This window comes from Tenacibaculum sp. SG-28, from assembly GCF_002954385.1.
In the GTDB taxonomy this organism is placed as follows: domain Bacteria; phylum Bacteroidota; class Bacteroidia; order Flavobacteriales; family Flavobacteriaceae; genus Polaribacter.
Map to the genome: position 1 here is coordinate 211905 of NZ_MQVY01000001.1, position 57671 is coordinate 269575.

The 57671-nt window shown below is 34.8% G+C and carries 41 protein-coding genes, 1 other RNA gene and 6 pseudogenes (2 of these 48 cut by a window edge); 25 read left to right on the forward strand and 23 right to left on the reverse strand.

Annotated elements, in window-relative coordinates:
• Positions 1 to 992 carry the 5' portion of a tRNA (adenosine(37)-N6)-threonylcarbamoyltransferase complex transferase subunit TsaD gene (gene tsaD, locus BSU00_RS00980; protein ID WP_105003380.1) on the reverse strand. It extends 22 nt beyond the left edge of the window, so 992 of the gene's 1014 nt are visible here — the first part of the coding sequence; the start codon lies at positions 990 to 992; the stop codon falls past the left edge of the window.
• 239 nt (positions 993 to 1231) lie between these two features.
• Between tsaD and BSU00_RS13045 the strand changes: the two genes are divergently transcribed.
• From BSU00_RS13045 to BSU00_RS01005, 6 genes and pseudogenes are all read left to right on the forward strand, one after another.
• Positions 1232 to 3103 carry a hypothetical protein gene (locus tag BSU00_RS13045; RefSeq protein WP_233188530.1) on the forward strand — a complete coding sequence of 624 codons (1872 nt, stop codon included), beginning with the start codon at positions 1232 to 1234 and terminating at the stop codon, positions 3101 to 3103.
• 1007 nt (positions 3104 to 4110) lie between these two features.
• Positions 4111 to 5612, forward strand: a pseudogene (locus tag BSU00_RS13050) (translocation/assembly module TamB domain-containing protein).
• A gap of 11 nt (positions 5613 to 5623) precedes the next feature.
• Positions 5624 to 6547, forward strand: coding sequence for a DUF368 domain-containing protein (locus tag BSU00_RS00990; RefSeq protein WP_105002734.1), 924 nt, complete (start codon positions 5624 to 5626; stop codon positions 6545 to 6547).
• Positions 6548 to 6580: 33 nt separating this feature from the next.
• Positions 6581 to 7588 carry a DUF368 domain-containing protein gene (locus tag BSU00_RS00995; protein ID WP_105002735.1) on the forward strand — a complete coding sequence of 336 codons (1008 nt, stop codon included), beginning with the start codon at positions 6581 to 6583 and terminating at the stop codon, positions 7586 to 7588.
• Complete coding sequence (locus tag BSU00_RS01000; protein WP_105002736.1) at positions 7569 to 8330, forward strand: shikimate dehydrogenase; 762 nt, start codon at positions 7569 to 7571, stop codon at positions 8328 to 8330. The genes BSU00_RS00995 and BSU00_RS01000 overlap by 20 nt, the downstream gene beginning before the upstream one ends.
• A gap of 89 nt (positions 8331 to 8419) precedes the next feature.
• Positions 8420 to 10261 (forward strand): DUF349 domain-containing protein, encoded by a 1842-nt coding sequence (locus BSU00_RS01005; RefSeq protein ID WP_105002737.1) that lies wholly within the window; start codon positions 8420 to 8422, stop codon positions 10259 to 10261.
• A 73-nt stretch (positions 10262 to 10334) separates the two neighbouring features.
• Here the strand turns inward: BSU00_RS01005 and BSU00_RS01010 are convergent, their stop codons facing one another.
• Positions 10335 to 11825, reverse strand: coding sequence for a S8/S53 family peptidase (locus BSU00_RS01010; RefSeq protein ID WP_105002738.1), 1491 nt, complete (start codon positions 11823 to 11825; stop codon positions 10335 to 10337).
• A gap of 444 nt (positions 11826 to 12269) precedes the next feature.
• Here BSU00_RS01010 and kdsA point away from each other — a divergent pair.
• Positions 12270 to 13087 (forward strand): annotated as a pseudogene (gene kdsA / locus BSU00_RS01015) (3-deoxy-8-phosphooctulonate synthase).
• Positions 13088 to 13169: 82 nt separating this feature from the next.
• Here kdsA and BSU00_RS01020 read toward each other — a convergent pair.
• From BSU00_RS01020 to BSU00_RS01035, 4 genes are all read right to left on the reverse strand, one after another.
• Positions 13170 to 16238: a hypothetical protein gene (locus tag BSU00_RS01020; protein WP_105002739.1), complete on the reverse strand. Its 3069-nt coding sequence runs from the start codon at positions 16236 to 16238 to the stop codon at positions 13170 to 13172.
• A gap of 55 nt (positions 16239 to 16293) precedes the next feature.
• Positions 16294 to 17028, reverse strand: coding sequence for an outer membrane lipoprotein-sorting protein (locus tag BSU00_RS01025; RefSeq protein ID WP_105002740.1), 735 nt, complete (start codon positions 17026 to 17028; stop codon positions 16294 to 16296).
• A gap of 77 nt (positions 17029 to 17105) precedes the next feature.
• Positions 17106 to 17309 carry a putative quorum-sensing-regulated virulence factor gene (locus BSU00_RS01030; RefSeq protein WP_105002741.1) on the reverse strand — a complete coding sequence of 68 codons (204 nt, stop codon included), beginning with the start codon at positions 17307 to 17309 and terminating at the stop codon, positions 17106 to 17108.
• A gap of 25 nt (positions 17310 to 17334) precedes the next feature.
• Complete coding sequence (locus BSU00_RS01035) at positions 17335 to 18543, reverse strand: NAD(P)-dependent oxidoreductase (protein WP_105002742.1); 1209 nt, start codon at positions 18541 to 18543, stop codon at positions 17335 to 17337.
• Positions 18544 to 18791: 248 nt separating this feature from the next.
• On the opposite strand from BSU00_RS01035, the gene ssrA reads away from it, so the two are divergent.
• From ssrA to BSU00_RS01055, 4 genes are all read left to right on the forward strand, one after another.
• Positions 18792 to 19186: a transfer-messenger RNA gene (gene ssrA, locus BSU00_RS01040) on the forward strand.
• Between the two features lie 384 nt (positions 19187 to 19570).
• The gene (locus tag BSU00_RS01045) at positions 19571 to 20446 is read left to right on the forward strand and encodes an AraC family transcriptional regulator (protein ID WP_105002743.1); all 876 of its coding nucleotides are present in this window, start codon (positions 19571 to 19573) and stop codon (positions 20444 to 20446) included.
• Between the two features lie 94 nt (positions 20447 to 20540).
• On the forward strand, positions 20541 to 21260 hold the full coding sequence (locus tag BSU00_RS01050; protein ID WP_105002744.1) for a pirin family protein: 720 nt from the start codon (positions 20541 to 20543) through the stop codon (positions 21258 to 21260).
• A gap of 162 nt (positions 21261 to 21422) precedes the next feature.
• A complete protein-coding gene (locus BSU00_RS01055) occupies positions 21423 to 22589 on the forward strand; it encodes a nitrate/nitrite transporter (protein ID WP_105002745.1) in 1167 nt (388 codons plus the stop codon).
• A 294-nt stretch (positions 22590 to 22883) separates the two neighbouring features.
• On the opposite strand, the gene BSU00_RS01060 is transcribed toward BSU00_RS01055, so the two are convergent.
• On the reverse strand, positions 22884 to 23528 hold the full coding sequence (locus BSU00_RS01060) for a DUF4386 family protein (protein WP_105002746.1): 645 nt from the start codon (positions 23526 to 23528) through the stop codon (positions 22884 to 22886).
• Between the two features lie 258 nt (positions 23529 to 23786).
• Here BSU00_RS01060 and BSU00_RS01065 point away from each other — a divergent pair, with 258 nt between their 5' ends.
• From BSU00_RS01065 to BSU00_RS12790, 3 genes are all read left to right on the forward strand, one after another.
• On the forward strand, positions 23787 to 24968 hold the full coding sequence (locus BSU00_RS01065; protein ID WP_105002747.1) for an AIR synthase related protein: 1182 nt from the start codon (positions 23787 to 23789) through the stop codon (positions 24966 to 24968).
• 332 nt (positions 24969 to 25300) lie between these two features.
• A complete protein-coding gene (locus tag BSU00_RS01070) occupies positions 25301 to 26074 on the forward strand; it encodes a YARHG domain-containing protein (RefSeq protein ID WP_105002748.1) in 774 nt (257 codons plus the stop codon).
• 14 nt (positions 26075 to 26088) lie between these two features.
• Entirely contained in the window at positions 26089 to 26364 is a 276-nt protein-coding gene (locus tag BSU00_RS12790; RefSeq protein ID WP_146104771.1) for a hypothetical protein, read from the forward strand.
• Positions 26365 to 26398: 34 nt separating this feature from the next.
• On the opposite strand, the gene BSU00_RS01075 is transcribed toward BSU00_RS12790, so the two are convergent.
• From BSU00_RS01075 to BSU00_RS01095, 5 genes and pseudogenes are all read right to left on the reverse strand, one after another.
• Positions 26399 to 27346: a PHB depolymerase family esterase gene (locus BSU00_RS01075; protein ID WP_105002749.1), complete on the reverse strand. Its 948-nt coding sequence runs from the start codon at positions 27344 to 27346 to the stop codon at positions 26399 to 26401.
• A 222-nt stretch (positions 27347 to 27568) separates the two neighbouring features.
• Positions 27569 to 28876, reverse strand: coding sequence for a threonine synthase (gene thrC, locus BSU00_RS01080; RefSeq protein ID WP_105002750.1), 1308 nt, complete (start codon positions 28874 to 28876; stop codon positions 27569 to 27571).
• A gap of 22 nt (positions 28877 to 28898) precedes the next feature.
• Positions 28899 to 29831: a homoserine kinase gene (locus BSU00_RS01085; RefSeq protein ID WP_105002751.1), complete on the reverse strand. Its 933-nt coding sequence runs from the start codon at positions 29829 to 29831 to the stop codon at positions 28899 to 28901.
• Between the two features lie 8 nt (positions 29832 to 29839).
• Positions 29840 to 32280: pseudogene (gene thrA / locus BSU00_RS01090) on the reverse strand (bifunctional aspartate kinase/homoserine dehydrogenase I).
• A gap of 238 nt (positions 32281 to 32518) precedes the next feature.
• On the reverse strand, positions 32519 to 34081 hold the full coding sequence (locus tag BSU00_RS01095; RefSeq protein WP_105002752.1) for a hypothetical protein: 1563 nt from the start codon (positions 34079 to 34081) through the stop codon (positions 32519 to 32521).
• Between the two features lie 132 nt (positions 34082 to 34213).
• On the opposite strand from BSU00_RS01095, the gene BSU00_RS01100 reads away from it, so the two are divergent.
• The 5 genes and pseudogenes from BSU00_RS01100 (at position 34214) to BSU00_RS01120 (ending at position 39734) form a co-directional block, all read left to right on the forward strand.
• Positions 34214 to 35389 (forward strand): 2-isopropylmalate synthase, encoded by a 1176-nt coding sequence (locus tag BSU00_RS01100; RefSeq protein ID WP_105002753.1) that lies wholly within the window; start codon positions 34214 to 34216, stop codon positions 35387 to 35389.
• A pseudogene (leuC, locus tag BSU00_RS01105) lies at positions 35389 to 36770 on the forward strand (3-isopropylmalate dehydratase large subunit). The gene BSU00_RS01100 and the pseudogene leuC overlap by 1 nt, the downstream one beginning before the upstream one ends.
• Positions 36770 to 37348, forward strand: a complete 579-nt coding sequence (gene leuD, locus BSU00_RS01110; protein WP_105002754.1) for a 3-isopropylmalate dehydratase small subunit — start codon at positions 36770 to 36772, stop codon at positions 37346 to 37348. The pseudogene leuC and the gene leuD overlap by 1 nt, the downstream one beginning before the upstream one ends.
• Before the next feature lie 40 nt (positions 37349 to 37388).
• Positions 37389 to 38502, forward strand: a pseudogene (leuB, locus tag BSU00_RS01115) (3-isopropylmalate dehydrogenase).
• Between the two features lie 365 nt (positions 38503 to 38867).
• Entirely contained in the window at positions 38868 to 39734 is an 867-nt protein-coding gene (locus BSU00_RS01120; RefSeq protein WP_105002755.1) for a M57 family metalloprotease, read from the forward strand.
• A 55-nt stretch (positions 39735 to 39789) separates the two neighbouring features.
• Here the strand turns inward: BSU00_RS01120 and BSU00_RS01125 are convergent, their stop codons facing one another.
• Together BSU00_RS01125 and BSU00_RS01130 are read right to left on the reverse strand one after the other, a co-directional pair.
• Entirely contained in the window at positions 39790 to 40494 is a 705-nt protein-coding gene (locus tag BSU00_RS01125) for a LytTR family DNA-binding domain-containing protein (protein ID WP_105002756.1), read from the reverse strand.
• Between the two features lie 7 nt (positions 40495 to 40501).
• A complete protein-coding gene (locus tag BSU00_RS01130) occupies positions 40502 to 41617 on the reverse strand; it encodes a sensor histidine kinase (protein ID WP_105002757.1) in 1116 nt (371 codons plus the stop codon).
• Between the two features lie 187 nt (positions 41618 to 41804).
• Here BSU00_RS01130 and BSU00_RS01135 point away from each other — a divergent pair, with 187 nt between their 5' ends.
• Positions 41805 to 42779, forward strand: coding sequence for a hypothetical protein (locus tag BSU00_RS01135; RefSeq protein ID WP_105002758.1), 975 nt, complete (start codon positions 41805 to 41807; stop codon positions 42777 to 42779).
• 104 nt (positions 42780 to 42883) lie between these two features.
• On the opposite strand, the gene argH is transcribed toward BSU00_RS01135, so the two are convergent.
• From argH to BSU00_RS01180, 9 genes and pseudogenes are all read right to left on the reverse strand, one after another.
• A complete protein-coding gene (argH, locus tag BSU00_RS01140; RefSeq protein ID WP_105002759.1) occupies positions 42884 to 44170 on the reverse strand; it encodes an argininosuccinate lyase in 1287 nt (428 codons plus the stop codon).
• A gap of 11 nt (positions 44171 to 44181) precedes the next feature.
• The gene (locus BSU00_RS01145) at positions 44182 to 45249 is read right to left on the reverse strand and encodes a M20 family metallo-hydrolase (protein ID WP_105002760.1); all 1068 of its coding nucleotides are present in this window, start codon (positions 45247 to 45249) and stop codon (positions 44182 to 44184) included.
• Positions 45246 to 46023: pseudogene (gene argB / locus BSU00_RS01150) on the reverse strand (acetylglutamate kinase). The gene BSU00_RS01145 and the pseudogene argB overlap by 4 nt, the downstream one beginning before the upstream one ends.
• The gene (locus tag BSU00_RS01155) at positions 46020 to 46952 is read right to left on the reverse strand and encodes an acetylornithine carbamoyltransferase (RefSeq protein ID WP_105002761.1); all 933 of its coding nucleotides are present in this window, start codon (positions 46950 to 46952) and stop codon (positions 46020 to 46022) included. The pseudogene argB and the gene BSU00_RS01155 overlap by 4 nt, the downstream one beginning before the upstream one ends.
• Positions 46953 to 46974: 22 nt before the next feature.
• A complete protein-coding gene (locus BSU00_RS01160) occupies positions 46975 to 48144 on the reverse strand; it encodes an aspartate aminotransferase family protein (RefSeq protein ID WP_105002762.1) in 1170 nt (389 codons plus the stop codon).
• Complete coding sequence (gene proC, locus BSU00_RS01165) at positions 48141 to 48941, reverse strand: pyrroline-5-carboxylate reductase (protein WP_105003381.1); 801 nt, start codon at positions 48939 to 48941, stop codon at positions 48141 to 48143. Before proC ends, BSU00_RS01160 begins: the two co-directional genes overlap by 4 nt.
• Before the next feature lie 11 nt (positions 48942 to 48952).
• The gene (gene argC / locus BSU00_RS01170; RefSeq protein ID WP_105002763.1) at positions 48953 to 49930 is read right to left on the reverse strand and encodes an N-acetyl-gamma-glutamyl-phosphate reductase; all 978 of its coding nucleotides are present in this window, start codon (positions 49928 to 49930) and stop codon (positions 48953 to 48955) included.
• Complete coding sequence (locus tag BSU00_RS01175; protein WP_105002764.1) at positions 49927 to 51111, reverse strand: argininosuccinate synthase; 1185 nt, start codon at positions 51109 to 51111, stop codon at positions 49927 to 49929. Before BSU00_RS01175 ends, argC begins: the two co-directional genes overlap by 4 nt.
• Complete coding sequence (locus BSU00_RS01180) at positions 51108 to 51719, reverse strand: GNAT family N-acetyltransferase (RefSeq protein ID WP_105002765.1); 612 nt, start codon at positions 51717 to 51719, stop codon at positions 51108 to 51110. Before BSU00_RS01180 ends, BSU00_RS01175 begins: the two co-directional genes overlap by 4 nt.
• A gap of 836 nt (positions 51720 to 52555) precedes the next feature.
• Here BSU00_RS01180 and BSU00_RS01185 point away from each other — a divergent pair.
• The 5 genes in view from BSU00_RS01185 to ilvC are tightly spaced (at most 50 nt apart) and all read left to right on the forward strand, a layout consistent with a single transcriptional unit that may run on beyond the window.
• Positions 52556 to 53443 (forward strand): branched-chain amino acid transaminase, encoded by an 888-nt coding sequence (locus BSU00_RS01185; protein WP_105002766.1) that lies wholly within the window; start codon positions 52556 to 52558, stop codon positions 53441 to 53443.
• A gap of 1 nt (position 53444) precedes the next feature.
• Positions 53445 to 55121 carry a dihydroxy-acid dehydratase gene (ilvD, locus tag BSU00_RS01190; RefSeq protein WP_105002767.1) on the forward strand — a complete coding sequence of 559 codons (1677 nt, stop codon included), beginning with the start codon at positions 53445 to 53447 and terminating at the stop codon, positions 55119 to 55121.
• A gap of 50 nt (positions 55122 to 55171) precedes the next feature.
• Complete coding sequence (gene ilvB, locus BSU00_RS01195; RefSeq protein ID WP_105002768.1) at positions 55172 to 56905, forward strand: biosynthetic-type acetolactate synthase large subunit; 1734 nt, start codon at positions 55172 to 55174, stop codon at positions 56903 to 56905.
• Between the two features lie 2 nt (positions 56906 to 56907).
• The gene (gene ilvN, locus BSU00_RS01200; RefSeq protein ID WP_105002769.1) at positions 56908 to 57435 is read left to right on the forward strand and encodes an acetolactate synthase small subunit; all 528 of its coding nucleotides are present in this window, start codon (positions 56908 to 56910) and stop codon (positions 57433 to 57435) included.
• A gap of 24 nt (positions 57436 to 57459) precedes the next feature.
• A protein-coding gene (gene ilvC / locus BSU00_RS01205; RefSeq protein ID WP_105002770.1) for a ketol-acid reductoisomerase crosses the window boundary here: on the forward strand, positions 57460 to 57671 show its 5' portion. 1285 nt of this gene lie beyond the right edge of the window; 212 of the gene's 1497 nt are visible here — the first part of the coding sequence; the start codon lies at positions 57460 to 57462; the stop codon falls past the right edge of the window.

Consider the following 57671-nt stretch of genomic DNA (forward strand, 5'->3'; position numbering starts at 1 on the left):
GCTTTTGCACTTGTAGACATTGGTGAATATTCGTTCTGTAAGAATTTTAAGTATCCTGTAATGGCAATCATTGCGGCATTATCCGTGGTGTATTCAAATTTTGGGATGTACGTAGTCCAGCCCCAATGTTTTTCAGCAAGAACTAATCTTTTTCGTATTTCTGAATTGGCAGAGACACCTCCGGCGATAGCAATGTGTTTTATGTTTGTTATTTGTACCGTATTTTTAAGCTTATCCATTAAAATTTCTACAATAGTATGCTGAATAGAGGCGCAAACATCATATAAGTTCTCTTCAATAAACTCGGGATTTTCTTTTACTTTTTTTTGGATAAAATATAAAATTCCAGTTTTTAAACCACTAAAACTAAAGTCTAGATCTCCAACTTTTGGTTTGCTGAACCGAAACGCTTTGGGGTTTCCAAGTTTTGCATACTTATCTATCAATGGTCCTCCTGGATATGGTAAACCTAAAATTTTTGCAGACTTGTCGAAGGCTTCCCCAACAGCATCGTCAATTGTTTCTCCTAAAATCTCCATTTTGAAATGATTGTCTATTTTTACAATTTGCGTATGTCCTCCGCTAATAGTTAGGCATACAAACGGAAAGGGTGGTTGTTTGCTTTCAGGATCCTTGATGTAATGTGCAAGAATATGTGCTTGCATGTGGTTTACTCCGATGATTGGGATGTTTAATCCAAGGGCTAGTGATTTTGCAAAAGAGGTGCCAACAAGTAAAGAGCCCATTAATCCGGGTCCTTTTGTAAATGCAATGGCACTTAAGTCTTCTTTCTCAATTCCGGCTCGAGAAAGTGCCTGGTCTACAACAGGAACAATGTTTTGTTGGTGTGCTCGAGATGCTAGTTCCGGAACTACGCCTCCATATTTAGCATGCACCTCTTGGTTTGCAATTACATTGCTTAAAACAACACCATCACATATTATCGCAGCACTTGTATCGTCACAAGAGCTTTCTATACCCAAAATGTATATTTTTTTGTTTCCAAAACATCCATAATTATCTAGCAAAAATATTGATAAAGTGTTAGAAATTCGTTATTTTTTCATTTTCTTTGGCACAGGGCAAGATTTTGTAAGCTATCTACTTATTTTTGTGTCACAATTAGTTAAGAAATAGGGGTATTAAAAGGGTAAAGAAAATAGCGGTACGAATTATTAAGTTCACAGTTGTATGTGTTGTGCTGCTGGTAATTCTGCTTTCTCTTCCAGCAGTGCAAACTAAATTAGCTAGATATGCAACAAAGTCTATTAATGAAAGTTTCGGGACGAATATTGTAATCAAAAAAGTAGACCTATCATGGCTGCTTGCTGTACAATTAAAAGAAATTGAAATTAGAGACCATCATCAGGATACACTTATTTTTGTTAATAATTTAAGAACTTCCATACTGAATGCCAAAAATATCCTCGAAAATCAAATTGATCTTGGACCTGCTTCACTTGAAGGGTTAACGATTCGAATTAAAACCTATAAAGGAGAGACAGAAGATAATATGTCTGTTTTTTCTGAGACTTTACGGAAAAATAAGCCTGAAGAAAGAACGGAAACGCCTTTTATTTTAAAAAGTGAAAATATAAGATTACACGACGTTACATTCCGATTGTACGATTGTAATAAATTGGATACACTACGTTTCTCTGCAGAGGAGTTGGGGGTTAGTCTAAAAGATTTTTATGTAGAGGGGCCTAATGTATCTACCAAGATAGATAGGATGTTTTTTGTCGAAAACCACGGTGTTTCCGTGTCCGATTTATCCGCCAAATTTGCATACTCAAGATCGAGAATGTCTTTTGATGATCTCTATCTTAAAACCGATAATCAAACTACGATTGCAGCTTCCTTAAATTTTAAATATAAGAGAGAGGAGTTAAAGGAATTTAACGATAAGGTAAATGTGAAAGCTGTCTTCAAAAAAAGTAATATATCTGCCAGAGATTTGAATAAATTTTACGGAGAATTGGGTGGTGACGACATGCTTTATTTATCGGGTGTTGCAGATGGTGTTTTAAATAATTTTAGTCTCACTAATTTAGACTTACGTTCTAAAAATGGGATGAAAATAATTGGAGATTTTGGTTTTGTAAACGTTTTAAACAAAGAAAGAGGCTTTGTGTTTGATGCAAATCTTAAAAATGTTACTTCGAATTATTTTCAATTGCGTAATGTATTGCCAAATTTAATAGGGAAATCGCTTCCATCAGAATTTAAGCGACTCGGGTATTTTACCATGACAGGACTACTGAAGGTAACTCCAGTGCAGATGGATGCAACTTTATCTGTTACCTCTGAGATTGGCGCTATCGTTTCTGATTTACAATTGATCAATGTTAATTCTGTAGACAATGCATCGTATTCTGGTGAGGTTGAGTTTGATGGATTTGATGTTGGTGTTTTTACCAACGATCCAAAGTTTGGTAAGCTTTCCCTTAAAGCTGATGTAAATGGTAGTGGATTTAAAATTGAAAATATTAATACAACTATTATTGGAAATGTAGAGTCTTTAGATTTTAATGGATATACCTACAACGACATAGCAGTTAACGGACAATTTCAAAATAAGAGATTCGACGGTGCTTTGTTTTCAGAAGACAAATACTTTAAATTACAATTTCAAGGTTTAGCAGACTTTTCCTCTGAGATTTATAAGTTTGATTTTAAGTCTGATATTGAAAAAGTTGACCTGCGAAACACCAATTTATTTACCCGAGATAGTACTGCAATTTTAAAGGGAAATATCAGTGTTAATATTTCCGGAAACAACCTCGATAATTTAATAGGAAAAGCGTCTTTTAAAAAATTGGTGTATAGAAATCAGAAAAAAGCCTATACGTTTAAAAATTTTACTATTAACTCCTCTTTAAAAGATAGTGTAAAAACAATTGAGGTAAATTCCGAGGATATCGTGCAAGGAAAAATACAGGGTAAGTTTTTGTTTGATGAGCTTGTTAGCGTTGGTAAAAATGCATTGGGAAAAGTCTATTCTAATTATGTACTATCCCAGTTACGCCACACCAGTATCTCGATTTTGATTTTACTGTATACAATCAAATTATTGATGTTTTTCTGCCACAGATTTCTATAGGGAATAATACCCGGTTACGCGGTCGAATCGATGCTGATGACCATGCTTTTAAACTTACTTTTGTCTCACCTAAGCTCAATGCTTACCAAAACGAAATGGCAGAAGTTTTACTTCGTTTAGACAATAACAATCCTTTATATACCACCTATTTTACCGCAAACGAAATTAATACCAAATTCACAAATCTGCGAAAAGTTAACCTTATCAATAGGATAAAAAATGACACCTTATTTTTTAAATCCACCTCGAGAAGAGAGCGTGATGTGGAAGATAGTTTTAGTTTGGATTTCTTCTATACCATTAATCCAGACAAAAAAAATGTGGTCGGACTTCTAAAGTCTGAAATTAAACACAAGGATTATGATTGGGTAATCAATCCGAACAATGATACTGCTAATAAAGTAACTTTTGTTCTTAAGGATAAAGATTTTTTAATCAGCCCTTTTACTATGGTATCTAACGAGCAAAAGATAGAATTTAAAGGGGCGATGAAGGGAGAGGATTACAAAGATTTTCAGGCAACTTTTGATCAGGTAAAACTACAAAGTTTTTTACCACCAATCGATAGTTTACATTTGAGTGGAAAAATTAATGGAGCAATTAGTTTAAAAGAACAAAATGCCAAATTAGAACCAAAAGCAAATGTAACAGTCGAAAATTTTAAAATAAATGATTTTGAGCAAGGCTTTTTAGCATTAAATATTAACGGTAAAGACTCCTATGAAAACTACGACGTGAGTTTGGTGTTAGAAAATAGCATTTCTAAAAGTATTAACGCTGTAGGAGAATTAGATTTTAGTCCTGAAAGACCAGTAATGGACTTAAGCGTGGGCATTGAAGATTATGAGATTGCTGCATTTAGTCCATTGGGGAAGCAGGTCCTTTCGAAACTAAGGGGAAGTGTTTCTGGAGAATTTAATGCCAAGGGGTTTATTGGGAATCCTGATTTAAATGGCGCTTTAGAGTTTAAAGATGCAGGGTTAACCTTTCCCTATTTAAATATTGATATGAATCTAGAAGGGAATACTAAAATTGCTTTAAAAGGGCAGCAGTTTTTGTTAGATGGAGTCATTTTAGAGGATACTAAATACCAAACCAAAGGAAACTTATCTGGTTATATTGCGCATCAGGATTTTAAATTATGGGTAATGGATCTTGGAATTCGAACGGATAACTTACTGGTTTTGGATACCGAAGAAAATGAAGAAGTACCTTACTATGGAACTGGTTTTTTACAAGGAACTGCTGAAATTACAGGTGCAACTAGTAATTTGGATATTTTGGTAGAAGGTCGAACGCAACCCGGAACAAAATTTGTCATTCCGTTAAGTGATGTCAAAATGATAGACAATTATAAGCTCATTCATTTTGAGAAAAGGGTAAAAGAAGAAAAAGAAGAAGAAAAAATAATGGAGGATATCAAAGGTTTAGATCTTGATATTCGTTTAGAGGTTACTAAAGATGCTGTCGCACAAGTGGTTATAGATAAAGTCTCTGGTAGTGAGTTAACAGGAAGTGGTACTGGAAATTTGGCTATTGAAATTAACACTAGAGGGAAGTTTAACATGTACGGTGACTTTAAAGTAGAAAAAGGAAAATATAATTTTAAATATGCAAATTTACCAGGGATCAGCAAACCGTTTATCGTGCAGAAAGGTGGAACCATATCATGGAATGGTAGCCTTATGATGCCGAGTTAGACATAACAGCTATTTATAGAACCAAAGCGAATCCATCTCAAATTTTAGACAATATAAATTCTACAAGAAAAATACCTGTTGATTTGTATACCAAAATTACCGGAGGGCTTTTCAGTTCCAAACAAGAGTTTGATATTAAAATTCCAAATGCCAATTCTACGGTAGCCTCGGAGTTAGAATTTGTTTTGAATGAAAACGATTTAAATTCTAAAATGCAGCATTTTACATTTTTATTGGCCTTTGGTACTTTTTATAATGAAGATGCAATAGGAAGCAGCGCTACCTCTGGAATTACCGGAACTGCCTCTGATATCGCTTCTAGCATAATAACCGATATTTTAAACAAAGAAAATAATAATTTTCAGGTGGGCGTCGGGTATGTACAGGGCGATAGGAGTGATGTCGATAATTTTAATAGCGATGATCAGTTAGACGTTTCTGTTAGTGGGCGAATCAGTGATCGTGTTTTGATTAATGGAAAAGTAGGAGTGCCTGTTGGTGCAGAAACACAAAACAGTATTATTGGCGAGTTTAATGTGGAATTTTTATTGAACGAAGAAGGTAATTTAAGAGGTACGGTATTTAATCGTCAAAACGATATACAGTATTCCATAGATGACGAAGGCTATACCCAAGGAATAGGACTTTCTTATTCCGTTAACTTTAATAGTTTGTCCGATCTAAAGAAAAAATTAGTCACAAGAAAAAAACTGGAGAAAAATACCAAAGACACCTTACTTATTTCCAAGAGTAAGAATGTTAAATTTAGACCAGTACGTAAAAAAAATAATCAAAAACTAAACAAGTAGTACATATAAAAATGAAAAGAACAATTAAAGACTATTTCGTAATAGGTTTTAAAGGTATGGCAATGGGCGCTGCTGACGTAGTTCCCGGAGTTTCAGGCGGAACTATTGCTTTTATTTCAGGTATTTATGAAGAGTTGTTAAATTCTATAAGCTCTATAAATTTGGATGCTTTCAAGACTCTAAAAAACCAAGGTTTTTCGGTAGCTTGGAAACAAATAAATGGAAATTTTCTTCTTTCTTTATTTACAGGGATTTTACTAAGCGTTCTCACGTTAGCAAAAATTATATCGTGGCTTTTAGAAGCATATCCTATTTTGCTTTGGTCGTTTTTCTTCGGTTTAGTAGTGGCGAGTATTTGGTATATAGCAAAACAGATTTCCCAATGGAACATACTCGGTATTTTTTTATTTATACTCGGAGCAGTTTTAGCGTTTTACATCACCACACTCAATCCTTTAGTTTCTCAAAATTCATCTCCTTTATTTTTGTTTTTAGCAGGAGCTTTAGCAATTTGTGCTATGATTTTGCCTGGAATTTCTGGATCATTTATTTTAGTACTGCTCGGGGCATATAAGCCAATTTTAGAAGCATTAAACTCTAGAGATATTGGTATAATCGCACTAGTTGGAATAGGAGCTGTCTTTGGGTTGGTGTCTTTTTCGAGGGTATTAAAATGGTTGTTTACCAATTACAAGAATTATACTTTAATGCTACTAACAGGCTTTATATTGGGTTCTTTAAATAAGATATGGCCATGGAAAAAGGTACTAACCTACAGAACTAATTCACATGGAGAACAAGTTCCGTTTAAGGAAATGTCTGTTTCTCCTTTTTCTTTTGAAGGAGATCCGCAAATATTCCATGCCATAGTTTTGTGTAGTATTGGATTTGGTTTGCTTATAGGATTGGAAAAACTGGCTGTAAAAAAGAGGTAGAAAATAGTTAACTTCGTTATTTATAAAATCTTCATGTACAAACAGCGATCTTTACTACAGAATTTGTCACTTTTTTTAAAAGGTCTTGTGATGGGAGGTGCCAATAAAGTTCCCGGAGTTTCTGGGGGTATGGTAGCTTTTGTGATGGGTTTTTACGAGGAGTTAATATTTTCCTTTCAACGCGTAAATCTAAAAGCATTTAAATTACTTATCAATGGACGCTTTAGAAGTTTTGCTCAATATATTAATCTACAGTTCTTATTGTTGGTTATGCTCGGTAGTATGTGCAGTTATTTTAGTATTTCTTTACTTTTAGATTTCTTTCTCAAAAATTATGAACTCTATGTTTGGGCATGGTTTTTTGGCTTAATAATCGGTTCTATTTACTATATATCTAAAGATTTTGGTACTTGGAAATCTTCGCATAGGATAGCATTAGTGTTTGGAGCTGCTGCTGGTATTGCGATTAGTTTAATGGTTCCTGCCAAAGAAAATGACAATTTATGGTTTGTTTTTTTATGCGGCATTGTAGGTGTTTCCGGAATGACATTACCTGGGCTCTCAGGTTCTTTTATTTTAATTCTTTTGGGTAATTATGTGTTGCTTTTGGTAGATAGTGTTAATGTTCTTGCGGAAGTTTTAACCAGTCTACTTAGAGGTGATTTTAGCGTACTTAAAGACCCGTTTAAAATAAAGTATTTGAAAATAATGACGGTATTTACCGCTGGTTCCGCTTTTGGTTTGGTTTCTGTTTCTCATTTTTTAGGGTATGTTTTAAAGCGTTGGCATCAACTAGTATCTGCCATTATAATCGGGTTTATAACCGGATCTCTAGGTATCGTATGGCCATGGAAGAAAACCATTTATAAGACCAACGGAGCAGATTTTTCACGCGATATTAACGGCAATAAAATTATAGAAAATTACCAACGTTATATACCAGATATAAATAGCTCCGAAACCTGGTTTGCAATTGGATTTATAGTTTTAGGTATACTACTAATTCTTTGGATAGATAAATATGAGAAAAGACGAAAATAAAAACCTCTTTGCATTAGTGGGTAAAAATATATCTTACTCATTTTCGAGAAAGTATTTTACCGATAAATTTTTAAAATTAGATTTAAAGGGTTACGAATATGTGAATTTCGACATTCAACATATTGATGAATTTGAATCGAAGCTAGCTTCACATAAAAAGGTGTTGCGAGGAATGAATGTTACGATTCCTTACAAGCTTGAAATTTTTAAGTTTTTAGATTTGATTGATGAAGAGGCAAAGAAAATAGGAGCAGTAAACACCATTAAAATTACCAAGGAAGGAATTTTAAAGGGTTTTAATACCGATGTTTATGGTTTTAAAGTATCTTTAGAACCTTTGTTGCAGTCGTATCATAAAAGCGCTTTGATTCTGGGTACAGGTGGTGCCTCTAGGGCTGTAGCTTATGCATTACAAAGCCTCGGAATTTCCTATACATACGTATCTAGGAAAGAAAATTTGGAAAAAGGTATTTTGGCTTACAGTGCAATTTCTCAAGAGGTGATAGAATCTAATTTACTCATTATAAATTGTACACCATTGGGCACGTACCCTGATACAAATCAGTGTCCGAATATTCCGTATCACTACATCACCAAACAGCATTTACTTTATGATCTAATTTACAACCCCTTAGAAACTACCTTTTTGAAAAGGGGGAATGAGCGTGGAGCACTTGTTAAAAACGGGCTTGAAATGTTAGAGCAACAAGCAGAAAGAGCATGGCAAATTTGGAGGTATTAATTTTCTTTTCCATATAAAAATATTACGTGCATTATTGTAATTATTCTTATCTTTAATGACTAATAAAAAGGAACCTAAACATTGTAGACATGTTAGAAAATAACCAAGAAAATTTAAAAGAGACTAACGAAGTACAAAAATCACCTTCCCAAGAAACTCAAGATGCTGTTAATGAAGTTGAGAACCAGGTGGCACAGAGTGCTGAAAATGACGACTCCAAATCACAAATACCAATGCTTGATTATGCAGCAATGGAGTTGGAACAATTGGCAGAAGAGCTTCAAAAATTGTTAAAATCTCACCCAGTACAACATTTGAAAAATAATGTAGATGCTATCAAAAGCTCCTTCAATTCAAAATTCGGAAAATTGTTAGCAGAAAAAAAAGAAGCCTTTTTGGCCGAAGGAGGCGAATCTATAGATTTTCAATTTTCTAGTCCTGTCAAAACATCCTATAATAAGCTTTTAGGCGAGTATAAAAAACAGAGAGATCACTATTATTCGCAATTAGAAACGCAATTAAAGGAGAATCTTGAAAAGCGAAATTCAATAATAGAAGAATTAAAATCGCTTATTCAATTTGGGGATGTGAAATCTATGTATAATGACTTTCAAGAAATTCAGAAAAAATGGCGTGCAGTTGGTCCAGTGTCTAAAACAAAATACAATGATACTTGGAAAATATACCATCATCACGTAGAAAGGTTTTACGATTTATTGCACTTAAATAAAGATTTTAGAGAGCTTGATTTCAAGCATAATTTAGAGGAAAAATTAAAATTAGTAGAAAGAGCAGAAGCTCTAAACGAAAAGAAAGATGTAAATGAAGCATTCAAAGAGCTTCAAGATCTACATCGTTTATGGAAGGAAGAAGTTGGTCCTGTAGGTAAGGAGCATCGCGAGGAAATTTGGAGAAAATTTAGTGAGGCAACAAAGAAAATTCACGACAAGCGTCATGTATACTTTAAAGAGTTAAAATCGAAATATCAAGAAATGATCGACGCTAAATTAAAAGTCGTAGCGGAGATTGACGCATTTGATGTATCCAATAATAAAACCCACAACGATTGGCAAAAAAGTATTGCAGAAATCGAGCAATTGCGAAAAAAGTATTTTGACATAGGTAAACTTCCATACAGCAAAAGTGAAGCAGTTTGGCAACAATTTAAAGCTGCCACCAAAAAATTTAATGCGGCAAAAAATATTTTTTACAAAAATGAAAAAAGTGCACAAAGTGAAAATTTAAAGAAAAAAATCGCTTTGGTCGAGTTAGCAGAGAGTTTGAAAGATAGTGAAGATTGGGACGACACTACAAACACAATGAAACGTATCCAATCCGACTGGAAAAAAATTGGACATGTACCAAGGAAATTTTCAGACGATATATGGAAACGTTTTAAAGCTGCTTGTAATCATTACTTCGATAGATTACACGATAGAAAGAATGCGCTTAATAAAGAGCAACTCATTATCGTAGAAAGTAAGAAAAAATTCATTGAAACAATAAAGGAGAAAGCAGAACTTTCCTTAGAGGAAGTTCAAGAATTAATTGGCCAATGGAAAGCATTAGGTTTTTTGCCTAAAAATGCAAGACATTTGAACGAGAAGTTTAATAAAGTAGTTGATGCTCATTTGAATAAATTAAATATGAGTAAGGCAGATATTGAATTTCTGAAATTTAAAAATGTAATTGATTCCTATTTGGCACAAGAAGATTTTAGAAAGTTAGATAGCGAACAATTATTTGTGCGAAGGAAGATTGATGATAACGTGCGCGAGATGCAACAATTAGAAAATAATCTCAGTTTTATTTCGAACGCTACCGAAGACAATCCATTGGTTCAAAATGTACGAAAGGGAATTCAGAAGTTTAAGGATGATTTAGATATTTGGCAAATGAAATTAGAATATTTAAAGAAACTTGATTATTAGAAAGTTAGCTTACTCTAAAACATAAAAGCTCCGATGTATCGGAGCTTTTTTAGTTTTTAGTAAAAGGGACTAATTATTGTACTGCTTTTAAAGCGTCAATGTTTCCATATCCATAAGCTGTGTTTTTATTCGGGTAAAAATCGGCAGCCTCTTTCATTTTTTGAAGTACTTGTGTTCTAGACCATGATGGGTTTTTAGACCAAACAAGTGCCGCTATTCCTGCAGTTGTTGCAGTTGCTACAGAAGATCCGCCAACATAACTTTCTTTACCGTTATAATAGCTCAAAACAGGAATTTTATTATCCGTGCCATTTGTTCTCTGCATTTGAACGGTAAAGTCAATTTTAGATCCAGTATGGCATACGTCACAATTATCATACTGTTCTTCTTTCACACCTGTAACAGCAATAGTTTCACTCATTGAGGCAGGAAATATAACACCGTACCAAGTGGTAAAAGAGGTTGAGGTTCCTCCAGCTGCTATTATCATTTTTCCACGGTTATAAGCATATCGCACCGCATCTTTTACTTTTCCAATGCTAAAAGGAGACCCAATAGACATGGATATTATCTTTACATCGCTCCTATTTCCCAATGCAGTTAATGCTTCAGAAACACCCCTTTTTTCATGATAATCATCAATAATTACATTTTCAACAGCGCGATAACTCACTAGGTTAGCATTGTAGGCAACACCAACAGGTAAATTATCGTTATTCCTTGGTGCGGTAGCAACGGATGCCATGCTAGTTCCATGACCACATTTGTCATTCACACCATCATAGTTATTAGACCAAGACCACCAAGAATCTACAAATGTTCCGTATTTTTGAACTCTTCTCCCAGAAGAATCTCCATCATTAAAATACTGATTCATCCATTTTTGTTCCTCCGATAACCCCGTATCAACCACGGCAATTGTTATTCCTGTACCTGTACTGTAATTCCAAGCAGCTGGTATATTGTGTTGGTCGAAAGACCACGGTACTTTAGCTGCAGGAGAAATTGTTCTATAATCATTGGTGTTTAAGGTAGTTTGATCATATCCACACCCAGAAGAAGAGGAAGATCGTGCTTGGTCTTCTGAATCGGAAGTGAAAAAAGTATAACTTCCAGGTTCTATATATCGTACCCTTTGATCTTTTAAAAGTGCCACAATTGTTTCTTTCTTTGTTACTTTTAAGTCGATAATATTTATAAAATCGTCTGTATGTAATTCAGATTTCGACAACGACGTTTTATTTTCTAACTCTTGTATATAGGCGATCAAGTCGTTTTTGATGTTTGTTGATTTAGCATTTTTTTCAAAACTATTTTTAGTAGTACCATATCCTATGGTGAGCATATTATCACTGTGTTCAAGTGCACTCCATATGACATTAGCATCCTGTTTAAACCACAAATAATCGCCTGTAGTCTTCAATGATTTTTCAATAATGGTATTAATTTCTGCTTTAGATAGTAGTTCTTGGCCTTCTTGCTGGTTATCTGGTAGGACTAATTCATCTTTGCTACAAGAAGCCATTATTAGGAATACACCTAATATTGTAAGTTTTTTTTTCATGTTTGGTTTGTTTTTTATAGTTAATTTTAGCGAATGTATTAAAAAATTAGTAAAATTTTAACGCTATATTTAATATTTTAGGTAAAATTTTAAATTAAATATATTATTGATGTTTGTTGTGGAGATGCTAGTATTTATGTTCTGCCTGCCTTTTATTTTTTGAAAAAGATCTTTTACTTTATTTTTTTAACTTTTTTTATTCATAAATAAGTGAATAAATGTTGCGAGTATATATTACTTGTTTAGAGTTCTTTGTAGCCTTATTCCAATCCATTGGGTCTTTCCTAAAATTTGATTTGTATTCTTTATGATTTTAGCTAATCAATAGGTGTTTTGTTTTTGGCTGTGCTGAAGTTTAGGATTGTTTTTTATGACTTTCAATTACGGTTAATAGTTAAGTATAGCTAATTTTATTTCTTACTTTTGCATAAAATAATAATGAACATGTATTTATCTGAGATACCTAAAATTAAGCATGCTACATCTAACAACTTTTCCTTTTAGCTGGGCCATGTGCTATTGAGAGTGAAGATATGGCGCTGCGAATAGCGGAAAAAGTAATTACTATTACAGATAAGCTGAAAATACCGTATGTTTTTAAGGGTAGTTTTAAGAAAGCAAATAGAAGCAGAGTAGATAGTTTTACAGGAATTGGAGATCTTAAAGCTCTGGAGATTCTAAAGAAAGTTTCTGAGACTTTTGCCGTGCCAACAGTTACAGATATTCACGAGGTTTCCGATGCAGCGAAAGCTGCAGCATATGTAGATGTCCTTCAAATCCCTGCTTTTTTGGTACGTCAAACGGATTTGGTTGTGGCAGCTGCAAAAACTGGAAAAGTTGTTAATCTTAAAAAAGGACAATTTATGAGTCCTGAGGCAATGCAGCACGCAGTGAAAAAAGTACATGATTCTGGTAATCCCAAAGCATGGATAACAGATCGTGGAACTATGTTTGGTTACCAAGACATGATTGTTGATTTTAGAGGAATTCCTACTATGCGTCAATATGCGCCAACCGTTCTGGATGTTACGCATTCTTTACAACAGCCAAACCAATCTAGCGGGGTAACCGGTGGAAGACCTGAGATGATAGAAACTATTGCAAGAGCAGGAGTGGTTAACAACGTAGATGGTTTGTTTATTGAAACACATTTTGATCCTGCCAATGCAAAGTCGGATGGAGCAAATATGTTAGATTTAGAACATTTAGAACCCTTACTTTCTAATCTTGTTGCTATTAGAAAGACAATTCAGACCTTGTAAAAAAGATGTAGTTACCATAACTAAAATACCCTTGGTCTTACCAAGGGTATTTTTTTCATGCAACCTTTCTCCTTTTCAATTATTATTTATCGATAAACGCTTCTTTCGTTAATTCCTTGGTAAAAGGAATGTTTTGTTTTATAAGAGATTTTTCAATTTTTATAATTTTTTTATTTTTGATTTTGGCATACTCTTGCTGTGCTTGTTTTAGATTAGTCTCTAAAACCTCCTTATTTTCCAATTGTGAGCGAGAGGGTTTTTCAAATTGATTTGCTACTTCTGCATATAATTTAGACAACTTCTCACGTAACTGAGGTTCCGCTTCACCAACGTAGTTATCCCCCGTGGTAACCACGAGTTTTTCTTTTAAAGTTTGCAGGGTAGAAAGTACTGCTGATGCACTCTTTGCCGAAATGCTGTTTTCCTTTTTACTTTTTTCCGTTAATTTTATGTTCTCGTCAATTTGATACACTAAATACGCAAGCTCTTCCATGTCATCAAATAATTCTTTGGTAGTTTTTTCTTGAGCAATTCTATCAGATTGAGAAATAATAGAATTGGGGTCATTTATAATCTCTACAGTACTGCTATATTCTTTTTTTCCTTTTTTTAGTACCACTTTATAGGTTCCAGCTGCAACTCTTGGAGAGGTAAAGCCTCCTGAGGTAAAGGATTTACCGGCTGCAACTTTAGGTGGTGTTTTTCTGAAATTCCAAGTAACGATATTAATTCCTTTTGCCTTGCCAGGAACCAAAGTAGCAATTTCTTCACCATTTGCGTCTTGGATGCTTAAGCTCATTTTACCAAAGGTGTGTCGCTTTTTAAGATAGTAGATTATCTTAGCATTTGAACTTGGATTTTGCCCTACAAATTGTAATTCTGTACTTCCACCTCCAAAGCCGCCTTGTTCTTTTATTACAGCTGCATCGGATGTAAAAAAGTGTACATCCTTTGCAAGAATTTCACTGTTTATTTGGCGCAGTGGGGAAATGTCATCAATGATGATAACTCCTCTACCATGGGTTCCTAATACCAAATCATTTGTTTTCTTTTGTAAATCGATAAAATGAACTGCTGTTGCTGGCATATTATTGGTAAATCGCGACCATGATTTACCACCATTTATGGTTACGAATAAACCAAATTCGGTGCCTAAAAAAAGTAAATCTTTGTTCACGTAATCTTCTTGAATATTTCTTGCAAAACCAATTATATCAGCGGTTACAATGGAATTCCACGTCTCTCCGTAATTCGAAGTTTTGTAAACATAGGTATTCATATCTCCAGCGGCGTGTCCGTCGAATACCGCATAGGCTGTTCCTTTTTCGTGTGAACTTGCCTCGATGTGGTACACCCAAGTATTTTTTGGAAGTCCTGGAATATTCGCTACCGTATTGGTCCAGGTTTTTCCTCCATTTTTTGTAACCTGAACATTACCGTCGTCAGTACCAACCCAAATAACATTTTCGTCTAGCGGCGATTCCGCAATGGTAAAAATGGTAGTGTGTGTTTCAGCGCCTGATTTATCGGTTGAAATACCTCCTGATTCTTTGTCTTGTTTTACAGGATCATTTGTGGTTAAGTCTGGAGATATTACTTTCCAGTTGTTTCCCATATCTTCACTTACGTGTAAAAACTGACTACCCATGTAAAATCGATCCGGTTGGTTGGCACTTATCGCCATGGGTGCATTCCAGTTAAAACGTAATTCAGCCTCTCCTTTTATTGCTAGTGGTTGTATGCTTTTTGTATAATCTTTGTCGATGTCATATCGCCATACTTGCTGCGCACCTTGCATTTCAGAATAGATGATGTTTTTGTTTGGGTGTCTTAACACTCTAAAGCCGTCTCCTTGTCCTACGCGTTTCCAATCTCTGGCCTCAATTCCGCCCGGTGAAGAAGACGGACCCCACCAAGAACCGTTATCTTGTAGCCCGCCATAAATATTATACGGTTCCTCATTGTCTACACTTATATGATAAAACTGTGATAGTGGTAGATTGTCTACCATATCCATGGTAGCGCCACCATCCCAACTGCGATACACACCTCCATCTGTTCCTACGTACATAGCATCTTCATTCTCAATATCAAATACTATATCGTGGATGTCTGCATGCATGTTTCCAAGATTTTTAAAGGTCTTTCCTCCATCTCTAGAAATGGAACCAAATAAACCTCCTTTAACTAAAATGTCTGGATTTGTTGGGTGAACCACCAATCTTGAAAAGTAGAAAGGTCTTACTACCAATCCAAAATCATTGTTCAATAACTTCCAATTTGCTCCTGCATCATCTGAACGATATAGTCCTTTATCCTTTTTACTTTCTACTACAGCAAACACTGTATTTGGTTGCGATGGTGCAATGGCTATTGCAAATCTTCCCAAATCTCCCTGCGGGAATCCGTTGTGAATTTTATTCCAAGTAGCACCACCATCTGTTGATTTATACAAAGCGCTACCTTTTCCTCCCGAATTAAAGCCCCATGCCGTTCTTCTAAACTGCCACATAGCAGCGTAAAGAATATTTGGGTTTTTAGGATCCATTAGTAAGCCGCTGGCTCCTGTAGTTTGATCTACATAAAGAATTTTCTTCCAAGTTTTTCCACCATCGATCGTTTTATAAATACCTCTTTCGTCGCTATCACTCCATAATGCACCTAGTACTGCAACATAAACTTCATTCGGGTTTTTAGGGTTTACCTTAATACTGCTAATACGTTCTGATTTTTCAAAACCTATTTTTTTCCAATTCGATCCTCCATCGGTAGTTTTATACAAACCATCTCCAATAGAAACACTATTTCTTGTCCATATTTCTCCGGTTCCTACCCACACAGTATTATCGGGATCGGAGGGGTCAATTTCTATAGCTCCTATCGATTGTGCATAATCATCAAAAATAGCGGTAAAAGAGGCACCAGCATTTTCAGATTTCCAAACACCACCACCGGCAGTTCCTGCATAGATCACTTTTTTATCGGTAGGATGGTTTTCTAAGTCAATAATTCGGCCACTCATTAAGGCAGGGCCAATATGTCTTGCTTTAAGGTCGCCAAACAGTTGTTTGCCTTTTAAAGTATTTTCCTGAGCGAGCGTAGCTGTCCCTGCTAGAAGGCAACTAGCTAACAATAGTTTTAATTTATACATAAGTTCGGTTAGTTTATAGTAAATTTAAATCTATCAGATCAATTTAGCGATCATTTTATTTTTGCGGCATTACAAATTCACTAGCGTCTATCTCTGGATTAATAGTAACCTCTTTGAATTGTATAGTTTGCATTTTGTTACTGATGGTTAATGGGAAATATAAACCGTTTACCTCTTCATAATCACTCAATGCATTGCGCATTACTTGCCCTTGCATTGGTCCTTGCGATACTTCTGATTCTAATATAATTGGCACATAGTTTTCGGTATCAAAATAGTAATGTCTAATGTTTGGCTTTTCTTCGCCATTTACTAAAATTGGCTTTTTTGTTAGCTTGATTTTAAAAGTTTCTGTACCATCTACGGTTTCTTTTCCTATCAATTCTACTTTGTAGCCTTTTTCTTTGTAGTCTATAAATGGGTCTGGGAATTCTTTTAACTCGTTTTTAAGGTTTTCTGTAGCTTCATTGTCGCTTTTCTCCGCTTCCATAGTCATTTGATTTCTTTGCCAAGCAACTTTCCCATCAAAACCAGACCACGTCATTTTATTTCCCTGTAATTCAATAGCAACTAATTGTTTTCCATCTTTGGTGGTCATTTGCTCGAATGGAATTTCCATTCCCTGCATTTTCATCATGCCTACCATTTTGAGGCCTTTTACCTTTTTCCAATTTTCCTTTCCACCAGTATTTTCAAGATATGTATCTATAATTTCCTCTGCTGTTTGTGCAGTAGTCATTGTCGAAGCAACCAAAAGCATGGTAAGTAATAAAGATTTAAAGATTTTCATTTTTAAAGTTTTAGATTAGTAATTATCAATTAGACTTTAAAATATGGAAAATGTTACATTAATAGTACAACAAATCTTTATTTTTTAATTGAACTCCGTTTGTTAGGTTTTACTGCATAAACAAGTGCGATCATTTTGCCTAATTTTCCTTGAGAAAATCCCTTGTTTTTGTACCAAATAATATAAAATTCAGAAATCTTTGATAAATAGCTGTCTTTGTATTTACCAAATGGCATTTTCATGTTTGCTGTTGGTACTACAAAATTATAATCTGGTAGCATTTTGTTTCCCTAAATTTTGAGGTTTTTATTCTTTACCATCTACAAAGTCTTGTAAGTACTTGTATTTTGAAGTTAAGGCTCCCATGCTATTGGTCATTTTTGCACGTTCTAGAATTCCGTGTTTATCGTTGTTGTAAAATGCCGGGATTACATGTTCTAAAAACATATCGCCAAACCCTTCGCTTGCATCCTTTGGTAGCTCACATGGTAAATTATCTACAGCCATAACCAAAATAGAATTAGCTCGGTTATAGGCAACCTCACATTCGTTTTGTGGATCATATCCGTAAATTGGGTTTGCTATTGTTGAGGCTCGGATTGTGGTAGCGACCGGCCCGTCTACATCACAAGATATATCGGCTACATACTTGATGTTGAAATTATCAGATCTCACATCTTCTCTAGTGAACAAATAAGGTGCCCCATCACCGAAAAAATGTCCGGCAATAAAGAAATCCGTTTCTTTCGCGTATGGCATAAAATTACTCTCGTATCCTGTGGGGTTTTTGTAGAATTCAAACTTGTTACCAACTTTCCCATCTTTACGTTTGGCATATTCCATTACATCTACCAAGCAATATACAGGTTCTGTGAATTTTGAAGTCAGATATAGAGCATCGCTTACTTGCTTAATGTTTAGGTGATCGAGAATTTCTTGTGCACCTTTCGACACTTTTCCAGTTCCTGATAGTAAAATTTTTAGGTTGGGAACTTGTATTTTGTCAAGTTCTGCCTTAACCTCTTCCAAATCCTTTAGTGTCGCTACTTTTGGAAGCGTAAAATATCCTTCTTTCAAGCCAATTGCTCTTAGTCCATTGTAAGCTCCCACCAAACCAGCATATCGACCAAATCCTATTAAACGAGCACCATTGGGTTTGGTAATCGTTTCATGGTCGTACATTTCAATTTTTTTTGCTAAAATTTCTCGTAGCAATTTTCTGTTGTACGGTTGTTTTTTTATAGTATGACTAAAAAAGAAATATTTTTTATCGGGAATTAAATTAGCTACAGGAACTTCTTTTACCCCCAGTAAAACATCACAGTCTGTCATGTCTTCAACGACTTGAAATCCTGCATCTTCGTATTCTTTATCGGAAAAAACTCTAATATCTGAACTTTCTACAACGATTTCTGACTCTGGGAATTTATCTTGAAATTCTTGTAGCTTTGAAGGAGAAAATACTACTCTTTTATCGGGTGGATTTTTACGTTCTTTAATAATTCCGAATTTCATTTCTTTTGTATTAAAATTTAACAAATTAGAGGTAAATGTTGTAGTTTATTACAATCATGGCGAAATTACTTTTTTTAAAAGTAATTTACAAGTAGTATTTTTTTATATTTGCATCCGCTATAATGCAAGCTGCATTATTTGCATGAAAATAATTTCCAGCGTGTAAACTTTTTTATTTTTGGCGGAAAAATGGCATTATTTTCTGTTGGTATACTTTTTGAAGTGTAGCTATTATTCTTTGACATATTGGGGACGACTGGTTTTGACAGCAAGGTCAGTAAAAATGTAAGCATACCGAGGAGTGAGATGACAACTCGTAAAACTTATTTCAAACTTTTAAACGGCGAAGATAACTACGCTTTAGCTGCATAATCTGAATTTATAGTAAGATTAGCCTCGGCGCACAAGGTGCGCAAGCTTTATGTCCACGAAAAGCCTTGGTTTGCGGCGTTTCATTTTTGGGCATCGTAAAAGTAAACATAGAAAATCTAAAACTTCGATAGGTTTTTGAAATTAAAGAAGATAAGCCAATAGTAGCTAGTTTTTGAGCAGCTATTGGTCGAAAAATAAACAAAAACTAAGTATGTAGAAAGCCTTTGCGCTGCTTGTTTGGACCCGAGTTCGATTCTCGGCGTCTCCACTTATAGCCCTGTAATCAAATGTTTTACAGGGTTTTGTTTTTTTAGATGTCAATGTAGGTGTCAGTTTTTGTATTAGATTTTATAATATTTACGTTTAGAAGAATAACATTTAAAGCATTAGCGTTTAAGTACATTACATTTTATTGCATTTCACATTGGTATACACAGCAACTTATTGGTAGTGTAAATGCTGTATTATCCGTGCTCCTATTCTCAAACAACCTCATTATAATGGCATGCATTTTCTCTAGGTATACTTTTATTTTTTAAGGAGTGCCTTTTAAATGCTTCGTATTTGATCTGATTTTTTCTTTTTTTGGAGGTATTTCGATTTTATGTAATTAAACCTTATTTTTAAGAACTATTTTTTAGTTGTAGATCTGCTAATGCAAAAAGTAAAAACATATAACGACATAAACGCCACCAATGCACACGAAAGTTTTGCTATTGCTAAAATGGAAGCGATTTACCAGAAAAGAAATGGTCGTTCTGATGATCCACATCGTCATGATTATTTCACGATACTATTAGTAAGAAAGGCAAAGGGAATACACAAAATTGATTTTAATTCGTATGTATTGGATAATTTTCAAATTTATTTTGTTTCACCAGGCCAGGTTCATCAAGTTTTAGAAGAGGAAATGTCTATTGGGTATGTCATGACTTTTTCCTCACAATTTATTTTGGAAAATAACATTCCAATATCTTTTATCGAAAGTCTTAATTTATTCAATGATTATGGAGAAACGCCTCCATTGTTGCCCAGTCAAAATTCCTTTGCCAAAGTGCTACATTTCGTAACAGAGATATTTCAAATCTACCATAGTAAAGCTGTAATGAAATATCTTTCCATAGGGGCGTATTTAAAGTTATTTCTCATAGAATGTAATGCGATATGTGAAGTCAATCCTGTACCTTCTATTTCTGATATTTCGGAGAACACCATTATCTCCAAATTTAAACATTTGGTTAATGATAATTTTTCTAAGGAACATTCTACTTCTTTTTATGCTGAGCTATTACACATAACCCCCGATCATTTAAATAGGGTCATTAAGCAAGCTATCGGTAAAACAGCAAAGGAATACATACAGTCGAGAATTCTTATTGAAGCCAAGCGACTTCTCTATTTTACCCAGTTTTCCAATAAAGAGATTGCTTACCAACTTGGTTTTAGTGAACCAGCCAATTTTAGTGCTTATTTTAAAAAGCTTTCCGGGTTTTCTCCGTTACACTTTAGAAAGAGAGAGGCGGAAAGATAATATCGGATTTTCATATATATATACCGATTTTTTACAAGTGATATTGGGAATAAATGTTGCAACTTTGTATCAAACCTAAAACCTAAAATTTAATATGCAGCAAGTAATTCATAAAGCAGAAACACGAGGAGAAGCAAACCACGGATGGTTGCATTCTTTTCATTCCTTTAGTTTTGCAAATTATCACAACCCTGATCGAATGAGTTTTGGAGCACTACGGGTTTTAAATGATGATCAGGTGTATCCTGGAAAAGGCTTTGGTAGTCATCCACATGATAATATGGAAATTATTTCAATTCCGCTTGAGGGAGATTTAGAGCACAAGGATAGTATGGGAAACGAGGCTGTAATTCGAGAGGGAGATGTTCAGGTAATGAGTGCAGGAACAGGTGTTTTTCATAGTGAATTGAATAAAAATCATGATAAAGACGTTAAGTTTTTACAAATATGGATAGTTCCCAATAAAAAGGATGTAGCACCTCGTTATGATCAAATTTCGCTAAAAGATATTGCGGTAAATAATAAGTTTTTTCAGTTTTTATCGCCATCTGAAAAAGATCAAGGGGTCTGGATACATCAGGATGCATGGTTTAGTCTCGGTAATTTTGAAGAAGGACTTTCCGACAGTTATACCTTAAAAAATAGAGAAAATGGGGTTTATATTTTTATTTTAGAGGGGGAAACCACCATAAATGGTGAAAAGTTTACCAGACGTGATGGTATTGGTTTGTGGAATTTAGATAAATTTGAAATTACCGCAGTAAGCAAAGCTAGTGTACTACTAATGGAGGTACCACTGTTCCTAAAAAATTAAAAATAATCTACCCATTTTAAAATACGAGCATACCAATATAACGATGTGAAAGAAATTTCAGATCGTTTTTTTATACCAATGCATCGTTAATTTAAATACTTTTACAATTAAAAGGTTGTTTGTAAAAAAACTGTCTTTAATAATGATAACCTCTTTGTGAGAATGAATGTATCGAAATCAATATTGCCAATAATTGTACTATCTCAATTTTTGTGTACTTCCTTATGGTTTGCCGGAAATGCTATTATTGGTAATTTATCAGAAAGTTTTACATTAGGAGATAACGCATTAGCAAATTTAACTTCTGCAGTACAATTTGGGTTTATTGTAGGGACCTTAATGTTTGCTTTTTTTATGTTTGCAGATAGATTTTCTCCCTCCAAGGTTTTTGGGATTTGTGCATTCTTTGGGGCTATTTTTAACTTGGGGTTACTGTATCGTGGAAATACCACAGAAACGATAGTTTTTTTTCGATTTGTTACTGGTATTTTTTTAGCAGGTATCTATCCAGTAGGAATGAAAATTGCTTCCGATTATTATGCTCAGGGTCTGGGTAAATCTTTAGGTTTTTTAGTGGGGGCCTTAGTTCTTGGAACAGCACTTCCGCATTTATTGAAAGACATTACGGTAGGCCTTTCCTGGGAAGTTATTGTGGTTTTAATCTCTTTTCTTTCCCTATTGGGAGGCACATTAATTTTTTTTAGGGTACCAGATGGTCCGTATCGAAAGCGAAATCAAAAGATTGCATTAACCTCCTTTTCTACGGTATTCAAGGAAGTAAAATTCCGTCAGGCTGCTTTCGGTTATTTTGGACATATGTGGGAATTATACGCGTTTTGGACTTTTATTCCTCTGTTATTACAAATGTATATTGACGATCGCCAAAGGTTACCCATGAATATTGCATTTTGCTCTTTCATTGTCATCGCTATAGGTTCTGTTTCTTGTGTTCTTGGTGGGTATCTGTCGCAATATTTTGGTGTAAAAAATGTAGCAAAATACAGTCTTTTTATGTCTTGTCTTTGTTGCTGTTGTTTCCCTTTTGTATTTTATCTATCAACGCCATCTTTATTTTTAGTCTTTCTTTTATTTTGGGGTATGGTTGTAATTGCCGACTCTCCTCTTTTTTCAACCTTAGTCGCAAATAGTACACCTTCATCACTAAAAGGGACAGCACTAACACTTGTAAATTGTATGGGATTTTCGATAACTATACTCAGCATACAATGCCTTCAAATATGCTATAACAGTCTAGACTCTATTTATGCATTTTTATTTTTAGCGATTGGTCCAATTTTTGGGTTGTTTGCGATGGGAAAAAATAGTTAGGCCCATCCAATTATAATAAAGTTTTTCTGTGGATAGTAAAAGTATCACAACTTTGAAATATTTTATTTGAGTAGACGAAAAACCATCATAAGAAGTGAAAAAAGTAGTTTTAAACAAAAGTATAACGCTACAAAAAACAAACAACCTAATATCCATATTTTTAGTATTTCGGGAATTCTGTTCGAGCGTTTCATTAGTGCTTATTTAACCTTGGTTTAAAGGTAAAACAAAATAGTTACTTTTGGTATAGAATTTCACTTTGTTTAAAAACGAACCAACGGTTCCTTGTAATTTTTATTTACTTTCCTTGATTAGTAGCCATAACGAAAAAGCAATTTCTCCTATTATCATAATGATTGCAATGCATGCGCTTAAAACAGAGGCAGTATCTATTTCCGATAGGATAAGTTTTAAGGTGTATAATACAACGTATATACAACCCATTATGAACATCACAATTTGCAGTAGTTTAGGAGTGTTTTTATTCCACTGTAGTAAAACACTCATTAAAACTAAATGGATACCATACATTATCAAACCGAAGTGCCATGTGGAGAGAAACAAGTAATAATTATGCTTTACAATAGCAATATTTAAATCCTCTGTAGCAAAATTACTATAGAGGTAATAACTTGCTAAAGCAACAACCAACGTATACATTAGTCTACAAATGCTGCTAACTAAAGCAGTCATTTGCTGCATGCCTTTAAAATAGTGATACAGAGAATACGACACTGTGAAATTGCCTAAAAGTATAATCACAATTCCCAAAATCATTTTTTTGTACAAGGGTGGGTTTTTGGGTATAAACAATTCTTTTTGATCCTCTACGTACCAATTGTAAATGTCAGGAAACCAATGATAAAGCGTACAACAAGTAATTATACTTATGATAAGTATCCCCCAGCCAGATATAGTAGCCGCTCTCGTCTTATGCATTGCTATTGTTATTAATTTTTAAGGATTTTGCTACCTAGATTTTTAAAAGGTAAGCTACATGAGGGATATAATCAAAAATAATTAAAAATTATAAATCAGATGTTGTTTTTGCAATGTTTTTTTTATTGCATTCAGAGAATTCACCTTTGAAAAAAATATAGGATAATTTTATAATCCTAAAATTATAAACGTTTATTTACTTTGATAGTTTCCTGTTTTTAAAGTAATTTCGCAGCACACAATACAATTCAAATACACATGAGTCAAGAAGTTTCTAAACGGTATGCACAAAGAGGTGTATCTGCATCAAAAGAAGATGTGCATAATGCCATAAAAAACATAGACAAAGGTTTGTTTCCTAAGGCATTTTGTAAAATAATTCCAGATCACTTAACCAATGATGATTCCTATTGCATTATCATGCATGCTGATGGAGCAGGCACAAAAAGCTCTTTGGCGTATATGTATTGGAAAGAAACTGGAGATGTTTCTGTTTGGAAAGGAATTGCGCAAGACGCGCTAATTATGAACATCGATGATTTGCTGTGTGTTGGTGCTACAGATAATATTTTACTTTCTTCTACAATTGGTAGAAATAAAAGCGTAATACCAGGGGAGGTGCTATCTGCAATTATCAATGGTACAGAAGAGTTAATTGAGGAGTTAAAAGGATTTGGAGTTACCATTCATTCTACAGGCGGAGAGACTGCAGATGTTGGAGATTTAGTTCGCACCATTATTGTAGATTCCACGGTAACTGCCAGAATGAAGCGTTCCGATGTTATTGATAATGCAAACATTAAAGCGGGTGATGTTATTGTTGGATTGGCATCTTTTGGACAGGCAACTTACGAAAAGGAATACAATGGTGGTATGGGGAGTAATGGACTTACTTCAGCCAGACACGATGTTTTTCATAACTATTTAGCAACCAAATATCCAGAGAGTTTTGATGCAGCAGTTCCAAAAGAATTAGTGTATTCTGGGAACACCAAATTAACTGAAGAGGTTAAAAATGCTCCCTTAGATGCAGGTAAACTAGTCTTGTCACCCACGCGAACCTATGCGCCCATTATAAAGTCTATTTTATCAAAGTATACTGCGGAAACTATTCACGGAATGGTGCATTGCTCTGGAGGAGCACAAACAAAAATTTTACATTTCATAGAGGAGAACCACATCGTTAAGGATACGATGTTTCCGGTGCCACCTTTATTCCAATTAATTCAAGAGCAATCTAAGACCGATTGGAAAGAAATGTATCAGGTTTTTAATTGTGGACACAGAATGGAGTTGTACGTTTCTCCGGAAGTAGCAAACGACATCATAGCGATATCGAAGTCATTTAATGTAGATGCTCAAGTTATAGGAAAAGTATTACCATCTACTACTAAAAAACTTACTATAAAAAGTGAATATGGTACTTTTGAATACCAGTAAATTATTTAACATATCTATAAATTTAAAAAAGGCTACTTACTGTAAGTAGCCTTTTTTTGATAGATAACGGTACAGAAAATATTACCGTATCATTTTTATTCGTAACGAAAAATAACTGTAAAGCTTAAAATTAGTATTTTAGAAATCTAATTATTAAACCTTACCATGAAGTTTTCGCATGTATTTTTTCTTTTTGTATTTTTTTTATTCATATTTCCAATGGGCAAAAACTTGCAAGCACTTGGACGGACGGAGAGCAACTATTTTATCCACAGATTATATCCACGGAGTATATACAATTCGATGGTGGTACACTTCACGAGGGAGGCTCCATGTTCTACACCAGAATTTTAGGTCCTGAAAGGATGCAAATCATCGGAAGGACCTCCGGTAGTGATATTGGTATCTCTTATGGAAAAAAAGGAGATGTATTAGAATATAAAATCTTAAATGGATTTGAGGTTTTACTTTTGAAAGATGCTAAGAACAGCATCCTTGGGCTTTTGCAAAAGAGAAAGGACCTTTATAATTTTCAGGTACAAAACAAAATTAATTTTGAACTTGCCGGAAAATACAGAGTAAAGGGCAAAAATTATTTTATTTCTTTTATGCCAAATAAAGCAGAGGTGAAGGGCATGGGTAGCGAAGAGTCCTATAATTTCATCATGGAATACGATGCTCCCATAAATGCTTTTTCTATTGGAGGAAAACTATACCGATATCTAAAAACTTACAGGGGACTTTTGTTATACGAAGGAACATTGGAAGCAGCGCTTGAAGATATAAAACCAATCGAGTTAGAGCTGGTAAATGGATTTCCTTTTGCTAGTACAAACCTGTTCGGTGATTATACCTTTGCCTCAAGTATTCCGTTAACCAACGCAATGCTAGCAAAGTATTCTTCCAAGGAATTACGTTTGATACGAAATGAAATATTTGCTCGGTACGGATTTGTTTTTAAAAGTGCAGATTTACAAGCACATTTTGATACTATGGATTGGTATGTTTCCATAAAAAATAGTCAGAAGGTTGCTCTCACACCCTTAGAGAAAGTCAACATCCAATTGCTGCTAAATATGGAAGCAATAAAAAAAATGAAGAAATAACTACTTACGATTTATTGCAAGGGAAGTGGAAATCCATAGACGATGCAAACAATGTATTGTGGTTTCAGGATACTTGGAGAAAGGAATCTACAGGTTCAAATAAGCCCTGGAGTAAAGACGCATTTATTCTAGCTGATGCATGTAATAGTAAGGTTCAGAATACTAGTGGGTCATATCTAGTCTGTCCTAATATAGACCTGTGCTGGTATATCATTTCTATTAACGCTACAACACTGCAATTGTCTTATATCGGTAGGGGAAATACTTTAATGTATAAACGAATACGATAAGCTTTTTTAAAAAAAAATCTAAAAATAATGAGAGTTATGGAATGAAACCATCAAGATTGTATGCAGATAAAAAATTCCAAAGCAAGTCGTTTGTATTAAATCCGTTAAAATTCATATCAAACCAAACGTGACCTCCTCCTATGATTTTATAGTGTACTACAGAGATTTGTGTAGTACTATCTGAGTATATGTATTGTTCTGTAGTTGTTCCATTATTGAGTTGTGAATTAATCTCTGGATTATTTTCGATACCATTAAAATTCACCCAATAAGTAATTACATCTGGGATTGCTTTTAACCCATTCCCCCCTTGGTACGGAACAATTACGTCAGAAGTTCCGTGGATATTTATCACAGGAGTAGGGTGCGATGGATTGCATTCTCTATACGTTTCTTCTAACATGGTACCAGAAACAGAACCTACAGCAGCAATTTTATCACTAAGGTAGCACGCTAATGCATAACTAAAAAAGCCGCCATTAGAGTATCCACAGGCATAAATACGTTTGCTATCGATAGAATAATTGTCGGATAATTCAGATAATAAAGATGCTACAAAACCAAAATCATCTGCATCGCTTTTGTTGTTAGAGGTATCTAAGCCTGCATTCCAATGGGTTGCACCGTTTAAAAGCGTTCCTTCTGGGTATAGCAATATAAAATTCTCCTTGTCCGCTAAAGATCGCATATCGGCATATGTCATGTGCTCCTCTGCAGTACTGCCAAAACCATGGAAATTAAAAACAACAGGGAATACAGTGCTAGAAGTATATCCTTTTGGTAGGTACAATAAGTATTTTCTTGCCACGCCATCGTGCAAAAGACTTTGGTCGTATAATCCACTTGTCGCAGGATTTTTATCGACTTCTATTTTTGAATTTTCCGCACAAGAAATTAGAAATAGAATAACACTATACAGGCATAAGGCTAAAAATTTAGCTTTTATTTTTGAAGACTTTGTTTTTATCAAATGGTATTTCATAATTGGAAAAGGGTTGCTATAATATCTTTAAAAATAAGGAAACTTTCGGGTAATACCTTTTGAAAAAAAGTTTAATTATTTAATTTTTGTATCAGAAAAATTCTGATATACTGCTCTAGAAACTCGTATTGGCTATAGTATGAAATGTGAGTATGCGCTTAAGCACCGATACCATAGTTTACCGTTAAGGCATGGTATCGATATATCTCAAGGCAAATTGCATTACGTTAATGTTACTTTTGAGCTTGTATTTAGATATGTTTTCAATTCATCGTAGGAAGAAATTGGAATAGATTTTTTTTCTTTTGGTAATATGGCTTTGATTTGTTCTGGAATTACAAGTTTAGTTTGTAGCGTATCTTCCACAACAGGAAGAAATTTTACGGGATGTGCAGTCTCTAAAAATATATAAAAACTATTTGGCTGTGTTTTCTGGAATGCTTTGCATCCGAGGTAACCAACTGCTCCATGTGGATCGGCGATGTAATGTCGGGTTGTGTATATATGGCGCATTGCAGCAATAGTTTCCGTATCGTTGAAGGCAAACGAAGAAAAAACTTTTTTAAGTGACGCTAAATCATTTTGAAACAGTTCTTGAATTCGAATGAAATTACTCGGATTACCAACATCCATAGCATTAGAAATTGTTGCTTTAGAAGGATTGGGGAGGTATTTCCCATTCTCTAAGTATCTAGAAATAGTGTCATTACTATTGGTGGAAGCGATAAAATGTTGGATAGGTAAACCTAGTCTTTGGGCCATGACACCAGCACAAATATTTCCAAAATTACCACTAGGAACGGAGAAGACTATTTCTTTATTTTTTTTATACACTTGTTTATACGCGAAGAAAAAGTAAAACATTTGTGGCAACCACCTTGCAATATTTATGGAGTTAGCGGAGGTTAAGATAGGTTCAATGTCTTGGTCTAAAAATGCAGTTTTCACCATTTCTTGGCAGTCGTCAAAAACACCATCTACCTCCAAAGCGGTAATATTTTGTCCTAGGGTTGTTAATTGTTTTTCCTGAATAGTACTCACCTTCCCACTCGGGTACAAAATCACGACTTCTACACCTTCTACGCCGAGAAAACCATTAGCAACAGCGCCACCCGTATCCCCAGAGGTAGCTACAAGAACGGTCACTTTTTCTTGTGAATTTTCATAAAAATGGGCCAAACATCGCGCCATAAACCTAGCACCAACATCTTTAAAGGCCATGGTTGGCCCATGAAATAATTCTAAAGTTCCAATGTTGTCTTCAATAGGAACTACTGGGAATTCGAAAGATAAAGTGTCTGCTATTATCTTTTTTAGTTCGTTTTTAGGAATGTCATTACCGACAAATTGTTGGATTACTTTAAAGGCAATTTCTTCCTCAGAGTAGTTCTCTAAATTTTGGATAAAGTCTTTGGGAAGCGGTTCTATGTGTTCTGGGAAGTATAGACCTCTGTCTGGAGCCAAACCTTTTACAACCGCCTCTTTAAAGCTAACGGATGGTGATTTTTTATGTAAACTGTAATAATGCATATGCTGATTTTGTTTTGTGTAGTTAATGTCGTTCGAGTATCTGTACCCCTTTTGTGCTAATCTTAGAAGTAAAAACATGAAAGGGAATTCCTGTAGTAGAATAGGAGTTTTCTATAGCTTGTTTTACTTTTTTAGTAGATTCATCTCCTTTGCAAAGTGCGAAGATTGTTGGGCCAGAACCGGAGATACCTGCTCCTAAAGCACCAGCATCAATAGCAGTGCTTTTAACTGTGTCAAAATGTGGTATCAAGTGTTTTCTAACAGGCTCTACGATAATATCGCATAAAGAATTTCGTATGCATTCATAATCATTACTATACAAGCCACTTATGAGGCCACCAACATTAGCCCATTGTGTAACTGCATCTTTTAGTGTAATTTTTTCAGGTAGGACCTCTCTGGCGTCCTTAGTTTTTATTTCAATCTGTGGATGAATTGCCACAAGACGCAACGCATCGGGTACTGGAAGTTTAATAATATCTAGTGGTTCGTAACTTCTAATTAGTACAAAACCTCCATAAATCGCGGCTGAAACATTGTCTGCTATAGCAGATCCACAAGCTGCAACTTCTCCAAGCATGGCAAACTTTGTTAGTTCTAAAGCTGTGTAAGGATTTCCGAGTAAAACATTCATGCCATAGGCTGTTCCGCTTGCACTAGCAGCACTGCTGCCCAAACCACTTCCCGGAGTGAAGCCTTTGTGTATGGTTATAGCAACACCAAAATTTACATTCTCTGCCTCTAACATGGCAAGAGCAACTACACCCGCTACATTTTCTTTTGGATCTAAGCTTAATCCTGTAGCACCCGTAATTTTGGTAATACGAACACCTCTTTCACTTGTTTTTATAAAGGTCATTTCATCGCCGATAGTCTCTACCGCAAAACCTAAAGAGTCAAAACCACAAGAAACATTTGCGACTGTTGCCGGAGCGAATATTTTTAAATACGTCATTGTTTTGATTATTTGTTACCAACTCGAATTACATCTGCAAAAATTCCGGATGCGGTAACTTCTGCACCAGCACCAGCTCCTTTAATCAAAAGCGGTTGCTCTTGGTACCTATCGGTGAAAAATAAAACAATATTATCACTTCCCTCAAGGTTATAGAAGGGGTGGTCTGGAGCAATTTGTTGCAAGCCTACTTTAGCATTACCATTTTCAAATTCAGCAACATATTTCAAACGACTATTATTTTTGTTTGCTGCACTAAATAGGTTTTGAAAATGATTTTCAAATTTCACTAAACTGTTGTAAAATTCTTTATTGTTAGTACTTTGTAAACTCTCCACCGGCAAGAAGGAATTGTTTTCGATAGCATTTAATTCTAAGTTATGGCCACTCTCTCTTGCTAGGATTAAAATTTTTCTCGCAACATCTACACCACTTAAATCAATTTTAGGATCTGGCTCAGTGTATCCTTCATGTTGCGCTTGCTGTACTACATCGTGAAAAGTTGTTTTTTCATTAAAATTATTGAACACATAATTCAAGCTTCCCGATAAAACTGCCTGAATTTTCTGTATTCGATCTCCTGATGCAATTAAGTTCTTTAGGGTGTCAATAATTGGTAACCCTGCACCGACATTAGTTTCATATAAAAATGGAGCATTATATTTATTCGAAACTTTTTTCAGGGCCTTGTAGTTATCGAGTTTTGAGGAACACGCTATTTTATTACAGGTAACCACTGCAATACTTTGTTCTAAGTATTTTTGATAAATCTCCGAAACTTTTTTGTCGGCAGTGTTATCAATAAATACAGAATTGCGAATGTTAAATTTTTTTACCTGATGAAAAAATCTTCTATAGAAGCTTTTTGACCATTCTCTAATGCATAGCCCCAATTGTTAAGATCTATACCTTCGGTATTAAAAATCATTTTTTTAGAATTGGATAAACCAACCACACGAATATTCATTTTTAGATGTTCTTTTAGATAATCGTTTTGTTGGTTAATCTGTGCCAAGAACTTTTTACCAACATTTCCAACCCCCGAAACAAAGAGATTTATTTGCTTTATTTTTTCTTCAAAAAATTGTTCGTGTAGGGTATTGAGTCCTTTTTTGGCATCCATACTATCAATAACAGCGGAGATGTTTTTTTGAGACGCTCCTTGAGCTATTGCTCTTATGTTTACGTTGTTTTTACCTAATGCGCTAAACATTTGACCACTTAATCCTTGGTGATTTCTCATGTTGTCTCCTACCAAGGCTATGATGGATAAATCTTTTTCTACAATAACCGGTTTTACTTTTCTACGTTCAATTTCAACTTCAAAAGTTTTGTTGATAGCAGATACAGCTTTGTCGGTGTCTTCCTCATAAATAGCTACACATATGGAGTGTTCGGATGAGGCTTGCGTAATAAGAACTACATTAATATCTGCATTGGACAAAGTCTCAAATAGGCGTTTTGAGGTTCCTGAAACACCGACCATTCCACTTCCTTCTATGGTTAATAAAGTAATATTTTCTATATGACTTATTCCTTTTACAGGTGCTGTATTGTTTGGGGTATTTGAAATTAGTGTTCCTTCTTCGTAAGGTTCAAAAGTGTTTTTTATAACAATAGGTATATTTTTCTCTAAAACTGGTTGAATGGTAGGAGGGTAAATAACTTTCGCACCGAAATGGGATAATTCCATGGCTTCTTGGTAAGAAATTTCTGCAATTGGAAATGCTTGTCTTACAATACTTGGATTTGCCGTATACATGCCACTCACGTCAGTCCAGATTTGTAATTCATCCGCATCTAAAGCTGCTGCATAAATTGCTGCTGTATAATCTGAACCTCCCCTTCCCAAAGTTGTGGCAACACCACTTTCGGTTTGCGCAATAAATCCTGGTAATACCGTAACCTTGTAATTATTCTCTGCAAAGTATGTAATACAGTTGTTATTAGTGGTTTTAAAATTCACCTGTGCTTTATCAAATACATTTGATGTCGTAATTAGTTCTCTACTATCTTTATACACTGCTTTATTACTAATCTTGACAACTTCAGAAATGATATAGGAAGATAATAGTTCCCCAAAACCACTTATGGTTGCCATGGCTTTTGGTGTAATTTCTCGCAAAAGAAAGCAACCTTCTAAAAGAGTTTCCAACTGCTTAAAAAGTGTGGTAACTCTGTTTTGCACCTGCTCTTTTTTGTCGGTAGTTATTAGATTTTGAACCACATTGTCATGCTGTTCTTTGACCTCCGAAAAACGCTTCATGTAGCTGCTGTCATTAGATGCGGCAAGCGTTGCTGCCTCAATTAATTTATTGGTAGTCTTTCCAAAAGCGGATACAATTACTGCTACTTTTTCTGTTTCTGCGGCTTTGTGAACGATTTTAACTACTTTTTTAATGTTATTGCTGTTGGCTACTGAGGAGCCACCAAATTTTAAAACTTTCATTTTAAAGGTTTGTAAGGTTTTGACGTATAGAAAATTATATATTATTTATCTTTTTTCAAAATGTTTGAAAATATAAATAGGACGAAATAGATAATATGTGAAAACAGAACCCCCTAAAGGTAATAATAATGGTAGTAGTGATATTGCCAACAAATGCCTTAGCGAATGCCATGGTTGCGGTGTAAGTTTTATATGTTTGCGTGGCTAACATTATTCCAAAGGTATAATTAATTTTATATTAATGCTTTATTTTTTGAAATTTTTCTTGAATTATTTGTGCAACGCTCTTATTTCTAATCTTACTTTCTAGCCATGACATTATATCTAGGTATAAAAAAGCTCTTTTTTCATATGGATGATTTTCATAGGTCTTTAAGCGATTATAGATCTTTTTAAACTCATTTTTTATTTGATGCGGAAATACATCACCAAGAGTTTTAATAGACGAAATAAATTCCTTTTGAACTTCTTGCAGGTTTTCCATTTTCAATAAAAATCTGTAGGTATCTTTAAATTGTACCTCCAAATGATAATCTAAACCAGATTCATAGTGCGCAATTAAACTTAATACTCTTGCAAAACATTGTAGATCTTCTGCAACATGTAAGTTTTTTGATTTGATAATTTTATTGAGATATGCAATACATTCTCTATTTTTGCCCATACCAAAATACAAACAAGCAATTTTATAATAAAGCACTACGATGTGATGGTTGTCTAGTAGCGTTCGATAGTTTTCAATTTTTTGCGTAATTATGGCAACCAAATATTCCCCCTCTTCAAAAGTGCCTTCCAAAAAATGTAAATGTAGCTTGTTCGCGTAGTAATATTGAAAGATTAATATTTCCGTATTGCTATTATTTGGAATTTTTTGCGATTCGATATTTTGTTCTAAATATTTGAATTCTATTTTAAATTTTTCGTAATGTTTTATAAAAAAAAGACTCTCTAAGAGGTAATTCATTCCTTTTAAATAAAAAACTGGATGTAAATAAATTGTTCTTGAGTCATTTTTGAAGAGATCAATCCACTTGTTCGCATATTTATAACTTTGTAAAAAGTTTTGCGTTAAAAAACTATGCCATAAATTGGCTTTGTACAGCCATAATTTTTCTCGAAAACCAAGCTTATCAAAGTCGTACTTTGGCAGTTTAGAAAAAAAATAATCATCTACTTTTTTGAGTTCTGCATCATTTCTTACATATCCTTTTTGCAGTAGAATTCCATAGAGTTGTAAGGATAAATTAGATAGCTTACTGGTGATTACATTTTGTTGGCTTAATTCTTTTGCTTGTACTGTAAGTGCATCTGCTCTGTTGTGAATACTTCGCGTTATGTATTGACTTTCAATAAGTTTTTCAAACTCTACTATTTCATATGCGATATTTTTTTCTTCGCTGTCAATAGCCATGTTTTTTGCTTTGTCTAAAAGTTTTAAACTCTGTTTATATAGTCCTTTCAAATATAAAACCGTAGCAAAATCTAATTGTTCTCGAATCTGTATTCTAATGTTTTTGTGCGCCGGGTTCAATCGCAAACTTGTTAGTATTTGCTTGTATAGATGGGCTTTTAAATTAGAAAGTTGTTGTTTGCTTACAATACCACTTTTAATAATAGCTCGTTCATCGTAATTCTTTTGTTTTTCTAAAATTTTAAACAGAGCATAAAATTTTGCATCAACATTTCCACCAAGTCTACCAATATAGAGGTTGAATTGTCGCTTTTCAGATTTAGATAAAGACTTTATTAGAATAAATAAAGCATCATTTTGTTGGTTGGTTGATGTAATTGTTTTACTCATATTTATCTAGCAATCAGTATTTTGTGTTTTTATTTTAGCGTTTAAATTTCGTAAACTTTTTTTTTTAAACTCATTCTTTAGCGTTTCCAATATATACATTTGATTTTATAATTTGATAAAAGTTTTACGGTTATGCCAAATGATAAAGTCCAAATTTTTGATACTACTCTTAGAGATGGCGAACAAGTTCCTGGTTGTAAATTAGATGCAAAGCAAAAATTAATTATTGCAGAACGATTAGATTTTATTGGAGTCGATATAATAGAAGCTGGTTTTCCGGTATCGAGTCCGGGCGATTTTACTTCTGTTAGCCAAATCGCAAAAATAGTTAAGAATGCAACAGTTTGCGGTTTAACTAGAGCGGTAGAAAAAGATATTGAAGTTGCTGCTGAAGCTTTAAAATTCGCAAAAACACCAAGAATTCACACTGGGATTGGAACCAGTGATTCCCATATAAAATATAAGTTTAATGCCTCAAAAGATGAGGTCATTGAGCGTGCTAAAAATGCAGTTGCCTACGCGAAAAAATATGTAGAGGACGTAGAGTTTTATGCAGAGGATGCAGGAAGAACTGATAATGCATTTCTCGCTAAAGTTTGTGAAGCGGTAATACAATCAGGCGCTACTGTTCTAAATATTCCAGATACGACAGGGTACTGCTTACCAGAGGAATACGGTAAAAAAATTAAGTATCTAAAAGAAAATGTAAAAGGAATCGATAAAGTAACCATATCCTGTCATTGCCATAACGACCTTGGATTAGCAACTGCAAATTCTATAGCAGGTGTTATGCATGGTGCACGACAAATAGAATGTACTATCAATGGAATAGGTGAGCGTGCAGGAAATACTGCTTTGGAAGAGGTAGTAATGATTTTAAAACAGCATCCCTATTTAAATCTACAAACCGATATCAATACAAAACTATTATATGACACAAGTATCATGGTGCGTGAAAAAATGGGTATGTTAGTACAACCTAATAAAGCAATTGTTGGAGCAAATGCTTTTGCCCATAGTTCAGGTATTCATCAAGACGGAGTCATTAAAAATAGAGAAACTTATGAAATCATTAACCCGGAAGATGTTGGGGTTACTGAAAGTGCGATTGTATTAACCGCAAGAAGCGGAAGAGCCGCATTAGCGTATCGAGCAAAAAAAATTGGCTATGAATTAACAAAGCTTCAACTAGATGCCGCCTACAGAACCTTTTTACAGTTTGCAGACAAACAAAAAGAAGTTATTGACGAAGACTTGCATGTAATCATGAAAAAAGTGAACAAAATATCTAAAATAGCAATAGCCTAATGGGAAAAACATTATTTGATAAAGTGTGGGATGCTCATGTAGTGGAAACAGTGCCACAAGGACCACAAATTTTATACATAGACCAGCATTTAATTCACGAAGTAACCAGTCCTCAGGCTTTTAATGAATTAAAAGAACGTGGCATTCCGATAGCAAGGCCCGATAAAACAATAGCTACCGCCGATCACAACACACCAACATTAAACCAACATTTACCGGTAAAAGATGATTTATCTAGAAATCAATTGGAGCAATTAACCAAGAATTGCAAAGAAAATAATATCACTTTATATGGGTTAGGACATCCAAATAATGGAATCGTACACGTTATTGCTCCTGAATTAGGAATTACCCAACCAGGAATGACTATGGTTTGTGGAGATAGCCATACGTCAACCCATGGGGCTTTTGGAACTATAGCATTCGGTATTGGTACTAGTCAAGTAGCGCAGGTATTTGCAAGCCAATGTTTGTTGTTAGAAAAACCCAAAAGTTTGCGAGTGAATGTTAATGGGACCCTCAAAAAAGGAGTTTTGCCAAAGGATGTAATCCTGTATTTAATTGCAAAATTGGGCACCAATTCCGGAACAGGGTATTTCTGTGAATACGCAGGAAACGTGTTCGAAGAAATGTCTATGGAGGGAAGAATGACAGTATGTAATATGAGCATAGAGATGGGGCTAGAGGCGGAATGATAGCGCCAGATGATGTTACTTTTGCATATCTAAAAGATCGAGATTTTGCTCCAAAAGGAAAAGCCCTTGAGGATAAAGTTGCCTATTGGAAAACTTTGAAAACAGATAGCGATGCGGAATTCCACAAAGAGTACTTTTTTGACGCAAGTGATATTGAGCCAATGCTTACTTATGGAACAAATCCTGGGATGGGCATTAAAATATCAGAGGTAATACCAGAAACAAATGAAGCCTCATTTAACAAGGCTTTAAACTATATGAATTTTGAGAAAGGAGAAAGCCTCATCAATAAGAGCGTTAATTATGTTTTCATTGGAAGCTGCACAAACTCGAGGATTGAAGATTTTAGAGTGGCTGCAAATTACGTTCAAGGAAAACAAAAGGCTCCCAATGTAAACGCGTGGTTAGTTCCCGGTTCACAAAAAGTTGCCAAACAAATTGAAGAAGAAGGATTGCAGGATATTTTTGAAAAGGCAGGCTTTCAAATGCGACAACCTGGTTGTTCTGCTTGTTTAGCAATGAATGATGATAAAATACCCGAGGGAGAATACTGCGTTTCAACTTCTAATCGAAATTTTGAAGGGAGACAAGGACAAGGTGCTCGAACTATATTGGCAAGTCCATTGATGGCAGCGGCAACTGCAGTGGAGGGTAAAATTATAAACTTTATAGAATATCTTAACTAATGGAAAAATTTGTAAAACTCATAGATACTGCGATTCCTTTAGCAACGGAGAATATCGATACAGATCAGATTATTCCTGCAAGATTTTTAAAGGCTACCGATAAAAAAGGTTTTGGGGATAATGTTTTTAGAGACTGGAGGTATCGAAAGGATGGGCAGTTAGAGGAAACCTTTATTTTAAATAATCCGATGTACCAGGGCAGTATTCTTATTGCTGGCGATAATTTTGGTTGTGGCTCCAGCAGAGAACATGCAGCGTGGGCATTACACGGCTATGGCTTTCGAGTTGTAATCAGTAGTTTTTTTGCCGATATTTTCAAAGGTAATGCACTCAATAATGGGATATTACCAATTCAGGTTACCGAAACATTCTTATCGGAACTATTAAGCCTGACAAAAATGAATCCATCTACAAGGATTATAGTTGATTTGGAGGAACAAATGTTACGAACTCCTGTTGGAAATACGAAGTTCAAAATAGATCCTTACAAAAAGATGTGCTTGTTAAATGGGTATGATGACATTGACTTTTTGGTAAGTAAAAAAGAGGCCATAATAGAATTTGAAGCAACAAAGTAAGTTATTCTAATAGCTACTGTACTAGTAAAAAATATAAAAGATGAAATTAAAAATAGCGGTAATACCAGGAGATGGAATAGGACCAGAAGTTACTACACAAGCAAAAAAAGCATTAGACGCAATTGCTGTTGCTTTTGATCATATTTTTTATACGAGGAGGGGGCAATGGGAGCCTGCGCAATAGATGCTACAGGAGAACCTTTGCCAGAGAGTACTTTAAACCTGTGCAAACATTCTGATGCCATTTTGTTTGGTGCAATTGGAAATCCAAAGTATGACAACAATCCAAATGCTAAAGTTCGTCCGGAACAAGGACTACTAAAATTACGAAAAGAGTTAGGTTTATTTTGTAATGTCAGACCAGTTAAAGCCTATGATAATTTAATTGAAAATTCGCCTCTAAAAAAGGAAGTTATTCAGGGTACTGATATTTCTATTTACAGAGAATTAACCGGTGGGATATATTTTGGAGATAAACGAGTAAGCGAGGATGGTAAAACTGCCTTTGACGATTGCGCTTATTCCGAATCAGAAATTACTAGAATTGCGCATTTAGCTTTTCAGGCAGCGCAAAAAAGATCGCAAAAACTTACTTTGGTAGACAAGGCAAATGTGTTAGAAACCTCAAGATTATGGCGAAAAACTGTAGGTGAAATAGCTATTAATTACCCAGATGTAGCTTAGATTTTCTTTTTGTAGATAACGCAGCAATGCAATTAATTTTAAATCCTAAACAGTTTGATGTAATTCTTACAGAAAATTTATTTGGCGATATACTATCCGATGAAGCAAGTGTAATTGGCGGTTCTATAGGACTGTTGGCTTCTGCTTCTATTGGAGCGCAAAATGCGCTGTTTGAACCAATACACGGTTCCTTTCCCCAAGCAACAGGTAAAGATATCGCTAATCCAATCGCATCCATATTGTCTGCAGCTATGTTGTTGGAGCACGTTGGTTTACTCGAGGAAGCAAAAGTAGTTGAGAATGCAGTGCAAAAATCTTTAGACTTAGGCATTACTACAGAAGATATTAATACTAAAAGATCTTTTTCTACTAGTAAAGTTGGTGATTTTATAGCAGATTATATACAACACCAATACGATAGTGATGTTAATTTTCAAAATATACATGTGGGACAAAGTACTATCATATAATAGTGTAGCATAGTGATTTTTAGTAAATAAACCCGGAGAGCCTATCTTCGGGTTTTCAATGTTTAAAACAGAGAACTTTTTATTATTGTGATGTTTGATATGGTACTTTTAATTCAATTTAAGATAAATATTTAACAAATTGATTATTTTTTTAACATTGTAGATTAGTATTTCTTTCTATGATATTTATTTTTTTTCATTTTAAATTATTTCTACATCTCTTGATTTTATTAAGTTTTTAATTATTTTAACTGTATTGATTTGTTTCTTTTTTAAAGAAATCGTAATTAATTTTGGTTTTTTTTGCATAATGTGTAATTTTGGCTTGATTTAAAAACCCATTCTAAACAATTAAAACTAATATTATGACAAAAGCGAAAATGGTCGTTCTTGCGGCCCTGTCATGCGGTGTATTCTACACCTCTTGTTCATCTGAAAACGAATTGAACGATGCAACAGATCAAAATTCTTTAAACAAACCAATTCCTGAAAACATTATTGACGCTGCCACTAGTTTGGAATTAAATACAGACTACATGCGTTATGATACCTTCTATTTTCCCGACGGGACTTCTGAGGAGCGTATTTTTGTAGAACAGGATATTGTAATGACAGAAAAAGAAATTTTAGATTTAGCAGATTTAAAAGCATCTGCAAAAAATGCGGATACCTCTGGAAGACAGTATGCAACCAACAGTTTGGTTTCTCAGGGAAGAAATATTTCTATCATTGGTTACACCGGTGGTGGTGGTTTTGGTCTTTCCAATAAGGAACGTACAGCACTTCAGTGGGCTGTAAATAACTACAACAGGTTAAGCGGTGTTTCTATTCGTTTTACCCTAACGTTTGGGACCAATTACCAAGATAAAGATATGGTAGTATACAACAATCCAAACTCTGCTGGAGCTGGTGGTAGTGCAGGTTTTCCAAGTGCGGGAAGACCCTTTAAATTTGTTCAAATTTATGGTCTAGCGGCTTATGATACCAATGTAAACGAGCATGTCATTACCCATGAAATTGGGCATTCCGTTGGTTTTAGACACACAGACTGGTTTAGTCGTCAGAGCTGTGGACAAAATACCAATGAGGGAACTGCTGGTGTTGGCGCAAATCTTGTATCGGGTACTCCTTCCGGTTATGACCCGACTTCTGTAATGTTAGCTTGTTTTAGTTCTACAGAAGATGGAGAATTTAATAATAATGATATTATTGCCTTACAAAACATGTACTAATCGAATGGTATTAAATTCTTAATGAAAAACCGCCAATTCGTTGGTGGTTTTTTGTTTACAATTCTTTTATTTTTCGAAATACGTCTTGCTTATAACTTATCCCAATCGGGATTTCAATATCTCCTATTTCCACGTCATTAGCTGTAAAGGCTGTAATTTTTGATGTGTTTACAATGTAAGATCGATGTGTTCTTATAAAATAAGGAGGGAGTTTTTTTTCAAAATCACTTATTTTATCTTTGGTGGTGATATTTCCTGTGTTCGTATGAATTCTTATATAATCTTTTAAGCTTTCCGCATATAAAATATCCTTACAAAAAACTTTATAGTATTTTTTGTTCATGTTGATTAGTATGGATTCGGAAATCGAGATATCTTGGTGATTCATCTTCGTGTCTACCGTAACTTTTGTTTCAAAATATTTATCTATTGCCTTAAAAAAGCGAGTAAATGAAATAGGTTTTAATAAATAATCAACTACCTCTAATTCATAGCTTTCGGGAGCATAGTCGCGATAAGCAGTAGTTAGAATTACTTTAGGAGGATTTTGTAGCGAGTTTAAAAACTCGATGCCTGTAAGTAGGGGCATTTGGATGTCTAAGAAAATTAAATCAATGCTTTGTTTTTTTAAAATTTCAAATCCCTCTATGGCATTAGAACACCGTGCTGCAATATCTAAGTTTGGTATTTTTGCTATGTACGATTCGATAAGTTGTAACGCCAATGGTTCATCGTCTATAATCATGCACTTTGTTTTCATCACTTTTTTATATGAGATTTAAATTTAACGATAGTTCTACCAAAAAGCTATTCTTTTTTTCAGTAATTACCATAGAATGTTTGTTAGGGTATAACAGTCGTAACTGGTTTTTCGTATTCGATAAGCCAATTCCGTGTACTATATTTGTGTTTTTATCACGGGTTTTAATAGGTTTTGAATTGTAAATACTAAAGAATAATTTTTTAGCAATGACCCTGATATTAATTTTTATTTCTGCTTTTCCCGTACTTCCACTTGCTCCGTGTTTAAAGGCGTTTTCGAGTAAAGAAATTAAAAGTAATGGCGCTATAGAAGTATGCGGATTATCTATTTCTTTTTCAAAAACTAAAGATAATCTATCTCCGTATCGTAACTTTTCTAAGTCGATATAATTTTGGAATAACTCTATTTCTTGAGCAATAGTTACGTTACTTTTGCTTCCTTTATATAATATATAGTCTAGCATTTCAGAAAGTTTTAAAACTGTTTCTGGCGCTTTTTCAGACTTTTGAAGTGTTAAAACGTATAGGTTATTCAGGGTGTTAAATAAAAAGTGCGGGTGTATTTGCGTTTTTAGAAAGTTTAGTTCGGCAGTTACTTTTTCTTTTTCGAGAATTATATTTTTCCTTTTAACTTCTGCACGATCTTTCCATAGTTTTAAACTTAAAAATAAAAACACAGGCAGATATACGATATAAAAAAAATCTTCATACAGTCTTTGTATGTCGGTCGCAATTTCATAAATAGACTCTTTTGTAAATGGAGGTTCTCTAAACAGTTCCTCAACGACGTAAACCACTAGGAACCTCGCAAGAAATGAAAACACATAGGTGCTGAGAAAAAATAAGATACTAAATGTTAGGTATTTTTTTTGGTTTAAAAATTTTGGATTGAGATAATAAGCGATGAAATAGAAAGCCAAAATTTGTGGCACGATAAGTATGAGGTATTTAACGATAGATTTGTCTAACGTATAAATAGCATTCTGTTTTATTACAGCATATACCACTAGCAGTATAACCCAAAAAAGAATATCGTTTATCCATTTGTTTTTACTGTCGATTTTAGCCTTGATTTTATCTATAATTCGCATGTATCCAAAGATACATATTGAAATGGTCATTTTTGTTTTTTTAGACCGATTCGATTTAAATACCTCTGAATAGTCTATATCATAGGGTTAGTTTTATTAAGGATTACCTCCAGGCTATATATCCCTATACAAAAGCTTGTTTGTCGATTTTATACAGTACCCTTCGTTAATTAGTTGACTTTTGCTGCATCAATTTTAATCGTTAAACTATATTATTATGAATTTTAAAATTATATCTATCGTAATTAACTTCTTATTGTTACTTTTTACTACACTACTTTTTGGGCAAGAACATCAGCTTCCTCCTGTAAAACTAAACTTTGGTTCAGGACATTTTTACATGGTTGGTGGACAAGGACACGAAACAGATACCATTACTATTTACTATCATAAACCGAAAACTTTTTCTGCAAAAACTAGAGTTTTACTGGTTATTCCTGGTTCTGGACGAAATGGTGATGATTATCGAGACGCCTGGACGGAAACATCCGAGCGTTACGATGTTCTTATACTGTCACCGTCTTATCCGGAAGAGAAATATCCTTACAGTAACTATCATTTAGGGAGCACAGTTAAAGACGTTAATATTTACAAAGGAATTACTTTTAAAAGAAATTCCAATCAGGTTTTTATGGATGAGAAAGCAATTAGTTTCAAGGTTAATAACAATACCGAAGAATGGCTTTACAATGATTTTGATAGAATTTTTGAAACGGTGAAACTAAATTTGCGACTCGAGCAAGAACAATACGATATGTTTGGTCATTCTGCAGGAGGACAAATTTTACACCGTTTTGCTTTGTTGTTTCCACATTCAAAAGCAAATCGTATTCTTGCTTCCAACGCTGGTTCGTATACCGTGCCTGATACTAATGTATCCTTCCCTTTTGGACTCAAAAACATAGAAATATCAAAAGCATCTCTGTCTAAATCTTTTCAAAAAAAGCTAGTGATATTTTTAGGGGAACAAGACGATGAAAATGAAAGAGGTGGTTTGCTACTTCGTTCTAAAACTGTAGACAAACAAGGGTTACATCGACTAGCACGAGGACACTATTTCTATACCAAAAGTACCGAATTCGCAAAGCGACATAAGTATAATTCAAAATGGAAGTTAGTAAGCATTCCTAACGTAGGGCATAACCAACGAAAAATGGCCGCCGCTGCCGCCGCTTATTTGTACAAAATGTAGTAGTGTTAATTTTTTTGGTACCGATACTTTCTTGAAAAAATTATGAAAAGGAGAAAAATACAAGTCGAAAGATGTTAGGTCTTAGACTTGTATTTTGGTAAGGTTTATATTAGATCAATTTTTTTCATCTTAGCAGCAATCTCCTGCAATGACAAGTTCCCAATACTGCCACTGTGTGTGTGTACTTTACTTCTATCTGGTTTGTAAGTACCATTTTCGACCTCCATACCTATCTTTTGATATGCCTCTCTGAAGCTAACTCCTTGCTCAACCAGTGTGTTTATATTGTCGACGGTAAATAAATACGTGTATTTTTCGTCATTCAGATCAATGTCTTTAACTTTTATTTGCTGTATGGAATAGTTAAAAATATCAAGGATGTTTTTCATTTCCTCCATTCCTGAGATCATGTTTTCTTTTAAAAGTTGGTAATCTCTATGATACCCACTTGGTAAATTATTGGTAAGTAGTACCATTTCACTGTGTAGCGCTTGAATTTTATTGGCCTTACCTCGTATAAGTTCAAATACATCAGGATTTTTTTTGTGAGGCATAATACTACTTCCTGTAGTTAATTCGGTTGGAAAGGAAATAAAATCAAAATTCTGACTCATATACAAACATATATCCATTGCGAAACGACTTAATGTATTTCCAAGAGAACCCAATACCGTTGCAATAGTACGTTCGCTTTTACCTCTGCTCATTTGTGCAGCTACTACGTTATATTTTAAAGTTTCAAATTCTAGTTCTTTCGTGGTGAATTCTCTATCGATAGGAAAAGAACTACCATATCCAGCTGCGGAGCCAAGTGGGTTCTGATCGACTATCTTCAGAGCGGCGTGGAGCATATAGGAGTCGTCTATTAACAACTCTGCATAGGCTGAAAACCATAATCCGAACGAGGAAGGCATTGCAACTTGCAGGTGAGTATATCCTGGTAAAATACTGTTTTTATGAGATTCCGATAGTTCTAATAACGTGTCAAAAAGTATGGAAACTTTGTTTGTTATTTTCTTGAGATTTTCCTTGTAATACAATTGCAAAGCCACTAAAACTTGATCGTTTCTAGACCTAGCAGTATGTATTTTTTTACCTACGGCACCAAACTGTTTTGTCAGTTCAAATTCTATTTTTGAATGTACATCTTCAAATTCTTCTTCAATGACAAATGTACCTTGTTTAATTTGTTTTTTTAGTTTTTCTAATCCTTCCGTTAGTTGCTCTAATTCTTCGTTGGTAAGTATTCCTATTTTCTTTAACATTTTTGCATGTGCCAAGGAAGCTTGAATGTCATATTTGGCAATGTACGTATCTATTTCTCTATCCTTGCCAATAGTGAAGTTCTCTATTTTTTTATCTATGTTTAATCCTTTATCCCAAAGTTTCATCGTTTTATGATTTAATTTTTTATTAGTACTTTTTTGAGTAGTTCAATGTATATTGTGATACCCTCTTTGATTTCGTCAAGGTAAATATATTCGTCTGCTGTATGCGATCTTTTGCTATTCCCAGGACCTAGTTTTAACGAAGGACAAGTTAATACTACCTGATCGGATAAGGTTGGAGAACCATAGGTTTGCCTCCCAATAGCAATTCCACTCTTTACTAATGGATGGTCTTTTGCAATCGAAGAAGAATTTAAATGTAAACTTCTAGGGGTAATTTTACACGGTGCATTTTTGCTGAAATAATCGCTGATTTCTTTATTCGTATACCTGTCATTTATCCTAACATCCACAACTAATTGTACATTTGCAGGAACAGCATTGTGTTGTTTGCCAGCGTGTATTTGTGTAACTGTTACTTTAACTTCACCAAGGGTTTCTGAGGTTTTTTCAAAGTGAAGATCTTTAAACCACTCTAGCGTTTGAATAGTTTTGTAAATCGCATTATCATCGTTTGGGTGTGCTGCGTGACTTGGAGTTCCAATAACCTCAGCATCCAAAACTAATAGGCCTTTTTCTGCAATAGCCAATTGCATTTCTGTAGGTTCGCCAACGATAGCTACTGCAATTTTAGGTAGTATGGGAAGTAAACTGTTTAGTCCATCCGGACCACTATTTTCCTCTTCTGCAGTACCTGCAAATACCAGGTTATACAGCATGTCTTTTTGGTTGTAATAGTAGGTGAAAGTTGCTAATAAGGAAACTAAACAACCTCCAGCATCATTACTTCCTAAACCGTATAATTTTCCATCTTCAACGACTGCTTCAAAAGGATTTCTAGTATATCCATTGTTTGGTTTTACCGTATCATGATGGGAATTTAGAAGAAGCGTTGGTTTCGATGGGTCAAAATATTTATTTGTGGCCCAAACGTTATTTTTCGTCCTCGTAAATGGTATGTTAATAGCTCTAAACCAATCCTCTAGAAGTGTTGCAGTTTCCTTTTCTTCTGATGAAATAGATGGAGTCTCAATTAGTTTTTTTAGCAATTCTATTGCATCGTCTGTAAGCTTTGTTTTCATTGTATTAGAAGTGTTGTGTGTTTTTCTTCGCTATTGAACAGCATCTCTGTATTTCCTATGCAAACTTTATTAACATTAGCATGCAGTGCGTGATAGCAATTATCTAACTTAGGTAGCATACCGTCGTAAATTAAATTTTGTGCTTTTAATGTATGATAGTCTTCTAGGGATAGCTCCTCTACAACAGAGTTTCATCCTTGATATCGGCCAATACTCCTGGTTTTTCAAAGCAGTAGTATAGTTCTGTCGTTATTTTTTCGGTCATACGTATCGCTATTTCACTAGCAATAGTATCTGCATTCGTATTTAAAAGTTGGCCGCTACCATCGTGGGTAATTGCAGAAAATATTGGTGTGATATTGTTTTGAATTAACAAGCTTAGTACCTCGGTATTTACAAGGGTTATATCTCCCGCAAATCCGTAATCTATCTCAGAGACTGCTCTTTTTTTGCCTGTATTGTATTTCCATCAGCTCCAGTAAATCCAATTGCATTACAGGAATATTTTTGGAGTATAGCCACGATGTTCTTGTTAATTTTTCCTCCGTAAACCATGGTAACAATGTCTAAGGTTTTCGCGTCTGTAATTCTTCTACCATCTATCATTTGCACCGGTATGTTCATCGTTTGAGCGACTTCTGTAGCTAGTTTACCTCCACCGTGTACTAAAATTTTTGGACCTTCTAATTGTGAAAAATTTTGTAAAAACGCATTTAAATGGTTGGTGTCGTTAATTATATTTCCACCTATTTTAACAATTTTTAGTGTTTTCATATATTTTCAAGTATTTTTTTTAATACTACCTGTGCAGCATACGTTCTATTATTAGCTTGTTCCATCACGATAGATTGTGGGCTATCGAGCACTGCGTCTTCTACTACTATATTTCTTCTCAAGGGGAGGCAATGCATAAACTTTGCATTTCCTAGTTTGTCTTTGGTAATTTTCCAGTTTTCATCTTCATGTAATTTTTTTCCATAATTCGTAAAGGAGCTCCAGTTTTTGTGTACACAATCAGCATCTTTAAAGGCAAGTTCCTGATCGTATTCAATAGGGGTTTCTTTGGTGATTTCTGGGTTCAATTCGTAGCCTTTGGGGTGCGTAATTGTAAGATCCATCTCCATGCTTTGCATTATATTAATGAAAGAATTGGCAACAGAGTGGGGCAGGGCTTTTGGGTGCGGTGCCCAAGATAAAACTACTTTTGGTTTTCTTACAGCGCTTTGCTCTGTTATGGTAATTGCATCTGCTAACGCTTGCATCGGATGTGCTGTAGCACTTTCCATATTAATTACAGGTACTGTGGCATATGTAGCAAAACTTTGAAGTATCAATTCAGAGGTGTCTTTTGCTTTATCTGTTAAACTAGGAAAGGATCTAACAGCTATAATGTCTGCATATTGCGATATTACTTTAGCTGCTTCTTTTATGTGCTCCGCTTTATCTAAGTTCATAATTGCACCATTTTCAAACTCTAAATTCCAAGCGTTAGAAATATTGATAATACTAACTTCCATTCCTAGATTTTTAGCTGCTTTTTCAGTACTTAATCTAGTTCTTAAACTCGCATTAAAGAACAACATAACTATAGTTTTACGTTTGCCTAATTCTTCAAAATGATAAGGATTTTTTTTAAGTTGTAAAGCTTCCTCTAGTAGGCTTGGAAGATCTATTATATCGTGTATGGTATGGTATTGCTTCATGATAATTTTGTTTGGATTGCGTTTATAGTAAATTAGTTAGTTTTTCTTTTTCGGAAAAAGTTATGTCGTTTACTGCCAATAGTAGGCTGCCAATAAATTTGTCAATATGTTTTTTGTTAATGGTTAAGGGAGGAAGTATTCTAAGGATGTTAGGATGCTTTGCATTTCCGGTAAAAATTTTATGTTCGAATAGTAGTTTTTCACGTAATTCTTTGATTGGAAAATTAAATTCTAGCCCGAGCATAAGTCCTCTGCCTTTAATAGATTTTATTCCCGGAATTGTATGTACGCTATCCATAAAATAATTTTCTATACTACTTGCATTTTCTAGTAAATTTTCGTCTTCTAAAACAGATAAAACCGCTAAAGAAGCTGCACATGCTAGATGGTTTCCACCAAAAGTTGTACCTAACAGCCCATAGGATGCTTTGATTTTAGGACTTATTAAAATACCGCCAATTGGAAAACCATTCCCCATACCTTTTGCCATCGAAATAATGTCGGGAGTTATTCCGTGTTTTTGGAAAGCAAAAAAATCACCCGTTCTTCCAAACCCACTTTGTACTTCATCTGCGATCAATAAGGCATTGTATTTTTTACATACTATTTCTAAATTTTTATAAAAATTACTAGATGCTTCCGCTAAACCACCAACCCCTTGAATAGTTTCCATAATAACGGCACAAACATCTCCATTTTTTAATGTTTTTTCGAGAGTTTTGCTATCTCCTAATTCAATAAATACGACCTCCTGTTGCGAATTTATTGGAGCAATTATTTTAGGATTGTCTGTTGCCGCTACAGCAGCAGAGGTTCTTCCATGGAAACTGTTTTTAAAGGCAATAACCTTTTTCTTTTTGGTGTGAAAGGATGCTAGTTTTAGTGCATTTTCATTGGCCTCCGCACCCGAATTACATAAAAATAATTGGTAATTTTTACATCCCGATAATTCCATAATTTTAGATGCTAGTTTTTTTTGAAGCGGATTTTTTATGGAATTACTATAAAAGCCTACTCGCTTTATTTGCGCACTGATTTGCGCAATGTAAACAGGGTGGGAATGTCCTATTGATATTACGGCGTGTCCACCATAAAGGTCAAGGTATTTGTTGCCTTTATCGTCATATACGTATACGTCTTTTGCATGTTCTGGAGTAATATCAAATACAGGGTATACATTAAATAAACTCATATTTGTTCTTTTTTTATGCTGTTAATTTTTTCGAATGAGGTTACCATTCCCTGAATTAGAGCAGCGCTAAGGCCGAAATTTTCCATGGCATTTAGCCCAGCAATGGTACATCCTTTCGGTGTAGTTACTTTATCAATTTCTTCTTCTGGATGATTTCCATTTGCAATTAAAAGACTAGCCGTGCCTTCACAGGTGAACATCGCTAGGTCTTGTGCTTCTTTTGCATCAAATCCCAATTGTATTGCTGCTTGTGAAGAAGCGCGAATCAAACGCATCCAAAAGGCAATACCGCTAGCACAAACTACTGTAGCCGCTTGCATTTTGTTTTCAGGGATAATAACAGTATGACCAAGTAGTTTAAAAACAGCTTCTACTTTTGCTATTTGAGGTGAAGCTATAGAATTAGCACTGATACAGGTCATTGACTTTTCTACGGCAATTGCAGTATTTGGCATTACTCTAAAAATTGGAAATCCTGTGCCAATTATCGCCTCTATTTTTGCAATAGAAAAACCTGTTATGGTAGAGATGACGCAATGTCTCTCCGATAAAACTTCGCAGGTGCTTGCGAGTATATTTTCAAAATGTCTCGGTTGTACTGCGAATATTATAATCGCTGAATTTTGAACTGCTTCCAGATTGTTTTCAGTTACCACTACACCGTTTAATTTCTTAAATTCTCGCAGATCGTCAAGATTTCTTTTTGTTAAATACAAACTGGTAAAAGCCTTTTGTTTTAAAAGCCCCATAGCGATAGATTTTCCTAAATTTCCTGTACCTATAATTGCAATTTTCATACCTGCTATTATTAAAAATAAGTTGCTTTTAATTCGATTCCACAAGTTTCTGGAAGTGCAAACATTAAATTCATATTTTGAACTGCTTGTCCGGATGCTCCTTTCAGAAGATTATCAATAACACTTGTTATTAGTAAATTGTCTTTGTGTTTATGCAAATGAATTAGGCACTTGTTCGTGTTGACAACTTGTTTTAAGTGCAGCGGTGTATCTGTTAAAACAGTAAATGGCGAATTGCTGTAAAACGTTTTATATATTTTTTTTGCATCGTCAATAGATCCTTTAAACTTGGTATAGCTAGTGGCAAATATCCCTCTTGAAAAATCTCCTCTATTTGGGAGAAATAAAATTTCCGATTTAAAGTTTTTTTGAAGTAAGTGTACAGACGCTTCGATTTCACTTAGGTGCTGATGCGTAAATGGCTTGTAATACGAAAAATTATTATCTCTCCAGGTAAAATGTGTTGTTGGAGAGAGCGAAGTTCCAGCTCCTGTAGCACCAGTAACTGCATTAATATGAATCGAGTCGATCAATGTATTTGCTTTGGCTAACGGTAAAAGGCCAAGTTGTATTGCTGTTGCAAAACAACCTGGATTCGCGATGTATTGCGCCGATGAAATACTGGTTTTATGCAATTCAGGAAGACCGTATACAAAATGTTTACCTTGGAATTCATACTGTTGTTGTGCTCTAAAATCATTTCCGAGATCTATAATTTTCGTCTTTTGTGAAAAGGAGTTTTCCATCAAAAATTTTTTTGAATTGCCATGTCCAAGACAAAGAAAGAGAACATCTACCTTCGGGTTTATACTGTTTGTGAAATGTAGTTCTGTTACGCCAACAAGATCCTGATGCACTGCTGCAATTTTATTGCCAGCGTTGGAAGTACTGTATACAAAATTAATAGTAGCCTCCGGGTGATGCAGTAAAATTCTAATGAGTTCTCCAGCGGTATAGCCTGCCCCACCAATTATTCCTACTTGTATCATATTTCGTTATTTATTTGTTGGTAAATTTTTTGTTGATTGCCAAAAATCTTTATGAAACCTTTTGCTTCTTCTGCATTCCATTTGGTGTTGGTTTCTCCATAACTTCCGAATTTTGTATCCATCAAGTCGTTTGGGGAACTTATTCCATCTAAGGTGAAGTGGTAAGGTTTAAGTGTGGCATAAACAGTTCCGCTAACTTTTTCTTGACTGTTTTGGAAATAAGCTTCCATATCTCTCATTACAGGATCTAAATATTGTCCTTCGTGTAAATGCATCCCGTAAAAATTTGCGAGATAGTCTTTGTGTTGTAGTTGCCATTTTGTTAGGGTGTGTTTTTCAAGAAGGTGGTGCGCTTTTATTATCAATAGTGCTGCTGCTGCCTCAAATCCAACTCTTCCTTTAATCCCTACAATAGTGTCTCCGACATGTATGTCTCTTCCAATGCCATATTTGGATGCCAAGGCATTAATATTTTCAATATTTTCAATAGAGTTTTTAAAAACCCCATCAACAGCTACTACCTCTCCCTTTTCAAAAGTGATGCTTACTTTCTTGGGTTTTGTTGCCTCCACTTGCGACGGAAATGCTTCCTCAGGTAGTGGATTTTTAGAATGCAAGGTTTCTTCGCCACCTACACTAGTACCCCATAATCCTTTGTTTATAGAGTATTTAGCTTTTTCCCAAGCCATGTGTATACCGTTATCTTTTAAGTAACTGATTTCATCTTGCCTAGATAATTTATTATCTCTTATCGGTGTAATAATTTCAATCTCCGGTGCTAGTGTCTGGAAAATCATATCAAAACGTACCTGATCGTTTCCAGCACCGGTACTTCCATGAGCAATATAAGACGCATTAATATGCCTCGCATAATTGACAATTTCTATGGCTTGAACTATTCTTTCGGCACTAACGGATAACGGATAGGTGTTATTTTTTAGCACATTGCCAAAAATTAAATATTTTACCACTTTGGTATAATAATTTTCTATTGCATTGATATTCTTGTAGGTTTTAACACCCATTTTATAGGCGTTTTTTTCTATGGTGTTTATTTCCTCAATGGAAAATCCTCCGGTATTAACACTTACGGCATGTACTTCATAATTTTGTTTGGAAAGATGCAAAGCACAATACGAAGTGTCAAGACCACCACTGTAAGCAATTACTAGTTTTTTCATTTTTTATTCTTTTTTAGATAAATACTTTCTTTAATTTGTTTTAATCGGTTGAAAACCTTGTCTTTTACAACACTTTTTTTGATGTTTTCTGCAGGGTCATATAACATTCCGGTGCACAAGCACATTTTTCTATTAGTTCTTTTTAGAACATCGTAATTCACACAGGTTTGACAGCCATTCCAAAAAGATTGATCCTCTGTTAGTTCTGAAAAAGTTACCGGTTTATATCCAAGATTGCTATTCATTTTTATTACGGGTAATCCTGTAGTAATACTAAATATTTTAGCTTTTGGGAATTTAGTTTTAGACAAAATAAATACTTGCTTTTTTATTTTTTTAGCAAGTCCAATACCTCTATAATTCGGGTGAACAATTAATCCTGAGTTGGCGACGTACTTTCCGTGTTCCCAGGATTCTATGTAGCAAAATCCTGCAAAAGTATTTTTGTCTAGTGCAATAACTGCGTGACCTTTTACAATTTTAGCAGTAAGGTATTCCGGACTTCGTTTTGCAATTCCAGTGCCTCTTTTTTTAGCTGCTTCCTCAATAGTACTGCATATTTTTTCAGCGTATACAGTATGTGCTTTGTTAGCAATAACAATTTTCATGCTTGTTATTAATTCGGTGAAAAATAGTAATGTAATCGTGTTGTATTAGTAAAGAACCGGGCGCACCTAAGTTCCTAAATAAAAATAGTACCCCTAAGGGCGTCGTGTGGTGAAAGAGTGAATAGAGAATATCCGTGCTTTCGTATATTTTACGATAGCTGATGATAGTTTAAAAAAGGTGAAATTTGTGGTAATCAAAATAAAAAATAAAAAATAATACAATGTCTAAAGTATAGAAAAGAAACTAGTACCGGCATTACCGCACTAGAAGACTGGGTGTTGTATTATGTTTTTTATTTATTTGCATACGCCGCAAAAGTATGCAATAAAAATTAATTAAACGAGCTAATTTATTTTTTTTATTTTTTTTTGTCAGATAGACATAACTTTTAAATTATAATTATATATTTGTCACGAAAATAACAAAATGAATAAAAATATTTTAAATATTATTTCTGTAATTATTATTGTGATCTTCTCGCAATAGTCAGGAAAGGTATTGAAATAAATAATATATTAAAAGCTTCCTGAGAAATCAGGAAGTTTTTTTTGAAGCATATGAATCTAATTTTTCACATAGAAGTAATTGCCATTATTATTGTCATTATTAGCTTATGGACAAGTTGATGTAGATTACTTATGTTACCACTTAAGGCCTATATCAAAACGTTGATATAGGCTTTTTTTTGTATGACTATCATTTTAGTTTCTGGGTTAAAAACCTGTAAATTAGGTTTTTAGATTTTTTTGAACTGCTTTAGGAATCATTTTGAATTAAATATAGTATAAGAATTAATAAAACAATAAAATAATTTCGAATAGAAAATAGTACGGAAATGTATTACAACGATAAAACAGTAATTTTTTATAACGGTCAATTTGTAAAGGCAAATAATGCTTCCATGGGTTTGTACAATCAGACGTTACACTATGGAAATGGTGTGTTTGAAGGAATTAGAGCCTATGCTACAGAGCAAGGAACTCGAATATTTAAACCACAAGCTCATTTTGAACGATTACAATTTGGCGCGGAAGTCATGGGTATTGAATTTAAATATTCTGTAGAAGAGTTAACTGCAATTACCTACGAGTTGCTACAAAAAAATAATCTCAGCAATGCCTACATAAGACCGCTGGTGATTTCTGGTGTAAACATGGGGGTTTTCTCGGCAAAGGATTCCGATTTGGTAATACAATGTTGGGAATGGGGAAAGTTAATGGGAAGTAAATTGTTGCGAGTGAAAACCTCTACTTTTCAACGACCAAATCCTAAATCATGTGTTGTAGAAGCAAAAGTTACCGGTCATTACATTAATTCCATTTTAGCAAGTAATGAGGCCAAAAAAGAAGGGTTTGATGAAGCCTTACTTCTCGATATGAATGACAATGTAGCGGAATGTTCTGGAGCAAATATATTTATGGAAAAAGACGGTAAACTAATTACCCCTCCTAAAGGTCACATTATGGCAGGAATAACACGAACTACCATTATTGAACTATGCCAACAAGAAGGTATTGAAGTAGTAGAACGAGATTTTAAAATAGAAGAATTAAAAACTGCTGATTCTGCATTTTTTACAGGAACTGCTGCTGAGGTGGTAGGACTTGCATCTATTGATTCGTATACTTTTCCACAAATATGGGAGCAATCACTGGGATATCGATTAATGAAATTATATAAACAAGAAGTTCTTGGGCTTCGCAATAAAAGAGCAGTATACTAACATGGAATTGAATAAATTTAGTAAACGAGTAACACAAGACGATACCCAACCAGCTGCCCAAGCAATGCTACATGCTATCGGACTCTCAAAGTCAGATTTGGAAAAACCATTTGTTGGTATTGCAAGCACTGGTTATGAGGGAAATCCGTGTAACATGCACTTGAATAGTCTTGCCAAATTAGTTAAAAAAGGAACTTTAAATGAAAACCTAGTAGGTTTGATTTTTAATACTATTGGTGTGTCGGATGGTATTTCAATGGGAACACCAGGTATGCGATTTTCATTACCGTCTAGAGATGTTATTGCAGATTCTATGGAAACTGTTGTGCAGGCAATGTCTTATGATGGTTTAGTTACGGTTGTTGGTTGTGATAAAAATATGCCTGGTGCCTTAATGGCTATGATCAGGTTAAATAGACCCTCTGTATTGGTTTATGGCGGTACCATAGCATCAGGATGTCATGATGGGAAAAAACTAGATGTTGTTTCTGCTTTCGAAGCTTGGGGGGAGAAAGTAGCTGGGAAAATTAACGAAAAGCAATACCAAAATGTAATTGAAAAGGCCTGTCCAGGCGCAGGTGCTTGCGGAGGGATGTACACCGCTAATACAATGGCCTCTGCTATTGAGGCATTAGGGATGAGTTTACCCTACAATTCTTCAAACCCTGCTATCAGCTCTAACAAAGAAGAAGAATGTATTCGTGCGGGAGAGGTTTTACGAGTTTTATTGGAAAAAGATATAAAACCTTCCGATATCGTTACTAGAAAATCTCTCGAAAACGCCGTGCGTTTAGTGACGGTAATGGGAGGATCTACCAATGCAGTGTTGCACTTTTTAGCAATAGCAAAAGCAGCAGGTGTTGCTTTTACCCTAAAAGATTTTCAAAGGATTTCAGATACTACACCATTTTTAGCAGATTTAAAGCCAAGTGGGAAATTTTTAATGGAAGATGTGCATAGGGTAGGAGGAACTCCAGCGGTACTTAAATACTTGTTGGAAAAAGGATTATTACACGGAGATTGTTTAACAGTAACTGGTAAGACCTTGGCCGAGAATTTAATAGAAGTTCCAAGCTTAACAGAGGGACAAGAGGTAATCAAGCCAATTGAAAAGCCAATAAAAAATACAGGACATCTCAGGATGTTATACGGCAATTTAGCCCGAGAAGGTTCTGTAGCGAAAATTACGGGTAAAGAAGGATTGTTATTTCGAGGAAAGGCGATAGTTTTCGAAGGAGAATACGAGGCTAACGCTGGGATTAGAGATGGAAAAGTGAAGAAAGGAGATGTTGTAGTTATTCGCTATGAAGGTCCTAAAGGAGGTCCGGGAATGCCAGAGATGTTAAAGCCAACAGCGGCAATTATGGGTGCAGGTTTAGGAAAAGATGTTGCTTTAATAACCGATGGTAGATTTTCCGGAGGAACGCATGGATTTGTCGTGGGGCATATTACACCAGAGGCACAAGAGGGAGGGGTTCTAGCCTTGGTACAAAACGATGATATCATCGCATTGAATGCCGAAACAAATACCATAACACTAGAGGTTTCTGAGGAAGAATTGGCAAAGAGAAAAAAGAACTGGCAAGCTCCTGAATTAAAAGTTAGTAAGGGGGTTTTGTATAAATATGCAAAGACTGTTTCTTCTGCATCTAACGGATGTGTTACGGATGAATTTTAATACTAATAACGAAACAAAAGCCTAAAGCTACGAACACAAAGTAAAATATTATGGCAACAAAGACAAAATCAAAAACTAAAGAACATCAAGAACAAACACTGAGAATATCTGGGGCTGAGGCAGTAATTAAGTGTTTGTTGGCAGAAGGAGTGGAGGTTTTATACGGATATCCAGGGGGTGCTATTATGCCGGTATACGATGAATTATACAAGTATCAAGACCAATTAAATCATGTACTTACAAGGCATGAGCAAGGAGCAACACATGCTGCTCAGGGATATGCTCGAGCTACAGGTAAGGTTGGGGTTGCCATTGCAACATCGGGCCCTGGAGCCACTAATTTAATTACCGGTATTGCAGATGCGCAAATAGACTCTACACCAATGGTATGCATTACAGGACAGGTAGGAGCACATTTACTAGGAACGGATGCTTTTCAGGAAACGGACATTGTTGGTATTTCAACCCCGGTTACCAAGTGGAATTACCAAGTCACAAAAGCATCAGAGATACCGGAAGTTTTAGCCAAGGCATTTTATATTGCTAGATCGGGTCGTCCGGGTCCTGTATTAATCGATATTACAAAGAATGCACAATTTGACGATTTGGATTTTTCATACAAAGCATGTACTTCAGTTCGAAGTTATGTTCCAAAAACAAAAGTGTTAAAAGCAAGTTTAGCAGCAGCAGCAGTACTAATTAATAGCGCTAAAAAACCGTTAGTTGTATTTGGACAAGGAGTTATTTTAGGGCAAGCAGAAGAGGAGTTTAAAGCTTTCATTGAAAAAACTGGAATACCTGCAGCTTGGACTATTCTAGGGCTTTCAGCACTCCCATCTTCACACCATTTAAATGTTGGTATGGTTGGTATGCACGGAAATTATGGTCCGAATATTTTAACCAATGAGTGCGATGTTTTAATTGCTGTTGGAATGCGTTTTGATGACCGAGTTACCGGAGATTTAAATCGATATGCAAAACAGGCACAAGTTATTCATTTTGAAATTGATCCTGCAGAAATAGACAAAAATGTTCTTACTGATGTAGCCGTTTTAGGAGATGCAAAAGAAAGTTTGAGGGCTATTTTGCCATTACTTAAAAATAACTCACATACTTCTTGGTTGCAAGAGTTTAAGAGACACGATGCGATAGAGTTCGATAAAGTTATCAAAGATGTGTTGTATCCTGAAAAAGAAGGGTTAACCATGGGAGAAGTAATGAAAGAAATAAACAAAGCCTCTGGTGGGGATGCCATAATTGTGTCCGATGTGGGACAACACCAAATGTTCGCTTGTCGCTATGCAGAATTTAATAAAACCAAGAGTAACATAACCTCAGGAGGATTAGGTACTATGGGGTTTGCACTACCAGCAGCTATAGGAGCTAAAATGGGAGCTCCAACTCGAGAAGTTGTTGCGGTAATAGGCGATGGAGGATACCAAATGACCATTCAAGAACTAGGGACCATTTTACAGACAAAGGCGGCTGTTAAAATAGTGGTATTGAACAATGAATTTCTTGGGATGGTTCGCCAATGGCAACAATTATTTTTTGATAAAAGGTATGCATCTACTGAGATGGTAAACCCCGATTTTATTGCCATTGCAAAAGGATATCATTTACAGGCAAAGCGGGTAACAAAAAGAGACGAATTAGAAATGTCTGTAAAAGAAATGATGGCATCGAAAGAGGCCTATTTTTTGGAGGTTTGTGTAGAAAAGGAGGATAATATTTTCCCGATGATTCCAACAGGAGCCTCGGTTTCAGATATAAGATTACAATAATTATGAAGAGAAATCAAACCTACACCATATCGATATATACAGAAAATAATATCGGTTTATTAAATAGAATCTCATCGATTTTTCAAAGGAGACACATTAATATAGAAAGTGTTAATGTTTCAAAATCTGAGATTAAGTCCGTATCTAGGTTTACTATTTTGGTAAAGCTTCGTGAGGATGAAGTGAAAAGGATTTTAGGACAAATAGAAAAGCAAGTCGAGGTAATAAAAGCTTTTTATCACAAAGATGAAGAAACTATTTATCAAGAGTCTTGCTTATTTAAACTAAGTAGCGATCTTTTGATTGATAATGATGAAATTCAAAGGGTAATTAATAGTAGTAAATCAAGAGTAATAAATATTAATAAAGACTTTTTTGTGCTTGAGAAGTCCGGAACTAAGGAGGAAGTTGAAGAACTGTATCACATTCTTGATAAGCACGGTATTATGCAGTTTGTTCGGTCGGGTAGAATTGCAATTACAAAATCTGAGATGCGAGTTTCCACTATGCTTAAAGAACTCGAAAACTAATAAAAAAAATAAATACACATAAAAATGAAAAATTATTTCAACCAATTATCATTAAGAGAACAATTAGCGCAATTGGGTAAATGTAGGCTTATGGAGTCTGCAGAGTTTAAGGAAGGAGTAGCGGTATTAGATGGGATGAAAATTGTAATTGTTGGTTGTGGAGCGCAAGGCTTGAATCAAGGACTAAACATGCGTGATTCTGGTTTAGATGTCGCTTATGCACTTCGTGAAAAAGC

Bases quoted from the DNA above. Each gene is read 5' to 3' on its own strand.
- BSU00_RS01125 (WP_105002756.1), bottom strand. From the start codon at position 40,494: ATGAAAACAAAGTGCATGATTATAGACGATGAACCATTGGCGTTACAA.
- BSU00_RS01005 (WP_105002737.1), top strand. From the start codon at position 8,420: ATGTTAGAAAATAACCAAGAAAATTTAAAAGAGACTAACGAAGTACAA.
- ilvB (WP_105002768.1), top strand. From the start codon at position 55,172: ATGGCAACAAAGACAAAATCAAAAACTAAAGAACATCAAGAACAAACA.
- BSU00_RS01000 (WP_105002736.1), top strand. From the start codon at position 7,569: ATGAGAAAAGACGAAAATAAAAACCTCTTTGCATTAGTGGGTAAAAAT.
- proC (WP_105003381.1), bottom strand. From the start codon at position 48,941: ATGAAAATTGCAATTATAGGTACAGGAAATTTAGGAAAATCTATCGCT.
- argC (WP_105002763.1), bottom strand. From the start codon at position 49,930: ATGATACAAGTAGGAATAATTGGTGGGGCAGGCTATACCGCTGGAGAA.
- BSU00_RS01135 (WP_105002758.1), top strand. From the start codon at position 41,805: ATGAATTTTAAAATTATATCTATCGTAATTAACTTCTTATTGTTACTT.
- BSU00_RS01045 (WP_105002743.1), top strand. From the start codon at position 19,571: ATGCAAAAAGTAAAAACATATAACGACATAAACGCCACCAATGCACAC.
- BSU00_RS01180 (WP_105002765.1), bottom strand. From the start codon at position 51,719: ATGAAAATTGTTATTGCTAACAAAGCACATACTGTATACGCTGAAAAA.
- BSU00_RS01120 (WP_105002755.1), top strand. From the start codon at position 38,868: ATGACAAAAGCGAAAATGGTCGTTCTTGCGGCCCTGTCATGCGGTGTA.
- BSU00_RS01065 (WP_105002747.1), top strand. From the start codon at position 23,787: ATGAGTCAAGAAGTTTCTAAACGGTATGCACAAAGAGGTGTATCTGCA.
- BSU00_RS01095 (WP_105002752.1), bottom strand. From the start codon at position 34,081: ATGAGTAAAACAATTACATCAACCAACCAACAAAATGATGCTTTATTT.
- BSU00_RS01160 (WP_105002762.1), bottom strand. From the start codon at position 48,144: ATGAGTTTATTTAATGTATACCCTGTATTTGATATTACTCCAGAACAT.
- BSU00_RS01070 (WP_105002748.1), top strand. From the start codon at position 25,301: ATGTTCTACACCAGAATTTTAGGTCCTGAAAGGATGCAAATCATCGGA.
- BSU00_RS01075 (WP_105002749.1), bottom strand. From the start codon at position 27,346: ATGAAATACCATTTGATAAAAACAAAGTCTTCAAAAATAAAAGCTAAA.
- ilvN (WP_105002769.1), top strand. From the start codon at position 56,908: ATGAAGAGAAATCAAACCTACACCATATCGATATATACAGAAAATAAT.
- BSU00_RS01010 (WP_105002738.1), bottom strand. From the start codon at position 11,825: ATGAAAAAAAAACTTACAATATTAGGTGTATTCCTAATAATGGCTTCT.
- BSU00_RS01020 (WP_105002739.1), bottom strand. From the start codon at position 16,238: ATGTATAAATTAAAACTATTGTTAGCTAGTTGCCTTCTAGCAGGGACA.
- BSU00_RS00995 (WP_105002735.1), top strand. From the start codon at position 6,581: ATGTACAAACAGCGATCTTTACTACAGAATTTGTCACTTTTTTTAAAA.
- BSU00_RS00990 (WP_105002734.1), top strand. From the start codon at position 5,624: ATGAAAAGAACAATTAAAGACTATTTCGTAATAGGTTTTAAAGGTATG.
- BSU00_RS01060 (WP_105002746.1), bottom strand. From the start codon at position 23,528: ATGCATAAGACGAGAGCGGCTACTATATCTGGCTGGGGGATACTTATC.
- BSU00_RS01185 (WP_105002766.1), top strand. From the start codon at position 52,556: ATGTATTACAACGATAAAACAGTAATTTTTTATAACGGTCAATTTGTA.
- BSU00_RS01055 (WP_105002745.1), top strand. From the start codon at position 21,423: ATGAATGTATCGAAATCAATATTGCCAATAATTGTACTATCTCAATTT.
- BSU00_RS01145 (WP_105002760.1), bottom strand. From the start codon at position 45,249: ATGAAAACAAAGCTTACAGACGATGCAATAGAATTGCTAAAAAAACTA.
- BSU00_RS01085 (WP_105002751.1), bottom strand. From the start codon at position 29,831: ATGACGTATTTAAAAATATTCGCTCCGGCAACAGTCGCAAATGTTTCT.
- BSU00_RS01025 (WP_105002740.1), bottom strand. From the start codon at position 17,028: ATGAAAATCTTTAAATCTTTATTACTTACCATGCTTTTGGTTGCTTCG.
- BSU00_RS01100 (WP_105002753.1), top strand. From the start codon at position 34,214: ATGCCAAATGATAAAGTCCAAATTTTTGATACTACTCTTAGAGATGGC.
- argH (WP_105002759.1), bottom strand. From the start codon at position 44,170: ATGAAACTTTGGGATAAAGGATTAAACATAGATAAAAAAATAGAGAAC.
- BSU00_RS01175 (WP_105002764.1), bottom strand. From the start codon at position 51,111: ATGAAAAAACTAGTAATTGCTTACAGTGGTGGTCTTGACACTTCGTAT.
- ilvD (WP_105002767.1), top strand. From the start codon at position 53,445: ATGGAATTGAATAAATTTAGTAAACGAGTAACACAAGACGATACCCAA.
- thrC (WP_105002750.1), bottom strand. From the start codon at position 28,876: ATGCATTATTACAGTTTACATAAAAAATCACCATCCGTTAGCTTTAAA.
- BSU00_RS01050 (WP_105002744.1), top strand. From the start codon at position 20,541: ATGCAGCAAGTAATTCATAAAGCAGAAACACGAGGAGAAGCAAACCAC.
- leuD (WP_105002754.1), top strand. From the start codon at position 36,770: ATGGAAAAATTTGTAAAACTCATAGATACTGCGATTCCTTTAGCAACG.
- BSU00_RS01035 (WP_105002742.1), bottom strand. From the start codon at position 18,543: ATGAAATTCGGAATTATTAAAGAACGTAAAAATCCACCCGATAAAAGA.
- BSU00_RS01030 (WP_105002741.1), bottom strand. From the start codon at position 17,309: ATGCTACCAGATTATAATTTTGTAGTACCAACAGCAAACATGAAAATG.
- BSU00_RS01155 (WP_105002761.1), bottom strand. From the start codon at position 46,952: ATGAAGCAATACCATACCATACACGATATAATAGATCTTCCAAGCCTA.
- BSU00_RS01130 (WP_105002757.1), bottom strand. From the start codon at position 41,617: ATGACCATTTCAATATGTATCTTTGGATACATGCGAATTATAGATAAA.